We start from the raw sequence: 55,264 nt of genomic DNA on the forward strand, positions 1-55,264 counted from the left end.
CGCTCACCGCCAATTCGACGAAATCTTCTTGCGACGCGCGGCCGGACCATACATCGGGTCAAAGACTACCCTCGGCAGCCGCATGCCATTGGTCGGGTCATCTCTCGGAAGCGGACATCGCCGCGCCAGGGGTGGAGGTCAGCCACGGGCCACCACTGCGACTTCAACCATGTTTCTTAGCTGGTCGGGTCTACTACTTTCGCTAATCTTGTCGAACGTGGCTCCGCGTGTACGATAGGCGGCGTTCAATCACGGGTGATTCATGAAGCTTCTACGGCTCGCTTCCGCAATAGCTTTGATCGCAATACCCTTGACGTCTGTCGCCTCGGCATCAACTCCAGAAGGCCGGGCTTGCGTAAGCCGCATTACACACGGCAAATACACCATGGACGACTGGGAAGCGCGTCGTGTGGTCGGTTATGGGCCGGAGATCCGCGCCTGCCTCGCGGGTGTAAAGGCCATGTACGAAAAGAAACGCGCGGCAGGCCACTAAGAAGCGTCTGCGCCCTCTCGGCACTGATCAACACTGCGAAGCGCTACAGCAGGTCAGGCAAAGGGAAGGCATATCGGATGTTTGTCGCATGTGCCCCTAAACTGCAGTTGTTCGCCGGCCGTCGCTGGTGACGCTTCCTTCTTGTCCGCTTCGGGTGATGTCGGCAAAACGGATTCAGCGTGCACATCGAAGCAGAAATTGTGGGTGCCGGAGCCGAGCGACTATCGCTCGCGCGGCCACTGCGTCGAGGACGAAACGCGATGAACGTTGTTCGTCTCCTCTGCGGAGGATTAGCCCTCAGTTCGAGTTGTAGCAAGGAGAGGTTGTAGCAACTGCAAAACGATAGATAGAATCTTTTCGTGGTTAGTTGCTTTTGCTCAGGTCCTTCAGCGTCTTGGCGACCTGGCGGTAGTTTCCGGCAGACTTAACCTTCGCTTTGGAAATGAAAGAAGCCGCCAACTGAGGCCGCTCCAATTCGCGAGGTCGCTCGAGAAAGCCGAGCTCAGAAGGGCGGCTGCCCCGGCCCGGAGCCCGGACCGAACGGGCCGCGCTGGTTGCCCGGGCCTTGCAGGCCGCCGAAGATGAGGCCGCCGACCCACTCGACCGCGTCCTTGATGGCGCCGCCGATGGCGCGGAAGGCGTCTCCGAGCCAGTTGCCGCCGACGACAGCTTCGAGTTCTGCATCGTTCAGTTCGATGATTTCCGATTTTGCATGTGTTGGGTTCAGCATGTTGGTCGCTCCTGTTCAAATGATGGATGTGATGAGTTGTTGAATGCTTGGTTCTCAGCGGAGGAAGATGCCACCCTGCAGCCAGGGGTTCGGCCCCATGGGCTGATGGGTCGTGATCTTCCCATCCACAATCCACGGGCCGATGCAGCCTCCGTCATTGATGAAGCCGCCGCACACAGAGCTCAATTCGCGCTCGTCCAGTTCTTTACGATCTCGGTTGCTACGCTCGGTCATTTCTGTCTCCCGCTGTTGTAGAGGGCCATCCCCTCTCATCTCGTGCCAGCAGAAGTACCGCAGCCCGTGCGGTTAGACCGTGAGACGGGTCACAGAGGTGCTATTGAGCCGGCTTTTGGGGGGTAGCGCCCGCCCGGCGGGTGCACCCAGGTCACAGCCGGGAGCGAATGGAACTCAAAATCCCGGTCGTCGCATCAACGACCTGGAGAGCCTGCTGGGATTTCGCTGACGCGACAGCCGATCTGGTGCATTGATCGGGAAGTTGCGCAATCTTCTTACGCTGGCTGGAAAGAATATTGATCGACTGCTCAACGGCAAACTTGACCACGTCGCGCGTGGGGTCATTTTCGCTGACGTTCGTCAGCTCCTTCTCGATCGTGATCAGATATTCGTAACTGGATAGCTCTTGGGAAATCTCGACAAGATTTTGCATAGTGGCTTTGACGCAATCTGCGTCTACAGCAGGAATGTCGGTCCGTTTAGTGGTTTGGACGAGGTCCGCCATCAGGCCGGCAAACATGGGCCTGAGATCTTCGACGCGCTTCAAGTCGGCGGGGCTGAGGACACCGGCCACGCACATCTTCGTTGCGACCAGCAATCCCAGGCATTGCCACGCCAGTCGGCTGGCAACCACGCGGACTGCGCCGGCACGTTTCACCCTGTCCGCTTGCCATCTCATTCAGACGCCCGAATTTCTCTGCGTCAACAATCCCATTGCCCTCAAGGGAGACAATAGCGCTGTACAATGGAACCCTCAATCGTCTTGTTTCCACAGGCCTCGCATGGGGCGCCGGGAACGCAACCGTTGTAGGAAAATCCGCTCCTAGCTATCATTGGCGCCTGCTCCGGCCTTTCCAGGCCCTCTTTGACGAACTGAAAGTGATTGCGTCGAGATCGTTTGCGAGGATTTGAAGCGTGACCGACGGTCCCGAACATATTTTTCGCGCCAGCGCGTTGCAACGCGCCGCATCTCCGGACGAACTCGATCATCTCGTCGCGATCACCAAGCCGGCCGATTGGATCCTGGCCGTCGTCTTGACGGTCGCGCTGATTGCGGCGCTTGTCTGGGGGATCTACGGCAGGATTCCTTCGCGCGTGTCAGGACAAGGAATTCTAGTCGGCAGCGGTCGCGTTGTCGATGCCGTCTCTGCCGCGGAAGGACGGCTCGCTTCGCTCAGTATTTCCGTCGGCGACCATGTCGAGCGCGGTCAGATTATCGCCCAGATCTCGCAGACCGACATCGAGCAAAAATACGCAAACGCTGCCGAAGCCTACAAAGAGCGCCAGCGTGAGCATGATGACATGGCCGAGAAAGTGAGATCGGAGCTCGCAGTCAAGGCCTCCAATCTCGAGAAGCTCGAAGCAGCCTTCAACAAGGTCATCGAGGCAACCGGGCAGCGCGTTCAGTCCCTGGACATCGACGTGAAGAATCTCGAGCAGCTGATGGTCAAGGGTTTGACCACACGAAAGACGCTGGAGGATCGCCGTCTCGAGTTGACCGAGGCGCAGCAACGGCGAACGGACTCGCAAAACGAGATTCTCAAACTGCATGCGCAGCAGACCGATCTCGAAACCCAGCGCGAGCACGAATTGCAGCAGGCCGAATTCGCGGCCAACAATTCGCGTCGCGAGATGCAGGCCCTCGCCGGGACCCTGGGACGTAATTCGCAGGTTATCAGCCCGATCACGGGTCGCGTGCTGGAGATCAAGACATCGACCGGTTCGGTGCTCGCCGTCGGCACCCCGGTCGTCCTGATCGAAGACGAGGGCGCGAAGCTCGAGGCGGTCATCTATATCTCCGCCGAGCAAGGCAAGAGCGTCAAGCCAGGCTCTCAGGTGCGCATCGCGCCCAGCACCGTCAAGCGCGAGGAGTTCGGCATGATGATCGGGATGGTCTCCAGCGTTTCGGAGTTTCCCGTGACTCCGCAGGGAATGACCGCGGTGCTTCACAACGACCAATTGGTCAAGGTGTTCTCCCACGACGGCGCGCCCTATGCAGTCACCGTATCTCTGGAGCGGGACGACTCGACGACGAGCGGTTATCGATGGGCCGTCGGAAAAGGACCTCCGGTTCACCTGACGAGCGGCACGCTGGCTCAGGCCGAGATCACCACCCGAAACCGGCGTCCGCTGGATCTCGTTGTTCCTCTCATCAGGAAGCTGACCGGGATCGATGGATAGGTCTGTCAAGCCTAGTCGAGGAGTCAAGAAGACACCCACCGTCCTGCAGATGGAGGCGGCGGAATGCGGCGCAGCCTGTCTCGCCATGGTGCTGGCGCATTATGGCCGGTGGGTGCCGCTCGAGCAGTTGCGGGTCGAATGCGGCGTGTCGCGCGATGGCAGCAAGGCCAGCAACGTCGTCAGGGCCGCGCGGCGCTTCGGCCTGTCCGCCAAGGGATTCCGGCAGGAAATTTCGACGCTGAGCGCGACGCCGACGCCCTGCATCATCCACTGGAACTTCAACCATTTCGTTGTTCTCGACGGGATCGATGGAAAGTTCGCCTACATCAACGACCCTGCCTTTGGGCGCAGGCGAATTGGCCTTGACGAGCTGGACAGGAGCTTTACCGGCGTCGTGCTCACCATGGAGCCGACGGCGGCGTTCGTCGCGCAAGGGAGCAAGCCCGGCGGACTGCGCCTGTTGGTTCGCGAGGTGCGCGGGTCAAAGGCGGCCGTGGGCTTGCTTGTCCTGCTCAGCTTCATCATGGTTCTTCCGGGCCTGGTCGCCGCGAGCTTCTCGAAAATCTTCATCGACGATATCCTGATCCAACATCTAGACGGGTGGTTGCGTCCGCTCCTGGTCGGCATGGCCGTCACCGCTCTGATCCGTACGACGCTGACGCTCGTCCAACAGTCGCTGCTGCTGCGGCTGCAGACCAAGCTCTCGGTGGTGATGATCAGCCGGTTTCTCTGGCGGGTGATGGCGTTGCCGATGGAGTTCTTCACTCAGCGCCATGCCGGCGATATCGCAACGCGCGTTGCGGCTAACGAGCAGATCGCGCGGCTGCTTGCGGGCGGCATTGCGGCCAACGTGCTCAACCTCACCTCCGTCGTGTTCTTTGCGTTCGCAATGGTGGTCTACGATCCGTGGCTTGCCGCGATCTGCGTCGCCCTGTCGATGCTCAATGTTCTGTCCTTGCGCCTGTCGCACCGGCGTCGGGAGGACCTCAGCCGTGGGCTCTCGCAAGAGCGCGGCAAGTCGTTAGGGGCGGTGGTCAGCATCGTCAGGACCATCGAGACGATCAAGGCAAGCGGTCTCGAGGACGAGGCTTTCGGGCAATGGTCCGGTGTCCACGCCAAGCTTCTCAATGCCGAGCGCGACCTCGCCTTGTCGTCAATCTTGCTCGATATGATCCCGACCCTGATCTCCGGCCTGAGCATGACGGCGATACTGATCCTCGGAGGCCTGCGGGTGATCGAGGGGTCGCTGACGCTCGGCAGCCTCGTCGCCTTCCAGTCGCTGATGGCAAGCTTCTCGGAGCCGGTCGCAACGCTGGTCAATCAGGCGAGCGCCCTTCAATTGATCCGGGGCGCCCTCGATCGCCTTGAGGACGTCTACAACTATCCGCTCGGCGACAAGCCGAAGCTCAGCGGATCCGAAGGGCGCTTCCCGGCAAAGCTTGCCGGACGCATCGAACTCCGGAATGTACAGTTCGGCTATTCACTGCTTGAGCCGCCTCTCATCTCCGAGCTTTCGATCAACATCAGTCCGGGATCGCGCGTGGCAATTGTTGGCACGTCCGGAAGCGGTAAATCGACCCTGGGACGCCTGATTTGCGGACTCAACAAGCCTTGGGCAGGAGAGATCCTGATCGATGGGGCTCCGCTTGCGGAGGTTCCATCCGAAATCCTCGCCAATTCCATCGCCTACGTGGATCAGGACATCTTCCTGTTCGAAGGAACGGTGCGCGACAATCTCACGCTATGGGACCGGACTACGCCGGACACCGATCTCACCAGGGCGCTGAAAGACGGAGAGATCCAGGACGACATCGCCATCAGAGCCGGCAATTACGATTCCTATGTGAGCGAGGGTGGAACGAATTTCAGCGGTGGGCAGCGACAGCGCATTGAGATCGCGCGCGCCCTCGTCGGCCGTCCCTCCGTTGTCGTTCTCGACGAAGCCACGGCTGCGCTCGATCCGGTCACGGAAAAGGCAATCGACGAAAATTTGCGCCGCACCGGCTGTACCTGCATCATCATCGCACATCGTCTGAGCACGATCCGGGATTGCGATGAGATCGTCGTGTTGAAGCAGGGCAAGATCGTGGAGCGCGGGACGCACGAAAGCCTGCTGGGCCAGCATGGCGAATATGCAAGGCTGGTGTCCCAGGAATGACCGCTCCGGCTGAAAACATTGTGTCCGGCGCGAGCCTATTCAGATCGGCGACGCTTCCGATCGACATGTCACTCGATGGTCGCAAACCCATTTTGCTCGATCACCATGGCTACGCGTTTGAGGTCGTTGCCGGTCATCTCGATATCTTCGCGGTCGATACCGAGGAGGGCGAATGCGGGCGCAGACGCCATCTGTTTCGGATCGAAAGCGGCGACGTCGTCGCCGATCTCCCGGAGATCACTGTCCCAGCCGGAGGCGGCGCACGCTTCATTGCGGTGGGGACGGAAGGCACGCGGGCATCTGCGCGGTCCAGGTCCGATGTGACACCGGCCCAGGTCACACGCTGGATCGAACGGCTCGCGCGCTTCGTCGCGGGGCCCACACCTCCGTGGCAAATGCCTGAGCTGCCGGAGGGCAAGGCCGAACTTTCACCGAACCAAGGCGGCCGCGGCCCCATGCGTGGCGTGCTGTGGCTGACTGCGGAGCGCGGCGACATCAGCCTAATGGGCGTTTCCGCTCCATACGCCGCCGGAAGCCAGCCTCTGCCCCTCACGTCAGGCTTGTGGGTCGAGGCGGGCCCGGAAGGCTGCGACCTGGTTGCAACCGGCGCAGTGCCGACCGCGATCTGGCCGGCCGTCGATCAGTTTCACCAGAGTTTCATTGCCTGCGTCGAGCGCATTCTGGTCCACGGCAGGCAAAGCGAGAGCGAGCGGCTGATGAGCCGCAATGCCCTTGCGGCGTCGCAGTCCATGGAAGCCTTCGATCGTCTCTCCGGCATCATCGTGCGGCGTTTCGATCATGACGCGGTCGATGCATCGTATTCCGATCGGCTGGCGGGCGCTTGCCAACTCGTCGGAAGCGCGATGCGTACACCGATCACGCTCTCCGGTCGCCTCGATGGCAGCGGGCAGGAATTCGCCGGGCTGACGCAGATCGCGCTGAATTCTCGGCTGCGGCTCCGGCAGGTCGTGCTCCGGTCGGGCTGGTGGAGAACCGACGCAGGCCCGCTGGTCGGCTGGTTCGGCGAGAAGCGCGAGCCGGTCGCCCTGATCTACGAGCCGCGCCGTGGCTACGTCATGATCGATCCGCAAACCAAGGCGCGCTGGCCGGTCAGTCGCACCGTGGCGGCACAGATCGCTCCGGACGCGGCGATGTTGTATCCGCCACTGCCGTCAAGCTCGCTGAAGTTCAGGGACCTTCTGCAATTTGCGCTGCGCTATGCGCGTGGCAGCGGGCTGCGCATCGCCCTGGTGGTCGTGGTGATCGGGCTTCTGTCTCTGGTGACGCCCTTCGTCACCAATCTGCTGATCAGTTCGATCATCCCGAGATCCGAGCTCGACCAGCTCGTCTTCTGTGGCCTCGCGTTGGGCCTGACAGCCCTTGCGGTAGTTGGCGTCCAGGTCATGCAAGGCCTTGTCATGCTCCGCATGGAAGCCCTGATCGACTTGCGATTGCAGTCGGCGATGATCGATCGCATGCTGAGGCTGCCCACCGCGGTGTTCCGGAAATTCACGACAGGCGAGCTAGTCGACCGCGCAATGGGTATCGACGCCGCACGTCGTGCCCTGACGGGTCACGCGCTCCGAGGCATCATAGCCGGCCTTTTCTGCATCTTCAGCTTCGGCTTGATGATCTACTACAGTCCAAAGCTGGCGCTGCTCGCGATTGGGCTGACATTCGTCAGGGCGGCCGCCATCATCTCGACCAACCTGCTGCGGCTCTATTTCGAGAACAAGCACTTCAACCAGCAGGGCAAGGTCAGCGGATTCGTCCTCCAATTGCTGACGGGTGTGGGCAAATTGCGGGTATCGGGGGCGACCGGGCGCGCCCTCGGGATCTGGTCGAAGCAGTTCGCGACGCAAAAGCAGTATTTCGTGTCGTCACAGCTCGCTAGCAACGGCCTTGGCGCGTTCGAGACGGCATTTCCGACCATCGCAACGCTGATCATCTTTGCCTACGCGTCCTATTCGAACAGCAATCTTCTCACGGACCTCGGCAGATTCTTCGCCTTCTTTTCCGCCTTCGGGCAATCGATGGGGGCCGTCGGCTCCTGGGCCGGTGGCGTCAGTGAAGCGCTGATTGCGATACCGCCACTGCTCCGGTTGCGTCCTCTCATCGCAAGCCCAACGGAGATTTCGGACGACAGAAAGGCGCCGGGAGAGCTGTCTGGATCGATCGAGCTGGCCCGCGTTTCGTTCCGCTATCTGTCTAGCGGCCCTCTGGTGCTCGACAATGTCTCCTTGAAGATCGCGCCGGGCGAATACGTCGCGGTCGTCGGGCCCTCCGGCGGCGGCAAGTCGTCCTTGTTCCGGCTGCTGCTGGGATTCGAGTGGCCGGAATCGGGCGCGGTGTTCTACGATGGAAAATCAATCGACACGCTGGATGTAAGTGCTGTGCGGCGCCAGCTCGGCGTCGTGTTGCAGAGCGCTCGGCTCGCGAATGGGAACATTTACGAAAACATTTGCGGGGGACTTCGGCTTTCGCTCGACCAGGTGTGGGACGCCGCCCGACTTGCGGGAATTGAAGACGACCTCAAGGCAATGCCAATGGGTATGCTGACCCAGATATCCGAGGGCGTGAGCACCCTTTCCGGGGGGCAGCGGCAGCGCATCATGATCGCGCGCGCCATCGCGCGACGTCCGCGCGTCTTGCTGTTCGATGAGGCGACGAGCTCGCTCGACAATCGATCCCAGGCCATCGTGAGTGATGCATTGGAAAATTTGAACGTCACCCGGATCGTCATTGCTCACAGGCTGAGCACCGTCAAGAACGCGGATCGGATCATCGTGCTTGTTGACGGCAAGATCGTCGAAGCGGGGACGTTCGAGGAATTGACCGCCGCAGCGGGGGTTTTTGCAGCGTTTGCGCAGCGGCAGATGCTTTGATCGGCCGCAAACCCTCCGGTCCTTCAAACCAAGAAGCAGGTCAAACCAGCGTTTAGGGCTCGAAACCTAATTCAAGCTTGTTCTTTCGAGCTTCTAGGATGCTGGCAGTCTGTCGGAACCCACTGCGAAATCGGGCTTCTTTTGCGCAAAAAGCCAGTCGCTCGCCTTTGTGATCCGTCTCACGGTGTAACCGCACGGGCTGCGGTACTCCTGCGTCCACGAGATGAGAGGGGATGGACCCTCCACAACAGCGGGAGACAGAAATGACCGAGCGTAGCAACCGAGATCGCAAAGAACTGGACGAGCGCGAATTGAGCTCTGTGTGCGGCGGCTTCATCAATGACGGAGGCTGCATCGGCCCGTGGATTGTGGATGGGAAGATCACGACCCATCAGCCCATGGGGCCGAACCCCTGGCTGCAGGGTGGCATCTTCCTCCGCTGAGAACCAAGCATTCAACAACTCATCACATCCATCATTTGAACAGGAGCGACCAACATGCTGAACCCAACACATGCAAAATCGGAAATCATCGAACTGAACGATGCAGAACTCGAAGCTGTCGTCGGCGGCAACTGGCTCGGAGACGCCTTCCGCGCCATCGGCGGCGCCATCAAGGACGCCGTCTTGTGGGTTGGCGGTTTCATCGCTGGCGGCCTGCAAGGCCCGGGCAACCTTCGCGGCCCGTTCGGCCCGGGCTCGGGGCCGGGGCAGCCGCCGTTCTGAGCTCGGCTTCCCAGACGCAGCTCGCAATTGGAGGCCGTCCCAGTATCGGCGGCCTCTTCAATCGGCTCCAACTTACGTCCGTATCCCTGGAGGAGGCTATGTTCAACTGCACGAAGCTTTGGGCGGGCCTGCTTGGATTAGCAGCGCTCACGCTCGTCAGCACCGGCGCTTTGCCGACATCGGCATTTGCCGCCAAACAAGGCGACTTGGTGAACGCATGCAAACGAATGGGCAAAGACTGCTCGCTGGGAGCCGACTCGCCTGGATATGCGACCGGATGCACCAGCAAGGCTTGCTTCGAATGCTTCAACGGAAAGTGCAAACGGATTCCGTAGGGCTCCAACAAGTCGTTTTTCGATGCAGGTTTGATAGACAAGGAGACTTACATGTCCATCGTCAGGTGCGTTGCTCGGTCGAGTGTGCTCGTCATGTTCATCTTGTCATTGGCCACCGCGGCCGATGCCGGCGGCAGGGGACAAATTGGCACGAACGGTACGTTTGGGCCCAACGGCTCGAACAATGTCGTCGTGCGCGACCACCGCGGCGATGCTCCTCCGGGCGAGATCTCGGTCTATCCCGCGTGCACCAGTTCATCCTGCCGGCAAGGCGGCCTCGAGGGATGGCCAGCCCAGCAACAGAACCACCAAACCGGAGGTGGTGGCCAGGTGAACGACCATCGAACCGGTCATTAGCAAAGCGCGCTGCGTCTAGATGAGGCGACGTGAGACTGCCAGATGGTCCATTCGGTCGACGGATATCGTCGCCCAAGCTGCGGTGCCGGATGTCCGCTCAAGTCTCAACACAGGCGGACAACCGGACATTTCACAAGGTCGCGCAATGGCCAATGGCGAAGTTGTTCAAAGACCAGCCAACCAGAAAGCGCCCGCAGAGAACACGCCGCGCCATTTGGTCCATCGCCGGTACGCTTACTGTCCTTGGGTCAGCTGCTGCAAAATCTGTTGAAACATTTGAGCAGGGTCGCTCCTTGCTTCGTCTTTCCTGCACACTCCCTCGAGTGCGCCCTTGATGCCGCCGCTCACGCGGTCGAGTTCGCGTTCACTCAGAACCTCGCTCTGCGTATTGATTGCGTTAGTCATGATGTGCTCCTTGACCTGGCGCGTTCATTCGACGCCGATGTGACTACGCCTAGCATTGCCGCTCTCGTCAGGTATGTGACGGGCGTCACGAACCTCTGCTTTGACTGGGGCTGCATCACAAACAGAACCGCCGCGCGGTTGCCCGGCGCGGCGGTTCATGGATCGGTGTGTTTCGTCAGTTGCGGTGGCGGCGCACGTCAGCGCACGTACCAGTAACCCCACCAGCGCTGTGAGACCGGGCGGGCGGCCGCCTTCATGCCCGCGACCTCTTCGATCGGGCGGAGCTGCGGGCCATAGATCGCGGGCGGGTAGACGTCATCCCAAAATACGAGACCGGTTTGGACGTAAGCCGCGTGGGCCGCTCGATGGTGCATCGGGGCAAGCTCCAACTCCGCGGCGGAAGCCACGGGTGCGGTCAAAGCGATGAGGAGTGCAGAGAGGGCAATCGATGGAATAACGGCTCGGAAGCTCATTGGATTGAATCCCTATGAAATGAGGCACGGAATAATGCGATGGCTTCCAAAAGGTTGCAAGGGCGTCAGGCGGCAGAAAATGCTTGGACGAGCTGTCCCGGGCGCAACGCTGTCGGGCTCAGCCGGTTCGAAGCGCTGAGCCACGCCAGAAATGGCGCGACCGTGAAAGAGACGAGGACAGATGCTTGGTTTGGATTTTTGGATCGAGCCCGCTGCCGCGCACCCGGGCTCGCGCGTGAACAATCTTTGCGCGCCGGGAATCATGATGTCGACACACTACTCACTCTTGATGCAGGACCGACTCCTTCAAGGACGCCTTCAATGGTTTCTGCCTCTGTCTCTGCATCGCTGTTCTGCTCCGGGCTCGCCCTGGGATACGCATTGCGCGCCTGGCGTGTCCGACGGAAGTTGGCAAACTGTTTCCCCTCCGTCTTACGCTCATCGGCGAGTCCTGCTCCGACCTCAGCTTTCGGACATGCGCGACGGGCCTTCTAGGTTCCGTCGGGTCATGCGGCAGACGTGCTTCGCATCAATTCAAAGGGGACAACGACATGAGTGAGCCAAAGAAGGATGCTCCGCGGCGCTACATCATGGACGGTGCCGGCCAACGCGTTCTGGTCGGTCTGACGATTTCCGAGACGATCGAGTTCGAGAGTCTGGAGAGTGGGGAAGCCCGCCCGGGCGCTGAACTCCTTGCCAATGAGTCCGGTATCCGTCAGCACAAGCCTAACGAGCGTTGGCTCGAACTCTATGTCAAACACGAGCGGGCCTGGAGCAATTGGATGGCCGAGACCCGTGCTCGGCTGACGCCTCATCTGCTCAACTAATCCGTCTGTCTGCTTCGCGTTCGTCGAGGATCCATTGGATCCTTGCCCGCGCCTGTCACACCGCCAGCATTCTGCTTCCCTGGATGCTCATCAAGGTAAGATTGCCCGTGGCATAGGCGCCCGTATCGATGTTGACACGGTTCGCCTGAAATTCGGCGCTGCGGACCGGCGTGTGGCCATGGACGATATATTTCCCGAACTGTTGGTCGCTTCGCAGGAACTCGTCGCGAATCCAGAGCAAATCGCGTTCGGTCTGCTCTGCGAGGGGGACGCCCGGACGGACGCCGGCGTGAACGAAGAAGAAGTCCCCGCAAGTAAAGCTCAATCGCAAATTGTCCAGGAACTCCAGATGCTCGGTCGGCATGGCGCGAATTAAGTCGCGCAAGATCGTCGCCGGTTCGTCTCGCTTCAGATCTGGCGGCGCAAGTCCGTAGGACATCAATGTCTGGGCTCCGCCGACGCCGATCCAATCCTCGAATAACGAGGGGTCTTCGAAGATTCTCACCAGAAATGCCTCGTGATTCCCCTTGAGGAAAACCGCGTTTCCCCGACGGCTGCGTTCGACCAGGATATCGAGGGTCGCACGCGTGTCCGGTCCACGATCGATATAGTCGCCCATGAATATCTCGATGGCATAGCGTGGCCTGCGGTGGGCGACGTCGGCGTCGATCACGCGCAACATGGGCCGAAGCAGATGAGCGCAGCCGTGAATATCCGATATCGCGTAGATGCGAACACCGTCCGGCAATTGCGGCTTGAAAATCGGCAAGGGTGGTCTGGCACCAGATATCATGGCGCGCTTTCGGTCGCGAGGTCGACAGACGCCGGCACCAGAGAATTCCAATCGAACGGGAGCATTATCGGCGTGCTTCTCAAGCTTGATCTTGCCAAAAGGAAGGCACGGCAATTCTTGCCCACTCCTCATGTGACGATGCGGTGCAACAATGAGGCCAACTGCCTGGATGCATTGCTGTGCAGGTCGCGACGGCGAAAGATTCATGTCTCGATGCAAAAATGACGATACGTCCGGAGGTGGTATTCCGAGGAAATTCTCGCATTTGATTGGCGGGTATTCGCGGCGCGGAGTTTGTGCCTCAATGCTGAGCTGAAAATCGGCTTGCGCGGCTTCCGTGCGTCGCTTCGATGTGGAACTTGATTCAAAATAGGGCAGCGTGTCCGCGGATATGTCAGCACTGTGACGAGCTTCCAAGCGAACGGAATCAGAAAGAGCTCTTCGATAAATGGCGATGGCTTTGCATCGCAAAAGTTTTGCGTGCAGCGCCACAATGTCGCTGCGATCACTGAACACGTTCTGCGTGGGGAAGAGACGAGTCTTCAGCATCACAAAATACGTCTGGCGCTCTCTCGATACGTAGAGGTTCGAATGGCTGTTGCAACTTATGGTTCTGAGAAGGCGTACTCGCCGTCACTGTCTCGCGGCACCCCTCTCCAGCGGCCGTTTCAGATCGTCGTCATCGCGGCTGATTTTCTGCTGATCTTGCTCAGTTACGTCGCCGGCTCCGCTCTCTACAGCTTTGCGACGTCGTCGACTGCCGACGGCGCTTCGGTTGGCGCCGGATTGATCGTTGGCCTTGTATTCGTCGCGCTTGCCTACTTTCAGGAGGTCTACGCAACGCACCGCCTCCTCAATCTTGTCTGGCAGATGCGCAAGGCCGTCTTCATCTGGTTGGTGTCATTGACGGTCCTTGCGGTCGCGGCATTCCTCTTGAAGTCGACCGACAACCTGTCCCGCGGCACAGTGATTGTCTTCGCGGCGATGGGGGGCCTTGGGCTGATCAGCCTCCGCTTCGGCTGGCAGGTCGTGCTCGGCACGACTTTTGCGAGAAGCCGCTTGGTGGATCGCAAGGTGGTGCTCTTAAGTCTCAAGCCGCTGGACTTCACGTCGGGCCGGTTCAAGGATCTGCGCCGGAACGGCTTCGATGTCGTGCGTCATTTCGTGCTCGGGGTAGACGAGAGCGACGATGGCCGTTGGGAGCGCGAAGTTCGGGATGTCATCCGCCAGTCGCGCCTTGCTGATGTGGATGAGTATCTTCTCGCGATCGACTGGGACGAATTGCCGATGCTTCGAAAGCTCGGCCAATACCTGCGTGCCGTACCGCAGCCTGTGCGCCTTCTGCCGGACGATTCCATCGCCGATATCGTCTCGCGCCCGTTCCTGCCCGTCAGCGGGACCGTGGCGGTGGAGATTCAGCGGCCTCCGCTGAGTATCTTCGAGCGTCTGCAGAAGCGCTGTCTCGACGTCGGCGTAGCGATCTTCGCGCTCGTCGTGTTGACGCCCCTGCTGTTGACCGTCGCCATGCTGATCAAGCTGGATTCGCCCGGAACCGTCATCTTCCGGCAGTCGCGGCGCGGGTTCAACGGCAAGCCATTCGATATCTGGAAATTCCGGACGATGACCGTTTCCGAAAACGGTCACACGATCGCTCAGGCGACCAGGAAAGATGCCCGCGTGACCAAGATCGGGCGTTTCCTTCGCATGACGAGCATCGACGAATTGCCGCAGCTCTGGAACGTCTTGCGGGGCGATATGTCCCTGGTCGGGCCGCGGCCGCACGCCCTCGCCCATGACAATTACTACGACGAGCTCATCAGCAAATATGTCTACCGCCACCACATGAAGCCCGGCCTGACCGGCTGGGCTCAGGTGAACGGCCTTCGCGGCGAGACACCGACGATCGATCTGATGGAAAAGCGGGTCGAATACGACGTCTGGTACGTCAGCAATTGGAGCATCTGGCTCGATCTGAAGATCATGGCGCGGACGGCGTCAGCCGTGATGTTCCAGGAGGCCTATTAGGCCGCCGATACGCCAGCCGGGACCTCGTCAGAATAGCTGGGGCGTCGCTCCGGCTGTCTGCCGTCTCTACCTGCCGCCTTGCCGCGACTTCCCGAACAGCCGCATGATGGCGTCACGCAGCGCGAGCAGGGGCGGCACCAGCACGAAGAACGCTCCCATCGCAACCGACGCGACGACATGGCGGAGGGAGAACGGCTCGTCTTGCTCGAGTTCTCGCTGGCTCGGATCGATGGGGGCCGGAGAAAGCGTGGTCGCGAGCGGCCTCGCCTGCCGGCGCGACTTGCGGGGCGGAACCACGATCAACACGAAGAGGATGTTGAGCAGGACCCAAATCGACAAAACAGTGAGGAGGATCAGCATCCGAACCCACCAAAAACGAGCAATGAGTATGAGCTCAACTTAGCCTCAGGGAATTCGAAAGAAAAGGTGTCTAAGCCTGCGGCTGCCGATCATCACTAAGGACCAGGAAAAGCTCGACGACGACCAAAATGGCGTCTTGGACCATGTCGCGGCCGTCGGCTGCCCGTCAATCCCGGCTTTCAGCTAAGGCAACGGTGGCGGGATGTGGATTCCGGACGAATACGGAGTTCAATTCGTGCTGAACCGGGCGCGACCCTGCGCGCTCGTCCGGCTCGCGGCAGTTTTCAAATTTATTATGTGAAAGCGGAACTACCCGCGGGTTCCCGATCGGGCGACGAATGAAACGGTCGGCCCACGCGGGAGCCGACCGGCGGATGGCTTCGATGCGGCGGCCGCCCGAAGACGGCAGGCCGGAGGGCTCACAAGCTCGATTGCGCCGGTGGGATCCGGCGAGGAGAGTGGGCGCTCAGGCGTGCTCCACATAGTAGCTGTTATGGTGCTTGCCCTTGTAGGCCTCGATGCGCTTGAGCATCTTCGGGTTGGCGCGGTTGAGAACGGCACCCAGCAGCTTCTTCTGAAGCATTTCCGAGCCTGATATGGACTCCTGGAGCGCGGATCGCGTCGTCTGTCCCCATTCGATCACGTAGACCATGGCATCGATGAGCGGGCTGAAGGCCTTGGAATCGGCCACTGGCATGACCGGCGCAAGATCGATCACGATGTACTCGTAATGCTCTCTCAGCGATTTGAGCAGCTCGGCCATGGCCTTCGAGCCGATCACATCAGCCGAATTGACCAGACGCGAAGCAACGACCGATGGCAGGAAATCCAGGCCTGTCTCCTTGCTGCGCTGGACGTGGTAGCCGAGGCTGGCCGGGTCGCTCAGCGTCTCGACAAGTCCGGTCTTGGCATTGGGCGCGAGCTCACGGGTCAATGAACGCGTGTGCAGATCGCCGTCGATCAAGAGGGTGGGGTGTCCGGTGAGGGCGATCAATTGGGCGAAATTGGCCGCGACCGTCGTTTTTCCTTCCTTCGGAAGCGATGACACGATGCCAATGATCTTGATTTCCCGAGTGAGGCGCGCGACGTCGATCGACACCTTGATGTTGCGCAGCGTTTCCGCAAACCGCGAGAACGGATGGTCCACGACGTAGCGGGAGAGATCCGGAGTGCCACTGCTGGCGGTCTTGGAAAGCAACGCGCTTGCCTTGCTTGGGGGACGCACGTCGGGGAGCACGCCGAGACACTTCACGCCGAGCTCCTCTTCGACTTCGCCGGGGGTCCGCAGCACGTCGCTGAGGAATTCGCGGGCGAACGCACAACCGAAGCCGAGACAAAGACCGCCGACCAGGCCTCCGATCAAGGCCAGGACCGTCCGCGGCGAGCTCTTTCGATCGGGCTTGGTCGCGGTGCTGATCAGGCGCGCCTCGCTGAGCGGAAAGCTCTGATTTTGCGTAGCGCTCTGCAGCTTCTCCAGGAAGTTGTTGTAGAGATTGCGATACGTGTCGGCCGCACTTTCGAGGTCGCGCAGCTTGACTTCCGCCTGACCGGTGTGTCCCGCCTGGGCGACGAGGTCCTTCACGTTCTTGTCGAGCGACGCCTCACGGCTCTTTGCGATTTCATAGTCGCTGCGATAGGCATCTGCGATCCGGTGGATCTCGTCCGCAATATTCTTGCGCAGCTCCTCCATCTTGTTGGCGAGGTTGATCGTCGCTTGATGGGTTGCGCCGTATCGTCGTGACCAATCAGAATATTGAGCCTGAAGGTCGAGATACTGGGCGCGCAGACGCGTGATGACCGGGTTGTTGAGGGCGTCCGTCACCGTCGGCTGGGCGAGATCTTGGTCGGACACATTCTGGATCCGGTCGAGGCGCGCCTTGGCTTCGGCCGTTGCGGCCCTGGCTTGAACCAGCTGCGTGTTCAGATCAGACAGCTGCTGTTCGGACATCAATCCTCGGCTGGTCCCGACAATGTTGTGCTCCGCCTTGAAGCTCTGCACTGCCCGGTCACTAGCACTGGCCTGCTCGCTCAGCTCGACGCTGCGCTGTTGCAGCCATTCGGTCGCACGCTTGGTGGACTGATACTTGGCCTCGAGCGCGCCTACGATGTAGGCATCGGCGATCGCATTGGCGATCTTGACCGCCTTGTCCGGTGAGGGAGCCTTATAGCTGAGGGAAAGCACATAGGTCTGCAGGACACGCTCGACCCTGAGATTCTTCTGAATCACCTCGACCACGGCATGCTCAATGCGATCCTGCGAAGGGGCTTCGCCTGTTTCGAACAGCGACATGATCTTGCCGAGCACGAGGGCGAGGGCGCCCGGATGGGAGCCGTTGAAGTCGGGGTCCTCGGTCAGGTGCAGACGGCGAACGACCGACAGGATGAGGTCGTCCGAATTGATCACCTCGACCTGGCTGTCGACAAAGCCGGTATCGATGAGAGCGCTGTTGGTTCCGCTGTCCTTGTCCAGAACCTGGGTCTGGCGCGTGTCCATCATGATGCGCGCATTTGCCGTGTACATCGGCTGCGCCGTGACCAGATAGACGAGCACCAGCGCAAGCGCGGCTCCGACGCACGTCGCGATAACAGGCCATTGGCGGCGGAGCACGTCCGTCACGCGCTCGAAGCTCAGGACCGCTCCGCCAAACTCGATGGCAAACCTATGACCCGACTGGAACTGTTCTCTGGGCTGATACATTTGCGGACGGCTGCCTTATGATCACTGAGGAATGGGAACGGGCTTGAACGGATCTGACAATTTCGTCTTCCATTCCCCTTCAAGGAGCGCTCTGCCCTCTGAGGGTTGCGTCGAAGTCTTGTCACGAGGCGGCAGCGGGGCGCCGGAATCGTCTTCTCCTACTGCGGAATAGCCTGCCTGCACCGAGAGATCGCCGATCCGCTTGGTGAAATCCTTGATCTTGCGCGCGGCATCCGGCTTCGTCGTTGTGCATCTGGCTTCGGCGAGCCGCAGCGCAGAGCCGATCGCCGAACGATCGTCGGTCGTCGATTCCGTGATGAGCGTCTGCACCGACGGCAATACGGCAGGATTGGTCGCGACGTAAGTGGAGAGCCGGTACTTCAGCTTCTCCTTGTCGTTGCGCAATCGCACCAGAAGCGAGGATGGCGATTTGACGAATGCGTCGATGTCGATCTGCGAGGCGCGGTCCGAGAACTCGACGCACTGAGCTTCGCAGGGGCCGAGACTCGCCGCGATCATTGCAGATGACGCTAGGATGATTGGCAGCCACAGTGGCTTCGATCGACGACGTGGTGATCCGCTGCCCATTCGTGTCCCTTCATTCTGCTAACGAGCGCGAGTGAATCTGACAGGTAACTGTGTCAAATTTTGTGCGGCGCAAAAGTCGGTTTCATTCAATCGTATCGGTGGCAAACACGCTGCTCCCTTGCCTGCGGTTGTGTAACGAGGAGTTGCAATGCCTGCGAGATTGGCAGTTTGCCGCCCACGAATGTTGCAGATTGAAGATTCGTGAGGCGCACTACTTGTCGCGAAGCTGACATATCCGACAACGCGCGATTTTGTTCCACGCCATGAGAGATAAATTCGCAATGTTGCGCGTTTCAAAGCGATCTCAACAACGCCGGATTTCGCGCAAACTTTGCTCGCAAATGTCCGCAAGCATGAATCGATCGCGCGAAATCATCGCGCAATCGAAAAAAGTGGCGCGAACTTGTCCTCCGCATGTCGGAACGAACAGCGAGCGATGAATTTGCAGTCGACCGTCATGCATCAGAAGCGCGTCGTCGATCGCAAGGATTGCAAACCGCGCGCGATGTCCTACAGAGTGCTGCGGCGCAATAGCTACGGAATGTGGATGTGACGGAGTCGGTTCATCGTGAGAAGGCGCATGTCCTGCCGCTCGACAGCATCAGGGGTATCGCCGCGACCTCCGTGGTGATTCACCATCTCCTGCTGATGCCGACCTTCCTCGCGATCTTCCCCCACAATGCGTGGATCAACTGCTCGTTCTTCCGCAGCTCGTGGCTGCTGGTCGACCTGTTCTTCGTTCTCAGCGGAATGGTGATGTCGCTCAGCTCCATTGAGGGGGAGTTCGGCCGCTTCTCGCTGCGCGACTTCATGGTGCGGCGGCTGGCGCGCGTGTATCCGCTGCATATTGTGATGCTGGCCGCGAATCTGCTGTTTCGCCTGCTGCGCATCAGTCTGGTCATGGCCGGACTCGTGGTCGCGGCGCCGGCCGCCTTCGAGGTGAACAATTCCTACTCGTTCCTGCTCAACGTCTTTCTTCTGCACTCGCTCGGGTTTGTCGACTATCTCAGCTGGAATGCGCCGAGTTGGAGCATCAGCGTCGAATTCTATACCTACCTGGTCTTTGGCTTGGTGGTGCTGCTGGCCCAGCGCATGCGATCGCTGTCGCTATTCTATGCGCTCTCGGGCCTGATCGCGGCCGGAAGCCTGGTCTTCATCGTGTTCGTGCTCGACAAGAAGAGCTTGGGCTTGCAGACCGATTTCGGCATCCTGCGCTGTTTCGTGAGCTTCTTCCTGGGCGTAGTAACGGTGAGGGTGGTTCGCCGGTTGCCCGGCAAGCCGGGGCCGGTCACGCAAGGCATCGTGCAACTGGCGGCCATGATCGCCAGCGTTGTTCTCGTGGGCATTGTCGAGGCCTATCCGGCCGCCAGCTTCCTTGCGCCGCTGATTTTCTCGCTCTTTCTCGGGAGCTTGCTGGCGTTTCCTGACGCGTTGTTGGTCCCCCGAATGCTGGTGGCGAGGCCGCTGGTGTGGCTCGGGCGCCGGTCCTACTCTATCTATATGGTGCATGCGCTGGTGGTGCTGTTCGCCGAGTATTTCGTGCGCGCACTCGGGGCATCGCGGATTGCGGCATTCGATTCGGTCTGGCCGGGTTTGCCTGCGACGCTGAATCTCGTCGCGTCACTCGCCGCCGTGTTCGTGGTGTCGCACTACACCTACCGTTACGTCGAGATTCCAGGCGGCAAGCTCCTTCGCAACCTTCTGGGACGCCGGTCCGGTTTCTCGGCATCGCCCGCGCCGTCGGCGCGGCTGACCAACTGAGCTGCATATGACTGCGCTTGCACTGCATCGCCCGCGGATCATGTTGATCAGCCTCAATATCGAGGCGATCGCGCTCGGCACCTATCTGATCCGGGACGCCTTCGGCGGCGTGATCCGCTACGCCACCAGCATCCTTCACGTGGATCCGCTCTGGTACCTGCCGGACGGCATTTCGCTTCTGTGCCTCGTCCAGTTCATCATGCATTGTATCCTGCGCAACCGCAGTACATTGGCGACGCTGACGCTCTTGCAGGTCATGCTCTCGCTCGTGCTCGGCTACTTCATGATGGGAACCGGCAACGCGGCGATATCGGCCTTCAAGATGATGCTGCCGATATTCGTCGGGTTCTGCTTCTGCGATTCGAGCCTGGGCTCCTACCGAAAGCTGCTCTCGATCATTGCCGTGACCTTCTATCTTTCGGTCGTTGGCGTGATCCTGACCAAGTACTACGTGATGCCCTGGGTCGGATACAAATATGAATCGTTCGGCGCTGTCCGTGAGGCGGGCCGGTTGTGGTGGGCCTACGGCGGAGACGATCAGCGCCTGATGGGCTTTGCCGCCGACAACACCATGGCGGCCTTCTTCATCCTCGTTTCGTTCGCGATCACGTCGATTCGCAAAAGCACGCTGTGGTGTCTGCTGTTTGGCTCCATCGCCGTGTACACGATCCGCCTGACCACCAGCAAGACGACGATGATCGTGCTCGTGCTGTACCTGGTGCTGCTGGTGCTCGTCCGCATGCTGCCCGAGAAGTCGCGTTTCCCGGCCATCCGGAATATCGCGTTGTGGTCGTTCGCGGCGATTTTTGTCCCGTTCTTTATGATCGTGGTTGCGTCGGGGACCGCGGCGATACCGCACTCGACAATGTTCAGCATCCTGGACCGCATCAACAACAGCTGGCAGCTGCCGTTCGTCTACATGAGCCAGCTCATGCCGATCGGGCTGGTGACGGGCTGCGGCGCCGGCTGCTTCAACTATCCGCAAAAACTGTTCTCGCCGCTGGCGTCGTTCTGGGTGCCCGTCGATAATTTCTACATCGGGACCTACCTGATGTTCGGGCTGCCTTTCGTCGCATTCATGGTGATGGTGTTCCGGGCGAATTTCGGGGCAACCGACGTATACAAGCTGACGCTCATCTTTGTCGTCAACATGTTCACGATCACGGTCCTGAACTATGGCCCGGCGTCTGGCCTTCTGATCATCGCATTGAGCTTCAGCGAGGTGTTTTCCAAGCGGGCGACGGCCGCGCGGGCGAGTAGCGTAACTCCGGTGCAGTTGCCGCGGCCGATCCGTTCGCTGGATCAATTCGACCCTGATGTGCCTGGAACGGCCCTGGGTGCGGGCAGGTGAGATCAGATCATGCATAAAAGGCTCGCGTTCATTGATGCGCTGCGCGGCATCGCGGTGCTGTCGGTGCTGCTTCAGCACGTGCTCGAAGTGATCGTGCAGAAGCACCCGACCGGCGCGTATTATTGGCTGTTTCACGACATGATCGGCTACTACATGAACTTCGGACGCTTTGGGGTCGTCCTGTTCTTTTTCGTCAGCGGCTTCGTGATTCCGTTCAGCTTTCCGGACAGCGCGACGCCCGTCCGCGATTTCGCGATCAGCCGGTTCTTCCGGCTCTATCCGGCCTATTGGACCTCGATCGTGATCGGGCTCGCCACGATGCTGGTGCTGGATTCCACTGTTTATCCCGTCTCGCAGGTCATCGCCAACGTGACCATGCTGCAGACATTCGCCAACATCCCGAACCTCTGGGTGTTCTACTGGACGCTGGCCATCGAGCTGCTGTTCTACATCAGCTGCACCATCCTGTTTGCCATGGGCTTGCTGAACAGGCGCTTCACGGCGGTTGCGATTGTCGGCGCCGCTGCCTTGATCGGGACTATGGCCGCGCTGTTGATTGCAAACAGGACGGTCTCATCCCTGATGGAGGTCGGGCTCAATCTCTCTGCGATGTTCCTGGGCAAGATTGTCCGCGATGCCGTCATCGGCGGCAAATTGCGCTGGCGGCATGTCGCGGTCTGCACGCTTCTCTATGCGATTTTCGCCGCCACCCTGGCCGACAGGCGGTTCGGAGGCGTATATCAGGAGAACTTCTTCTACAGCTATTCGATTGGATCGGCCTACATTTGCGCCGCTCTGGTCTTCATCGCCTTTGCCGCGTTCGGCGAGAGGATGGCCTGGCGCCCGATGGCGTTCGTCGGTGTGGTCAGTTACTCGGTGTATCTGATGTCGCCGTTCGTGATCGTCTGGGTTCATCGCCTGGTGTGGTTCGGTGATGGTCCGCTGGGGTGGTCCGTCTTCGCTGGCCTCATCATGGCGCTGTCGATCCTGGTCAGCTGGACCACATATTCTCTGGTCGAGAAGCCATCGATTTCATTCGGGCACCGTTTCCGTTCCGAGCGCCGACGGCGGCCGGTGCTTGAGCCGACCCTCAGCACGCAGGGAGCCGCGGAGTGAGCGGCGCTTTGAGGCAACCGGACGTGGCGTATGACGGATCGTTCGTCCCGTCCGTCCAGGGGCTTCGCGCCATCGCGGCCTTGAGCGTGCTGATGGATCATTTCTACGACATGCCAAAGGGTGGCATGTACGACATTGCGAACCCCGGCTTTCTGCCGCCGCTCTGGCCCTGGCTCCAGTCAGTGATCAACGTGGGCGGGCACGGCGTCGAGCTGTTCTTCATGATCAGTGGTTTCCTGATTCCGGCGAGCCTTGTCCGGCATGGGTCGCTGGGCCGCTTCTTCTTCGATCGCGTGCTTCGCATCATGCCGGTCTTTCTCGTGCTGCACGTTACGCTGTTCGTGGTCGGGCCAATCGTCGGCTACAAATTCTTCCGTGGCATCGATGCCGGCAGCTATCTCGGCATATTCTTCGCGAACCTGTTCTTTCTGCAGGATGCACTCGGTCTGCCGATCGCGCAGCAGAACGCCTGGACGCTGACTTACGAGTGGGCCTTCTACATCTGGTTTGCAGTCACATTCGCCGCATTGCGCCTCGGCGGCCGCATGATGGCGGCGCCGTTGGTACTGCTTGGCCTCGCCTGCGTGCTGCATTGGCCGATCACGGCCTTTTTCTGCATTGGCATGTTCTTCAGCGCCACCGGGCTCCGGTTCCCGGTCTCGGGATGGTTGGGACTAGCTGCCGGCGTGGTGTGCGGCGTCGCCATGTATGCGAGCCTGGTGCTGTTTCATCCCTTCGTTGCGCTGCTCCCGGGATTCCTGCTGTTCGGCATGGTTCTCGCACCTAGCTCGGGCATCGGCAGCGCGCTGAGCGCGCCGGCGCTGCAGTTCGTGGGCAAGATCAGCTACAGCCTCTATCTGGTGCATCCCTTCGTGCTGTTTCCGTTGCAAATGACGGGGCTGAAGCTCGTCGCGATGGGGGCGGACCGCTGGCTGCTCTGGTTCGCCTTCATCATCCTGGGGCTCGTCGCATCGCTGGTTGCGAGCGCGATAAGCTACCAGCTGATTGAAGTCAGGCTGAGGCGTGTCCTGGATGGTGCGCTACGGGGCCTGCTGTTCGGGCCGCTCGACAAGTTCGAGCAGCCGCTGCCACCAGCAAGCGGTGTCGTCAGGCGGTGACGCCGGCGATACGACGATAGGTCGTGAACAGGCGTTCGGCGATGTGATCCCAATTCAGCGATCCCTCTGCCGTCTGCCGTGCGCCGTCCGTCAGGCTCGCCGACAACGGCCTGGACGTCAGGACACGCTCCAGGGCATCGGCCAGCGCCGCAGCGTCATCAGGCGGCACAAGCAGGCCGTTGACACCGTCGGTGACGACGTCGGGAATGCCTCCGGTCGCACTTGCGACGACGGCGCGGTGGTTGCCATAGGCGGATGCCAGCACACCGCTCTGCGATGCATCCTTGTAAGGTAACGCGACGACTTCAGCCGATTGGAACAGGGTGCTGGTGTCTTCGGCCGAGACATACGTGTCGATGGCGTTGACCGAAGCCATACCGGCCATCCGCGCACCAAAACGCGTCATCTCGGGCCCACGGCCGGCAATGACAGCCTGATGACGCACGCCGCGCTTTGAAAGCATGTCGATGGCGTCGAGGAAGACATCGAGGCCCTTGTAGGCCCACATGCGTCCGAAGAAAAGGATGCGGCCCTCGACCGCCTGAATCGGCGTGCTGTTTGCGGATGGCACCATCAACACGCCATGCATGGAGGACGTCACTTCGCCGCGGTAATCAGGCGATGCACGGGCGAAGTCCGCCACGCAGCTCTGTCCATGCACCGTCACATGTGTGGCGCCGGCACGCATACGGTCCCGCAGCCGCTCTTCACTTGTATTCGTGCCTGAGCCGCCTTCGGAGTGCGGAATGGCGTCATGGACGGTGAGGACGCGCGGGAGGCTGGTGAGGCGCAGGAGCTCCATCAGCCCGGCGGTGAAATATTCCGGGCATTCGTGACAATGAACCATGTCGGGGCGGAACGCGAGAATGTCGAGAAACGACCGCGGAAGTCCGATGGCGCCGGATCGGCGCAAGCTCAGATCCCGGATTCGCGTGTCGAACGATGCGGGGGCCGGAATCCAGTCCAGATTCCATTGTTGATTGGCGTCCTTCCGATTGAGCACCAGGCGGACGTCGCAATGCTTGGCCAATGCGGCGGCCAGTCGATAGGAATATTCGGCGAAATGCGGCGCATAGATCGCCACCCTGAAGCGCCTGGCCATATCAGCGTGTCTCGCGCCAGAGATCGATCGGGAAGGCATCCATCAAGGATTGGTGGTCGAAGCTGAGAGGCGCGGCGCCTCCCATCTCGCGGCCTTCCACGAGGCTGGAGGCGAATTCGACGTCGAACCGGCCGGTGCCTTCGTAATAGTCACGATACTTGAATTCAGCTTCGCCCTTGCTGAGCCGCACGTAGCGCGCGGGAATTCCGTAGGCTTCCGCGACGATCAAGCCGTGCAGGGAACTCGCCAGCACAAGGTCTGCCTCGAGAATGGCCTCAATGCGCCGATTCCATGATCCGAGCGGGCTGACCACATTGGCCGCGTCATGATCGATCATGTGGAGATCATGCAGATTGGGCACGAAAATCCACGGACGAACGCGACGGCGTTGAAAGCGATCAGGGAACAGGCGTGGGAGCAGCAACGCAGGATCGCCAAAAACGTCGGGCACGGAAAGTCCGCGTCGCCGCAGAATTTCCTGAGTGCGAGGACCGCGCACCGCGCGAATATCCAGCGACTGAACGCGACGATTGAGATCGTCCTGACCCGGGCGCCCGTTGATGCCGCTGCCCCAGATTACGTCGTCATTGCGTGCGTAGTGCAGAACCGAGCCGATCGCAAACATCCGCGCCTGGCGTGAGGTTTCGTCGGCAAGCGTATGACCGCTGCGTCGAAGTTGCTGTTCCACCACGACGAGGGACAAATAGTCGCCAAAATTGATCGTTCCATCATCAGGTCGCCAGAAGAACAGCTCTACATGCGGATAAGGCAGTTGTTGAACAAAGTCGCAGCCGACCTCGTTGATCAATCTACGCAGATTGGCTCGAATATTCATGCGCCCTCGGATGGCAGATGTTATGTTACGGACACTGTCTGTCGAAAGAGGCAACTCTTGGACCACTCACGCGGCGCAAGTGCAGATCTGCCGTTGGCGCGCTCATACCTAGTCTGAACTTATGACAAGCCTTCAACTTGCTCGCGAGCCTGCCGACATCAAGCGCTCGATCGTCTCCGGCGTCATCTGGTCCACACTCGATTCTGCGGTGGGGCAGGCGCTGACGCTCGCCATCTACGTCATCATGGCGCGTCTGTTGTCGCCGCAGATTCTTGGCCTCGTGGCGACGGGCGCGCTGGTGCTGGATTTCTGCCGTGCGGTGCTGATCGAAAGCATCGCGATCGCCGTCCAGGCGCGCGCCGAACCGAAAGACGAGGATTACAACGCATCTTTCTGGCTGATCGCTGGATTCTCGCTTGTTGCTGCCGGGCTGTTGTTCGCGTCCAGCAATGCGATCGAGCGCCTCTCCGGCCTGGGAGACCTCGCCGTCGTGCTGAAGGGGTTTTCCGTCGTGGTTGCCGTGCAGGGGCTGTCCCGCACCCACGAGGCCTGGCTGACGCGCAACCAGGAATTCCGGTCGCTCGCCCTTCGCACCCTGTTCTCGATCACGCTCGGCGGAGCCATCGGCATGACCCTGGCCATCAGCGGCTACGGCGTGCTTGCCCTCGTCGGACAGTTGGTCACGACCTCGCTGGTGTCATTGATCAGCCTATGGACCCTGACGCCGTGGCGTCCCGGTTTCCGCTTCAGCCGCCGTGAGGCGATTGAGCTCGTCGGCTATGGCCGCTACGTGGCGCTCACGGGTATCACGAACTTCGCCAACGCGAATTCGGACCTGATCTTTGTCACCTGGTACACGGGGGCGGCCGGCGCCGGCTTCTATAGTCTCGCCAAGCGGCTCGTGAATGCGGTGAGCACGGTGATCGGAAATGCGCTCAACCGGGTGTTTTTCGCAACGGTCGCGGGCCTTCAGCACGATCGGAAGGCGTCCAGCGAGGCGCTGCTCGATTTCGTGATGTACACCTCGTTGCTAACGGCGCCGATTTTCGCCGGCATTGCAGCTTTGTCGCCGGATCTGATGCTCGCCTTTTTCGGTGAGAAATGGTCGGCTTCCGCGCCGCTGCTGTCGATCATCTCGGTGACGGGATTCTTGACGACCATCGGGCTCTACAATCATTCCGTCATCCTGGCGTTCGGCAAGCCGCATTGGCAGACCTGGCTCACGCTGATTTATGCGGCGTCGAACATCGCGATCTTCATCGCGGCCGCTCCCTTCGGTCTGGTTGCCATTGCGGTCGGCTATGTGGTGCGCGCCGTGTTGCTGTATCCTTTGTCGGCCGGAGCATCGTTGCGCATCCTGTCGATCCCCGTGCGGCGCTACGCAGGCGCACTGTTGCCGGCGCTCGCCTGCTCGGCCCTCATGGCGGCGGTGGTCGTCGGAGCATCTCATAATTTGCCCCCGCTATCGCCCTGGCTCCGCCTTGCGTCGCTGACGATGCTGGGCGCTGCCGTCTATCTGGCCGCGGTGCTGCTGACCGCGCGCCCTGCCGCGCTTCGGGTCTGGCACGAAGTCTCGATCCGGCTTCGACGGTCCTAGATGCGGCCTTGCGGGCAGGAGAGGTTGAGGAAGCTCAACCTGCGTTCGCAGCTTGTCCCGACGGCCGCAGCTCCAGGGTTTCGCCCCGAGCGGGCTCGGGAGCGGCGGGACGCCTGGTTTCGGCTGACGGTGCGAGGCGATTGATCAATTTTCGCGCCGGATTCTCGATCAGGACGTAGGTCACGTCGGCTGCGATCGTGAGAATGAGGCAGCAGGCCAGCGCGAAGATTGGAAAGGCGCCCGGTTGCAGTCCGAGCTGGTGCCAGACGGGCTTGAACACCAGGATCAGCAACAGTTCGTGCAGCATGTAGATGGCGTAGGACGTGTTGCCGAGCCGGCCGAGCCAGCTCGCGCCGGGGAACCGGACAAAGGCGCTTTCGCCGACGGCGGTCAGCAGGATGGCCAGCGAGAACAGGATGATCGCGAGATCCGGCTTGGCAAAGACGTTCAGGATCAGGATTGAAGCGAGGAATACGCCAATGCCCGCGACGGCGACCGCCTTGCTGCGATGATGGCGGAATTGCTTGAACAGAAGCGCGAGCAGAATGCCGTTCAAAAAGCTCGGAAGCGCCCGCAGCATGCCGTAATCGAAATTGGCGCCATACATTTGCGACCGATCCTGCCAGATCGGCAGGTGTCCATGGGCCAGCACGGCGTAGAGGCTCGCCACGATGATCGCAAGCGTCAGCGCGGAGACACGCCCTGCCAGCAGCATCAGCAGCGGGAACAGCAGGTAGCAGAACAGCTCCGCGCTGATCGACCAGGAGGGTGAGTTGAAGCTGAGATGATCGGTGACCCCCCAGGCCTGGACGAGAAGCGCGTTGTGGACGAAGTCCAGCGCGCTCGCATGTGATGTCGGGCCTTGGATCCCGATCCAGGCCAGCACGACGAAGGCGAGCAAGGTCAGCAAATGCAGGGGATAGATTCGCGCAATCCGCCGGACCAGAAAGCGAGCGTAGCCGCGGATTCCGATGGAACCGGCCGGATAGGAATACGAGATCACAAACCCCGAAAGGATGAAGAACATGTCGACGAACAGCCCGTATGAGCCGTTCCACACCGGCGAGATGCCTTTGTCGATGTTCTTCAGATGAAAAATGAAGACGCCGAGGGCTGCGACGAACCGATAGAAATCGAGAACGACAAAGCGAGTTTGTTCACGGACTTCCATATCGATATTGTATTCCCTGCGAAGCGTGATGTCCTTCTAGAGTCGAATTGTGACGCAAGTTCGCAGGTCGCGCATATCCGCGCGGGCAACGCGGCGTCAATGATCATGGCGGAAATGCCGCTGATGCATGGCACGACATCAGGAGGTGTGGCGCTTTGGTCATGCCGCTTTGGAAGGCAGATGCCTCTGCCTTGGTCGTGCAGATCCGGACCGGCAGCTTCGCCGGTCCGGACGTTCCTTACGATCTCTCAGACAAACATGAAGTCGTGGCTGGTCAAGTTCGCGACAGCGATGTTCTTCAGCAGGACCGAATCATTGGCTGACACCGTCACAAGGGTGTCGTTGCCCGATTGCGCGATCTGGAGATGACTATAGTCCGCCGCCAGCTGTTTTGAGATCTCGATAATGTCGTGATTGGCGGCATCGCCGGCGTGGAAGTTGACGATCTGATCCTGGCCATGGTCGTAAACCACGGTCGTGGATCCGGGAGCCGTCGAGAACACGTCATTGCCGTTGCCACCCTGAACCGTCACGCCCGCGGCCACCGCGGTGACGTTGTGGGTACCGTCCGCCTTGGCATCATCGAAATATTGCAGCGCGTTGGCCGCGTTGTAATGCTCGTGCTGGGTCGTTCCCTGCTGGCCATTGAAGTTGAACAGGAAGACATCTTTCGTGCTGTCGGCGTTGTTCGCGACCTCCTGGGTCTTGTTGCCGGCGCTGTCATAGATGTCGGTCAGCTTGCTGCCGTCGTTGTTGACCACCTGCGTGTAGTCGAGGGTGCCGTCGGCATGGGTTCGGGTGATCGAGATAATGTTGCCGGCAGTATCGAGATGCTGGTGCTGGGTCGTGTAGCTCTGACCCGCGACGTTGTAGCTCCAATTGTCGGACGTGTGGTCGGCATTGGTGATATAGGCCGCCGTTTTCACGCCTCCGGTGTAGACGGTCGTCGAGCTGTAACCGTCCGCCTTCTGCACCACCTCGCTGGTGATGATGCCGTTGGCGTCGTACCAGTCCGAGGTCTTGGTGCCGTCGCTGGTCTGCGCCAGGGTGAAAGCCAGGCTGTTGTCAGCATGGGTGCGCGTGATGTTGGTGAGGAAGCCCGTCGTGTCGTAGCTGTCGTGCTCGGTGCTGTAGTTCTGACCGACGACGTTGTAGAGAAAGACGTCCTTTGACCCATCCGCGTGATAATCGGTCTCGGTCATCTTCACGCCTGATGCATTGTAGTTGCTGACGACGCTGCTGCCGTCGGAATTGACGATCTGGCTGTAGTCCAGCGTGCCGTCCGCATGAGTGCGGTCCATCTCGGTGAGCTTGCCTGATGCGTCGAGATGCTGATGCTGGGTGGCGTAGCTCTGGCCGGTGATGTTGTAGCTGTAGTTGTCGTGGCTCTGGTCGGCGTTGGTGATATAGGCGGCGGTCTTCACGCCATGGGTGTAGACGGTCGTCGAATCGAAGCCGTTGGCCTTCTGAATCACTTCGCTGGTGAGAATGCCTGTGGCGTCATACCAATCGGTCGTCTTGGTGCCGTCGCTGCTCTGCACCAGCTTGAATGCGTAGCTGCCGTCGGCGTGACGCCGCACCAGCGTGGTGAGGAATCCGGTCGCGTCATAGATATCGTGCTCGGTCGTGTAGGCCTGCCCGGTGATATTGTAGAGCCAGATGTCCTGGCTGTTGTCGGCGTGCGCGTCGATCTCCTTGGTCTTGGTGCCCGTGGCGTCATAGGTCGTGACGACGCTGCTGCCATCGGAATTGATGACCTTGGTATAATCCAGCGTTCCATCGGCGTGCTTGCGGGTGATCGCCGTGACCTTGCCGGAGGGGTCGACGTGCTGGATCAGCGTCGCGTAGCTCTGCCCGGTGATGCCGTAGCTGTAATTGTCCTGGCTGCCATCCGGGTTCTTCACGTAGGCTTGGGTCTTCACGCCGTTGCTGTAGAGCGTCGTCGAGTAGAAGCCGTCGGCCCTCTGGACCACCTCGCTGGTCAGATTTCCGGTCGCATCATAGACGTCGCTGGTCTTGGTGCCGTCGCTGCTCTGAACCAGCTTGAAGGCATAGCTGCCGTCGGCGTGACGGCGCACCAGGGTCGTGAGGAAGCCGGTGGTGTCATAGATGTCGTGTTCGGTGGTGTAGGGCTGTCCGGTGATGTTGTAGGTCCACACGTCCTTGCTGTGGTCGGCGTGATAGTCGGTCTCGACCAGCTTGACGCCGGTCGCGCTGTAGGTGGTGATGGCACTGCTGCCGTCGCTGTTATAGATCTGGGTCGAATCCAGCGAGCCATCGGCGTGCGTGCGGGTCACCGAGGTGACCTTGCCGGTCGTATCGACGTGCTGGACCTGGCTGGTGTAGCTCTGTCCCTTGATGTTGTAGGTGTAGTTGTCCTGGGTGTGGTCAGCGTTGAGGACATAGGCCGCGGTCTTGACGCCGTTGGTGTAGAGCGTGGTCGAATAGGACCCGGTCGATTTCTGGACGACTTCGCTGAGAAGCGTACCAGCCGTGTTGTAGGTATCGGTGGTTCGGGTGCCGTCGGTCGCGAGATGAATGAAAGTGGTCTTCACGCCGCCGGTATAGCCGATCGCGTCCTTCGAGCCGTCGGCATAGTTGATTGTGGTCGAGATCGGTTGACCACTGCTGTTCAGGCCGGTGTTCGACGTCGAGACCAGGCTGCCGTTTGCGCTGTAGGTGAGGGTGCTGGTCCATGCCGGAGCCGAGTTCGTCACCGAGAACGAATATCCACCCTGGATCTTGGACAGCGCATTGCCGTAGTGCGCGATGATGTAGTCCAGCGTCGCCTTCGAGGCGACCGGCAGGACATGCGTATCCGTCAGGGTGATCGTCTTCAGCGTTGTGGACGCGCTGAGATCGGAAAGCTGGGGGACGATCTGAGCTGCGGTGCCGGTGACGTCGGCCGGAACGGACGGCGGAGGTGAGCTTGTTGCGGGTGCATCGATCTCGACGATGAGAGGATGGTCACTCAGCGGAAGCGTGATCGAGGACACGTCGGTGTAGCTGGCGATCGCGCTGGTCCCGGCCATCGTGTCGTACACCTTGACGGAATGATGCACCCCGCCGAGGTTCACGGTGACGGTTTGTGTCGGGTTCGATATCTCGGTATCGGTCGCATCATTCCAGAGCTTGGGCTCGGCCCAGACGACGAGCTCGTAGGCGCCATTGCTCTTGCCCAGCACCATGCTGCTGCCTGATGCAGGCATGTTGCTCAGGGTGTAGTTCAATGGATCAGTCGGCTGATGGCCGCCCGAGCCGTCGTCGGCCAGGATGGTCGTGAGATTGTGGATCGCCGTGGCAGCCAGCTTCGGGGTTCCGTCGGAATGGAACAGGCCGTATTTATCTTCTGGGTTGGTGCCGCTCGTCGACGAATTCCGGTCGAACAGTTCGTAGAGATAGGTCGAGCTCACGCCGGCTTTATAGGCATCGACCAGCGTGTTCAGAATCGATTTTGCCTGCACGGTCTCGTCGACGCCGAGATATTGGGTGTTGGCCTGGGTCGTGTAGCCGGTCTCGGTGATGACCACCGGCTTGCCGGGGGCGGCGGTCTCCACGGCGCTCAGCGTCGCAGCGAGCGAACTGGCAGGGGTCGAGCCGGTGCTGACATAGGCGTGGGCGTTGGCGTAGTCGACCGAACCCGCCATGTTGCCGAGCTGGTTGTACCCTTGCGGGTCGTTGTATGCGAGCGACAGGTTGAAGACCGGAATGCTCGAAAGCGCGCCATCCGCCTTCACGGCGTGGTAGAGCGCGCTCTGAAACTGGGCAGCCGCGCCGAGGCTCGAGCTGCCATGATAGCTGAAGGGCTGGGAATTCGCCTCGTTCAGGCCCTCTATCGCGCTGATGCTGCCTGGATGACTTGCCAGGAATTTATCGAGCGCGGTTACGTAATTCTGAAGCCCGGTCGACCCTTGCCCGGGCAAAGCGGACGAAACGATGAAGTCGAACTTGTAGCCGGCCGCCGCCAAGCCGTCGACGACGGGTTGCGCGGCCGGATTGGTCGCCATCGCGTCTCGAAGATGAGTGACCCCGAGATATTTCAGGTCGTCGCCCATCATTGCGAGATTGTTGTAGTCCGTCCATCCGAAGCCGGCGTGGGTGTTGACGCCGATCGAGTTGATGAAGCCGCTGGCGGATAGAATGGTCTGATCAGACATTGCACACTCGAGTCAAAAGAGAGCGAACGGAATTGCTCGCGGGATTGGGCGCAACTCTCGATTTCGAGTGTGAATTTCAGATAAAGATCGATGCGACAAATATCGTGCGACGCAGGTTCCTTGTGCAGGAACAGATGCCGCATCGACGATACGCATATCGTGGCGATGTCGACGTAGGATGGCACGACCGCGGCGCTTTCAAGAATTCGACAGGCTGGTCTGCTGATTATCTGCGCACTCACGTGCGCGACTGGTCACGAGACCGGCAACATCAGTGCGGCGACGCGCTTGAAGCGCACTGCGAAGTCGCGTGGCTTACGCGTGTTGCCTTTTTTTAAAGCGCGCATGGCCATAGGAATATTCGTAAAGGTTGAATCGTCAAATTCTCGCGGTAGTTGTGAATCGGTATCGAGTATCGGTTCCGGAGCTGGAACTCAAGTTCTGCTGTGGCGCGCCAGCATGAGGAAATCTCCTCGCCAGGCCACCACCGCGGCCGCAAGTCCTGCAATCAGGATCTTGGCGGCGAGCCAGAGCAGCGGCTGGGTCGGCATCGATGCGAGCGATCCGATCAGGATCGCCGCGAGAAGAGCCTGGACGATCAGGATTGCGCGGGGGGCCGCACCGTATTGGAGCGTTGGGCCCAGTGCGAGCAGGATGACGATCACGGTCCCCGCCGAGGCGCAGGCAACTGCACCACGGGGCGACAGGCCGGCCGCGGCCGCCAGGGCGGATGCGACTGCCACAATGATCAACTGGGCGGTCGCCACCACGACCAGACGGGCCGAGAGCTTCTCCAGATGCGGGACGAGCGCGACCGTGGACTGCAAATGGAGGTGCAGGAAATAGAACAAGGCCACCATGGGCGCCGTGGCCAGAAAGCCGTCCAGGCTGTCCTGCGCCAGAAGAATATGGGCTGCGTCCGGGATGAAGCCGATCAGGCCCCCCAGCAGCACGACGGTCGTGCAGACCATGAATTCGAACATGCGTCGGGCCGAATCGGCTGGCCTCGATGCGCCCCCGCGTTCGAAGTCCTGAACGACCTCGGGATAGCTGATCGTGTGAATTGCAGCGTTGAGAACGCCGAAAGGGCGTTGAAGCAGATCGAGGGCGATCGAAAAACCGGCGCTGGCGCCCGTCGCCCCAAGGCGGCTGACGACGATGAAGCGCAATAGCACGGGCACCGACAAATGGATGACGGAAGCGCCGGCTGCCAGCAGGCCGTAGCGGCAGAATTCGGACCAGTCGCGGAGCATGAGCGAAAGCGGCGCCCGCGCCAGCCTCGCCCGATGCGTGATCAGACCTGCGGCGAGGCCCGCCGCCTGGCCGGATGCAACACCGATCAGCGTAGCTTCGGCAGACCCCCATAACGCCGCCCCTGCCACGGCGCCGCCGAGAATTGCGGTCGCGCGCAAGGCAAGGAGGCAGGATGCAAGGCCCAGGCGGTCGCACAGCCGGATCGTCAGGAAGTAGAGGTCGGCAAAGCCCTGGAGCATGGCGACGCTCAAGCCGAGGGCGACGACCCCAGGCGAAAGCGGGCTCAGCAAAGAGGCGCAGGCGCCGATCAAGACAATCGCGAGCGCGCTCAAAAGGCCTGCGCAGAGCAGCGACCACCGCAGCCGCGCGGCCTCGTGGTCGCCGGCTGCAGAGAGGAAACGCAGGCCGGCGAGTTGCAGCCACTCGAACATCAACACGCAGAGCAATTGGCTCGACGCCAGAGCCAGCGAAAAGCTGGTGTAATCCGCCGCGCCCAGCAAATGGCTGATCGCGAAGATCAGGACGATCGCCGTTGCGCTCTGATAAATGTAACCTGCAACGGCAGACAAGCGAGCCATTTGGGACTGATGATCTCAGCTCGGGTCTGCGCGAAGGACGCGTTCGCGTGTCTGCGGGTCCATCATGATGCTGCGGCCGCTCTGGCGTATTGTTGTCGCGGCTGCGTGTCGCGCAACTGCCTGTACAGTTTGCGATAGGCGATGATGACGTCGGAGAACATCCATTTGTTGTTGTCGCTTGCCAGGCGTTCGCTGATCTCGACGATCTTGTGCGGGTCCGCCGCGATGGCGAGCATGCTGTTGGCAAGCGATGTCGGGTCGGAATCGGTCAACCAGCCCGTGACGCCGTCCTCGATTGCCTCAGGCATTCCGCCAAAACGGGTTCCGAGCAGCGGCCGGCCCGCCGCCTTGGCATCGGCGACGACGAGCGGACCGGGATCATGCCAGATCGACGGCGCGATCACCACGTCGACGGCCTTGTAGAACTCGTCGGGAGAAACAAACCCCATGAACTCGACACGGGCGTCGGGAGCCATCGCCTTCAGCCTTTGCTGCTCGCTGTCACTGACCCGCCCAGCAATCAGCGTCCTGAAACGTTCGCGGGGGAGGTTGGCCAATGCCCGCATCAGGTTCTCGATGCCCTTCTCTTCGGTGAGGCGGCCGATGAAGCCGAATGTGACCTCGCTGGTGCAGACAGGACGAAGATATGGCGCGCTTGGCGGCGCCGTCGAGGCATTGTGGATGACGGTGCGGATCGGCGTGTCCGCAAACAGGCCGAGGTCGGTGTGGATCGACAGGACCCGCTCGCTGACGCCAACCACGGCGCTGAGCCAGTGCGTTGCGCGGCGGCGGTGATAGGTCAGCAGCGAGCAGCTGGTGCAGGTATGCTCGCAGCTCCGTCCCTTATCGAAACGCGAGCATCGGGGGCAGGTGAGATAATAATCGTGGATCGTATGGAGCACGGGCACGCCAAGTTGGGCCGCGACCCTCCAGATCGCGGTCGTCAGTCCCGACAAATTGTTGGAGTGCACGACGTCGGGCTTGAAGGCGCGGATTCGCTCCGCGATCATCGGCGCCAGGATCTGCCAATCCTCGACCGCATGCCACACGCTGCGCAGCGCGGCGTTCCTTGGTTCGTCGAACGGCAGATAAAGGTTCTGAACGGGCGCGGTATGGATATCGATGCCATTATGTGTTTCGGGACGTCGATCAAGCGACGTTGCGGTGCGGACCACTTCCACCTTGTCGCCCGCTTCGGCCAGGCCTTCGGCGAAACGGCGGGCAAAGATCTCGGCGCCGCCGACGACTTTCGGTGCATTCGCGGTCGGATAGAGCGAGGATGTCAAAAGAACTTTCATGGGGCCAATCTCTTTCTAGAGAACGCAGGAAACCACTGATCCACAACCGCATTGGCTGGCGTGCTCGCAGGCATCGCTCACCTCTCCGGCCGGATGTCGAAATCGGGAGCCGCAGCCGCATTCGTGTTGACCAGGAGCGGCGTGCTCGACACCGGCATCCATGCCCCTGAAGCGGGCTGCGACGAAGCTTCGCAAGGAAGGCTGTAAGTCGCGTCCGCGGCGCTCGATCGCAGCCGGACGGCAAAGCGTTGGTTTGGATCCCCGGACCAGATCGCTATGCGCCGGCCGGCCGGCGTCGATGCGATGATCGCAGTGACACCGCCCGTCAGCTTCTTGCCTTCCGCGCTCGTGCTCGACCGGACAAAGGCCCATGCGTCACGAACCGCGCAGGCGGCCGGCTTCGGAGAATTGTCGAAATGGTACAGGCCGAAATTGTGTTCGAGGTCCGATGGATTCGTTCCGCTGTCCTTGAGTTCGTACAGCCAGATGCCCTTGAGCCAGGATGAGGCGGTCGAAGCCCAGAGGATGAGCTGGGCCATATTGTCGGCCTGTGCCTGCTCACTGACGCCGCATTTGTTGTTCGCCGTCGGCCAGCCTGCTTCCGTCACATAAATTGGAAAGGTCGGGTTGCCGCTGGCGTCGGTCACCAGGCGATGAAAGGCGCTCAGCCGGTCGACGACCTCCGCCGAATTGCGCCGGGAAGGTCCCATGCAAAAATTATAGAGATGGATCGAGACGCCATCGGCATATTGAAGAATGCCGGATTGCAGCATCTGCTGGGTCCAGCTCCAGCCGGGATCATCGCCAATCGCGCCGACCACGAAAGGGGCGCCGGGCGCGGCTTGCTTGACCGCGGGCTGTACGGTCTTGGCCAACGCCAGATAGTTTTCGGCCGAGAATGCCGCGTCTTTCTTGGCCGCGAGATTCCATTCATTCCAGAGTTCGAACACCGGGCGCTGCGGCGCGACCGCGTGCGCTGCGGCCGATGCATAGGCGGCGAAGCGCTGTCGTGCCTCGTCCGTCGTCGGCGGCATGGAATTCGGCACGAGATGGTGGCCGAAAGCCAGGATGAGGAAGGGGCGGGCAACGGCCGACTTGATTTGAGCATCCAGTCGGCCGAGCTGCGGGGTAAACCCGATCCGGCCTCCGGGCTGTTCGAAGTCAGACCACGGAAAATCGTCGCGGAACGCGTTGACGCCCAAATCCCTGATCTGGCCGATATTGGTCGAAGGTGTGTAGCCGCGCGAGCTGACCGGGCCGCCCAGTCCCTGATGCGTGCCGACACCCAGCAAGAACTTGCTGTCGAGCGGCTGCGCGGTCTGAGCGAGCCCGCCGGAGGTCGATAAACCGAGGGCGACGAGCCCGATGAGGATGTGCCGCGTGGCGCTTCTTAAGGTGCTTTGCATCGTTCAGATCGCGCTCACCACGGTCCTCGCTCATGCTGCCATGGATGCTCCCGATGGCGATCCATTTGTCCGATCCCTGGGCGCGCTGCGGCGCCAGGGTTTCAAGTCTGCTCAGGCGTTGCTCGACACGTCCTGTTGCAGTTGCACCTGCTCTTCGGGACGGCGCTCGTCGCTCTGCAGCACTTCCATGTAGACCTGCCGGAGCTGCCGATGGGTCTTCTGCACATCGTAATATTGCTTGAAGCGCTCGTAGCCGCGGTGCCCCAGCACTTTCAGGTCGAGGTCGAGCGCGCGTTGGAAGCCCTGGACCAGCTCCGCGGCGGTAACTGGCTCGCAAAGCACGCCGGTCACGCCATCGACCACGATCTCCGGCAATGCTCCGATCCGAAACGCCAAGATCGGCTTGGCCGCGCGCATCGCTTCCAGCGCGACCAGACCGAAGGCTTCCCAGCGAGAGGGGATCACAACGAGGTCGGCGGCCTCCAGATGGGTTTCGATCTCGCGGCGGTCGAGCCAGCCGAGCAGGGTGACGTTGGAAGGGACCGGTGGGCCGTCGAACTTGTTGACGACGGAGGCGCCAACGATGCGGACATCAAGTACATCTTCGAGCCGCCTCGCCGCCTCGATCAGCAGGTCATAGCCCTTTTGTCGATCGAGCCGGCCGATGAACAGCACCTTGGTCTTTTTCGAGGGCCAGAACGCAGCCACCGGCGGCGGCTCCGGACGCGTCTTCGAGATGCCGTTGGGCACCAATGTGAGGCGATCGGCCGAAATCCCGGCGCGAACGGCTTCGTTGAACTCATCTGCAGAGATGCAGATGATTCGATCCGTGGTTCGCGCAAGAAGGTTCTCGGCAGCCTTCGAGACCTGGTGGCTCAGCCGTCCGGTCTCGCGAGAGAAGGCCCAGCCATGCGGACAATAAATGACGCTGGGGGCCTGCGGCCTTGCCGCGAGCGCAGGCCGGAGAACCAGACCCGCAAACGACGAGTGCAGGTGAACCACATCGGGTTTGAAGCTGTCGATTGCCTGCAAGCTCGCGCGCAGCATATTGAAGAGCCCGGACATGCTGCGGCCCGACCGTTCGAATGTCGTCATCTGGACGTCATCAATGCCGAGATCGCCTCGGTGATCCGAAGGCACAACATAATGGATGTTCTCGGCGCCGAAGCTCGCTTGCTGCTGCGGATGCAGCTCATTCAGGTAGCTCGCGATTCCGCCTCGGATCGTTTCAGCGATGTGCAAGAGCTTGATGGGTCGTTGGAGCGAGCCTGACATCACTGGGTCCCTTCGTAGGCGTCGGCAGTGGCGCGGACGATCCTCCCAATACGAAGCAACATTTTGACGAGCGTGTGGTGTTGTTGCGCCAACAGTGCATCCGTCGTCGTCACGAAAATTTTTCTCTGCAGACGGAACCAAAAGAATTTACGAGTATTCGATCGGTTTGCGCGCGTCAGTTGATGCGCCGTTCCGCCAGGAATTGCAGCAGTGCGTCTGCAGATCGCTGCCATGAAAACTGCGCGAGTCGATCCTGCTGCCGCTTTCGCTCACTCTCGGAGATTGCGCCGGCAGCCAGCCGTGCTTGCATGCATTGACGCAGAGCATCCGAATCGTTGGCGTCGAAATAGGCAGCCGCGTCGCCGCAGGTTTCCCTGACTGCGGCGGCTGTCGAGGCAATGACCGGACATCCGAACAGCATTGCCTCAAGCGGAGGCACACCGAAGCCTTCATAGAGAGAAGGAAATACAAACGCTGACGCGTGTGCATAGAGTGCGGCGATTTCGTTGTCAGTCAGGCGGCCCGCCATGATGATATTCGGGGTTGCCTTGCCTAAATTATCCTGAAAGACGCTGCTGTTGTGGCCGCCGACGATGACAAGTGGAACATCCGGCCGGTCCAGCGACCGGATGGCGCGCATTGCCACGGCGAGATTCTTGTTCTTCGTCATTGAGCCGATGAAGAGAAAATAGCTGTGGGAGCAAAGCCCCAGCCGGCCGAGAATGTCATCATCGGGAACCGTTTTTGCAAAGTGCTCCGCGCTGTTGGGGAGCACCGGAATCCGGGACGCGGGTAGATTCAGGACGTCGGCAAGCTCATGACGCGAGAAGTCCGAAACTGTCGCGATGGTTGCGCTACGCGCCAGCAATCGATCCATGGCGCGATGAACCGTGCGATAGCGCCAGCCGAAGAAGTCCGGGCGACGAAAAACCTGGGCATCGTGAATGACCACGATTTGGTCACGATGCAGCACGGGTCCTGAATTCGCCAAGCTTATCAAGCGTCCGCCCGCGGCCGCGCGCGCCAGATCGACCTGATCCCAGGCGTGGCCGCTCAAGCGCCCGATCTTTCGAACCTTGATTTTCTCGAGACGAAGCACGTCGCGGACATCCGGTGGAATCAGCAGTTGCCATTCGCAATCGTGCAGTCGTGCCGGAAAGCGCCCCGTCGCCAATGCGTGGTCGATGGCTTTGACGATTTCAGCGGCATAGCGCTGAACGCCCGTCAGCGCTTGCGAGAGAAAGCGGCCGTTGATGGAGATCTTCAGGTTGGTGCTGCTCGGCAGAGAGCGTGTCGGAGACTGTATCGTCATATTGTCCTAGCTGTGCACGGATCGGGCCAGCCGATGCGCCGCTAGAGAGCAATTGTTAGGCACGAAAATATGACGGAGCGATGTTCCATGCGCGATCGAACACGTCCGGCCCTGAGACCGCGAAGGGCGGATGCGCTGAACAGCCTGGCGCCGTCAGCGGAACTGCGCGCGATCTCCGAGCAATCCGGCGAGCCCGGTTCGGTGCCCGTCGGGATCACGGGCCAAAGATGCCTTCTTCTATCAGGTCGAGAACAGCGCCTGCCTTCAGAAGCTCGCGTTGTAACCGCGCGATCGGAATGTCCTGCACTGCCATGCCGCTCTCGGCCGCGAGCGCTCCGGCGACGCCTGCGGCTTGCCCGAGGATCATGTATTGCGGCTCCATGCGCAGCGAGGAATAGGCGACGTGAGAAGCGGACAGGCAGACCGGCACCAGCAGGTTCTGCAATTCGTCCTTGCGAGGCGTCATCACCCGATAGGGGATCTGGTATGGCTGCACGGGGACTTGCATGTCTCCCTCGTTGCGGATCGATCCATCGGGCATCACGACCCGCTGCACGTTATGGGAGTCGCTGTTGTACGACCCCATCCCGATCGAATCCGGCTTGGCGCGGTTTGTCTGCAGATCCGCCTGTGTCACGACATAGGCGCCAACCATGCGTCGTCCCTCGCGGATGTACAATTCTCTTGGCCAGTGGCTGCTGTCCGAGAACTCGTCCTTCGGCAGGCCCCATGCATTGAGCTGGCTCTTGAGTGTCGCAGGCACGACCGGATCGTGGCTGAGAAAGTAGAGCAGTCCCTGGGTGTAGCGAAGATGTTCGGCGCGGATCCGTTGCTTGTCCTGGTAGGAGGCATCCGGATAGGCGTCGCTATGGCCGATATAGTCGCTCGAGAACGGCCCGTTGTTGTTGAAGTCGGCCTTGTGGTTCGGAAGCCGGACCGGGTACAAAAAATCCGTGAGCGAGGGTTCGCGTCCCATGTGCGATTGAAAGTCCTGCAGGTATCGCGCCAGCAACGCAAATTGGGTTGAATCGTAGCCGTCCGGTTTGGGAAGCGGCAGACGATTTGCGGGATCATCGGTCAGAACGAGACGATAATTGTAGGCCTGGACGTTCTTGTCGCCGCTTCCGGCTGTCGGGAGCGGGCTCGACGAGATCTCCGGATAGAGTTGGTGGTCGTTGCGATAGGCTGATATCGGCCAGCGAAACTGGTGCTGCGGCGTGATGGTGCGTACGCCGGCAAGCGTCTCGCCGTAAGTCTGCGTGCTTTCGCGGCCCCAGGTATATGTCGTGCCTGACTGTGCCAGAAGATCGCCTTCGTAGCTGCAGTCCACAAAGACTTTGGCGCGCCATACGTGGCTATCCTCGCTCGTCACGGAAACGATCTTGTGATTTTCGACGGATACGCCGTGATGTTCGCGCAGCCGCGCGCCGAACACGACCTCGACACCGGCTTCACCGAGCATCGCGCCGAAGGTGTCCTCGGAAACATGCGGCTCCGCGAGCCAATCCGTTGTGCGGTCGAGGCGAGATCGGCCGTAATGCTCGGCAACGCGGCGATAAAACAGTCTCGCATATCCGCCGATGACCTCCGGATTGCCGAGGTCGGTGGCGGAAAGGCCTCCGGTGACCATGCCGCCGAGATGATGGCCCGGCTCGAGAAGCACGACATGCGAGCCCTGGCGCGCGGCTGCATAGGCGGTCATGACGCCGGCAGCTGTACCGCCGTAAACGAGGACGTCCTTGTTGACGGGAGATTGAGCGCTCGCCGGGCTGACAATCAGCGACAGTATCAAGCAAAGCAGGAGGCCGGATGTTCTGCAATAAGTCGACATCGATATCACGCTTCCGCGGGCTGGAGATGACCTTTCTTTTTATCTGCGCCTTCCGATGAATGGCGTAGCGACGCAGTATGATTGATTGAGGCCGGAACGGCGTCGGGAGAATGGCGTTTGTCGTTGCGAAAGTGCTGATCGCGCCATGTGTCTGACACCAGGCTGAATGAAATGGCTTGCGGCGCGCAAACCACGGATCAGGCACTAGCGTTTCGAATGGGCTCGTCACGGCAACGCGGCTTCAACATCATCTATTCTTGTATTGCGAATTGATCCTGCGAATGGACTGGAGCGCGCTCGTATCCCGCAGCTCATTTGCGATCGGCAGAGGTGAGATCTGAATGTCGGGCCGCCGCGCTTCGTGGTCATGTCTTCTTTGTCGTCATGGCGATGCTTGCTGGACCACATCGGCTCGGCCTGTTACCAGATCATCTGCACGAATTCGGTCGTCGAGTTGTTTTTCGGAGTTGGTCAGTGGCTGGGGAAAGCGAAGGAATCCTGGGGGCCATTGCCCTGAGGTCAAATTCACAAGAGGCTTGGGCATGAGCGACACGTACACGATCCGCAGCGGCTCCCTCGCCGCAACCATCAAGGCCCAGGGCGCCGAGATGTGCTCGCTCAGGCACGAGGACGGTGTCGAATTCGTCTGGCAGGCCGAACCGGTCTGGCCGCGCCATGCGCCGTTGCTGTTTCCGATCGTCGGGCGTCTTGCCAATGACGAATTGCGGCACCGGGGCAAGACATACCGGATGACCCAGCACGGTTTCGCACGCGACAACCTGTTTGCATGTGACGAGAGCCGGTGCACGCTGGTGCTCGAAGACAGCGTGACGACGCGCGAGCGTTATCCGTTCGCGTTCCGGCTGACTGCAGCCTATGTGCTCGACGATTCCGGTCTCGATCTCACGCTCACGGTCGTGAATACCGGCAACGAGACCTTGCCGGTGTCGCTCGGTGGCCATCCGGCTTTCAACTGGCCGCTTCAGGCCGGCGTGCCGAAGGAGAGCTATGCGCTGACGTTCACGAAGGAGGAGCCGTCTCCGATTTGCCGTGTCGAGGGCGGCCTCCTGCTCGAAGCTGCCGACCCTAGCCCGGTTCGGGGCACCGTGCTTCCGCTGTCGGAAGCCTTGTTCACCAACGACGCCGTCATCCTCAATCCCGTCAACAGCGCCGCGGTCCGCTATGCGGCCGGGCAGGGCACTGGACCCTGGCTCAGAATGTCATGGCGCGGCTTTCGCGAGCTCGGAATCTGGTCGAAGCCGTCGGGCGCGCCGTTCGTCTGCATCGAGCCCTGGCGCGGTTACGCAAGCTCAGTCGGCTTTGACGGCGAGTTCACTGACAAGCCTGGCCTGATGCACATTGCGCCCGGCGCAGAGGAACAAGCCTCGTTCCGGATCGAGGTCGGCACGTCCTAGACTAAGGCGCGTGCGAGGCGCCAGAACGCCGTCATCCGTGGGCAGGCCTAGGCCGTTTCAGCTCATGTGCACTTTGCCATTCACGTCCCTCGTAAAGGTCAACCCCATAAATGTAAGCGAGCCGCCGCGCGCGTCGATAACATCGCTGCTCACATGGTTGGGATCGGTCTTCATGCCACCGCTAACCTTCTCAAGGTCCTGCGCTGTCAGTTCCGTCTTGTTGTTATGCGTATTGTTGCTTCCGATTGTATCAGTCATCACATGTCTCTTTGGTTGGCGCGATCATCCGATGCCGCTGCGACCACATTTGGCATCATCGCTCCGGTCGGTATGTGACGGCCATCACAAAGTGTCCGGGACCGGCCAGAAGCGTTACGCTTGGACCGACCCCATGATCCAAACTCCCAAGAATGTCGTCGGGTAGCGACGCGCTACGAGGCTATGGTTGCGCCTTAATGAGGCCGCGTCCTGGCTGTCATACCTCGATGCGCGTGAGGTCTTCGCCGAGCACGACGGGACCCGAATAGTCCTGCCTGACGTCCGCGAGCAGCGCGGTCAGCATGGCGTCGTCGGTGCGGGGACGGTGATGGGTCAGCGCCAGCTTCTTGACACCGGCCTTGGCTGCGATCTTGCCGACCGTGTCACCGCAAGCGATCGTGTATTTCGCCAGCCTGCGGAAATGCTCGTTGTTGATCTCCGGCGTTGCCAGAAAGCAAACCTGCACGAGCAGGTCGGCGCCCTCGGCCAGCCGCTCGAGGCCGGGGCAGGGGACGGTGTCGCCGGAAATGGCGATGACCTTGCCTTCCGCTTCGAAGCGGTAACCGAGGCACATCCAGCGCGCGAGAAACGCCGGTGACATGTCGAGGCCGTCGCCATGCGAAACGAGCTCGGCACTGATCTTCCAGCGGCCCGTGTCGAGGACCGGGCCGGGAATGATGTCGGTCGCGACAACCGGCTTCCAGCCGCCAAAGGTCGGCTCGCCCTGATCGCGCCAGGCGATGTCCTTGTCGTAGACCTGGGTCACAAGCGTGTTGACGAGCCGTTCGGTGTCCGGAGGTCCAAAGATCCGCAGATCGTCCTTGCGCCCATACATCCACGAATTCAGCATCACATCGTAGAGGTCGCCGATGTGATCGAAATGATGGTGGGTGAGAAACACCGTATTGATGGCGCCGAGCGGCACACCGGCCTTGCTGAGCTGCACCATGACGCCGCGGCCGGCGTCGAACAGGATGTTCTCCTCACCGACCCTGATCAGCGTGGTCGTCGCCATGCGGTGCGGGTCCGGACACGGGCCGCCGGTGCCGAGCAGGATGACTTCCATGGCGTTTGCTCTCGAGTGGATCAATTGCCCCGCTGGGGCAATGTGAGGTCTGTGCCTGTCACCAGGAGCCTCACTTTGCGCTGACATCGTTAGCCGCTGTGATGTGCGGTCAGTTGCAGACTTCGACAGTGGCAGGTTGGGAAGTGCCGTAAGAGCGGGGTTTGACTTCTAGCCTGCAGCCCTTTGCAACCGGGCGGCATCCTGCCATGCCGCAAATCATTTGTCCCGAAGCCTGGGGCTTCGACGGCGCAGACTCCGCATCCTTGCGCTCTAAATCGCGCTTTGGTTTGGGCTCTTCGCGCTTCGCCAGCGGTTCTTTTCCCCCTATCTTTTGGCAATCGTTATCGTCATTGATTCGATAGCCCGAGCGACAGGTAATCTTCACGCAGCGTTCGCCATCGGCCCGAAAACCGTGTTCGCAGATCAGCGGGCAGATCCGCGAGGTCTTCGCCTTCACGGCGTCGAGCGCATCCGAGCTCGCGGTCTTAACTTCCAGCTTCGTCCCCGCAAATTTGTTGAACAGCTCGAGCGCACGCTGCGAGGCGATGTTCCAGTCGCCGTCGATCGTCTCAGTGTTGCAGCCAACCCGGCGCAATTCGGACTGCAAAGCACGTGGCAGATCGACTGCGGACACCGGCGCCGGCGTACCATCCACCGGTGCAAGGGCCGCAACCTTCTGTTCGGTTACCTTCGGCTCGGACTCTGCTTTTTTGTCGACGGCAGGTTTCGCAGCCTCAGCCGCGCTTAAGCGTTCCGCTTCAGCCTGGGTCTTGGCCACTCTTGCAGCCTCCGCGGCCTTTGCTTCCTCGGCAGCTTTCGCTTCCTCCGCGACCTTGGCCTGAGCCGCCGCTTTTTCGCGTTCGGCCGCCGCTACCTTTGCTTCCTGCGCCTGCTTGGTGAGTTCAGCGATGATCCTCTCTTGCTCGGCGAGCTTGGCTTGCTGGGCAGCCTTGGCCTGCTCGGCCTGCTTTGCCCCCTCGGCTGCGAGCCGGGCCTTTTCCTCCAGCGCCGTCTTGGCTTTCTCGGTGGCGGCGACGCGCGCCTCTTCCGCCGCCAGCCTGTCGCGCTGCGCTTTTGCGAGCGCGGTGAAGAATCCGAGCGGATATTTTTCGATGAAAGCATCCCACACCGGCTTCGTACCGATCTGGAGCGCAAGCTCGTAGTTTCGCTGCATAGCGGCGTCGTGGTCATCCGACGAGGGAGCAACTGGCTTTGCCGGAACGAGCGCAACATCGTCACCGCCTAGCGAGCCGTAAATGTATGGCTCCTGCGCATAGCCGGTGTTCTTGAGAACATCGTCGCGGACGAAGCCGAATGCCTTGCGCAGGTCCAAACCCGGCGTCGGCAGCCGATCAACGAGTGCTATTGCAAAGGGGCTATCTTTGGCATCGCCATCCGAAGCGGTGGACCCTGCCTTGGCGGCGAATGCGATCATGGTGTTTGGGCTTGTTGGCTCGACCTTCGCAAGGCCGCGCCCGATTGAACGAGCGGCGACTGTTCGCTTCATCGTCTTGGCGAAGGGATTGTCGCGGCAGGCGTCCAGGATGATGAGCCGCAGCTGCTTCGCAGGCTCAATGGCGAAGAGAGCGCGGTCAAGCCCCACGGTCTCATCGAGCACGTCGCTGTCGGTTTCGAGAGTTGCATCGGTCGGGATCAGGTAGTTCGTCCCGTCAAATTCGATGCCGTGACCAGCATAGTAAATGATCGCGACATCCGCCTCTCGCGCTCTCGCACCAAAGTCGCGCAGGGCCTTTCGCATCTCGATGCCGTTGAGGTCGGTCTTGATGTAGACTCCCTCAAACCCGGCCTTCTTCAACATGTCACCAACGAGGGCGGCGTCGTTCACCGGGTTGCCCAGCTTCGGCACGTTCTTGTAAGCGGAATTGCCGATCACCAGCGCAACTCGACGCTCGGCCTGAGCCGATCCGCAGGCCAACCAGATGGAACAAAGCATCAAAGCCAGTAGTCGAACCGCGCCCATTGCCGCCCCTGTCGCGCAATGTGGTCCAAAGTAGTCGGAGCATGCAGGAAGGCAAGCGGCGGCTCTGTGACGATCATCACGCAAGCGCCCGCGTTGGTCCGCTTCTGGGCCGATCCGATCCGCTTCAGCGATCGAACCGGCGGTTGAAATCGAATTCGGATTAACGAAATTACTGGTGCCGGAAGCCATCGAATTGGAGCTCACGGAGTATAGATGCGCTCAATGAGAAGTGTGGGGCAATTCATAGTTAATACTGCAATACCGTGACCTATATTGTTTGGGCGACACAACCCGCCTAGTATTCGGCAGGCAGTTTGAGGGGCTCGAACAAGCCGTGAATGTACGTTCACAGGACAACGCATCACGCGGCGACTTGAGTTTTCAAGCCCAGTCGCACGCACACAGGACATCCAACATCGTGGCTGATTCCGCACTTCAGGAATTGCGGCCGGTCGGGCGCGAGCGCCTGATCGTCGTCGAAGACGATCCCGTGACGCGAACGATGCTGGTTGGTTACTTCAGCGAGAACAATTTCGACGTGGTCGGCGCCGGCACCTGCGCGGAATGCCGCCAGGCGCTGCGCGCCCGCACCGACCTCGTCTTCCTCGACGTGCAGTTGCCGGATGGCGATGGCTTCGACCTCGCCAAGGAGATCCAGGCGACCAGCAACGCCGGCATCATCTTCGTGACCCGCCGCGACACCGACGTCGACCGCATCCTGGGCCTCGAGATCGCCGGCGATCATTACGTCACCAAGCCGATTAATCTGCGTGATCTGCTGGCGCGCGCGCGCAGCGTGCTGCGGCGGCGCTCGATCGACCGCAAGGCGGCGCGCAATCACAATTCGATCGCCTTCGGCGACTGGATCATCGATCTGACGCGGCGGGAGCTCTTGGGCAGTGACGGCAAGCCGGTGGCGCTGACGCGGGCCGAGTTCGACCTGCTCGCCGCCCTGGTCGGAGCGGACGGGCGGCCGCTCAGCCGCGACTATCTGATCGAGGTCGTCAGCAACCGTCAGGCCGAGGTCGACATCCGCACGGTCGATGCGCTGGTGGCGCGGCTGCGCCGCAAGCTCGTGGGCAGCGGCACGCCTGTGATCGCCACTGTCACCGGCGTCGGTTACAAGCTCGCGCTCAGCGAGCGCCTCTAGGCGGCAATTCCCGAGGCTGCGTCGTGCCGGTCAAGGCCACGGCGGCACATTTTGCTTCAGCCACTGAACCCGACCAGGAACCGGATGGCGATGAAGGTCGACGTGGCCACGGCCGCGGTTGCGAAGATCGCAAACAATACTCTCAAACTGTTGTGCATGGTCTTTATTCGGGGTTACGCAAAAGGACTGTTGGCTTAATCGCTGCAGCTACCCCGAAAAGGGGGCGTCCGTAGTATTCCATCGACCATGACGTTCCAGTCAAGAGCCGCGTCCGCGTCGTGACGAACGACCGTTAACGCGAGGCCGTCCGCCGCCACCTGGCTTCGATGCGGGCCTTGATGCGGCTGACCCTGGCCTCATGCGCGGCCCAATAGGCCCTGGATGCGGCGGCCGTGCCCCTGATGTAGTGGGCGTAGACGTCCTTGGGCTGCGCCAGCCTGGGGCGCGTCCGCGGCTTTTCAGGTTTGGCAGATGCCGTTTCCGGCGCCGGCGCTATCGTGGGGACCGGCGCTTGTGCCGACGGTGGGACGGCCGCATCAGGGGTGACGGTGGCTGGCGAGTTCATCGCGACAAGCCGGTTGCGGGCGCGATTGCAATAGACCTGCGACCGAGGGTTGATCTCCCCCTCGTCGCGGCTGGAGCGATATTTCATCAGCGTGCGGCAGAGGTCCCCGCCGGTGAGGCGCCAGGCCTGGCTGAGCAGAAGCACGCCGTAATGGATGTTGATATCCGGCTCGGCGAGCTCGGCAGCGTTTCCCTTGAAGCCGAGCGAGGCCGCGGCCTCGAGCCGCACCTGCATCAGGCCGCGCTCGCCGGCGCTGCCGACGACGGCCGAGTTGTAGCCGCTTTCGACGAAAGCGACGGCGTCCGCGATGTCGGCGGGCAGATTGGTCCTCGCCGTCTCATGGTCGATGATTTTTCGGATCTCGGCCCGCGATGTCGCGGTTTCGCCTGCGCCGAGGTCGGCATCTTGAGCCCACGCGCCTGTTGATGCGGACAACAGCAGCGCGACCACGACGTGCTTCCACGTCGCCTTCAGATCTGGTCGTGCCGGATCCCGCAGCATGGAGCCGTCGTACATCTTTCGAGTTAACAAGCGATGTGTCGCCGCCGCTTCCTGCGCCTCGCCAGGTCTACCGCGCGCGCGAGACCTGGTCCGTGGTCTTTCCCGCCGCACTGCCGGAGGAGAGCTGGTCATCGACGGCATAGAGCGTGCAGGTCGGCGACCATTTCATGCAGGCGGCGAGCGAGTCGCGCTGCGCCTCGTCCACGGTGCTGCGCCCCGAACGCCAGCCATAGCCGCCGTTCGGCGACACCGCGAAAGCCTTGTGCGGCAAGGTGCTGGCGAGATAGCGGGAGAACTCGGCTTTCGCCGCGTCGTTGAAATGATCCGGCGGCGGCAGCGGATCGGGCGGGCTCAGCACGTCGCGGCCAAGCCCGCGCTCGCGCAGGAAGGCATCGACAAAGGGTGTCCACAGCTCACGGGCCACCACGGAATAGAGATAGTGGCCGTCATCGCCATAAGGCGGCGCCGCGACGAATTTGGCGTTGCCGCCGCTGGCGCGAAATCCGTCATAGAACCGGCGCGCCAGATCGGGCGCGAAGTACAGATCGTTGGTTGCGTAGACCCACAGCATCGGCACGCGCGAGGTCTTGCCGAAGGTCGCGAAGGCCTGCACCAGTCCGTCCGGATTGCAGACGTCGTCGTCGTCGCGCGAGCCGCGGCCGCCGGCGAAGCTGATCGCGGCGACGAGGCCGGGCGGAGCCTGCGCGGTCAGCGCGACGGTGGCGAGCCCTCCGGCGGAATGGCCGGCCGCGATCATGCCTGTGGTGGTGACGTCGCTCCGGCGGGTCATCGCATCGATCGCGGCACGCAGATCCGCAACGGCGACCGCGGTTGCCGGCAGATAGGCGGCGTTGCTGCATCCACCGACGCTGTCGACGCGTCCGCCCGGCGAGGTGCCATAGCCGCGCCGCATCACGATCAGCGCGGCAAAGCCGCGCCGGGCATATTCCAGCGCGATACCGTAGTATTTGTGCGCCGACATCGTCGCGCGGTCCTCGAAGCTGCGCGGCGAGCCGTGGCTGAGCAGGGCCAGCGGATAGCGCCTGGTCCCAACAGGGCGGACCAGGAACGCCTCCAGTCCCTGCGGTCCAGCCTCCGACATCGGGATGCGCAGGTCCTCGGTGTAGAACTGGGCCGCGCGCGCCGGTGCGCCGGCCAAAGCGAGGCTGGCGATCAGCAAGGACAGCAGCTTGCGCGAAAGGACCATGGGACGATTCGAGGCGGCCAGCACGCGCGAACCATAGCATGTTCCGGCGAACGCCGGTGCGGCCGAGCTGGAAAGACGCCGCCGCGCGCCGTCAGCGCGTCATGGCCGGAGGGGACGCGGCCGTGGTGTCCGATGCGGCGCTGTGGAGCGCCTGCTCGATCCGCCGCTTCACCTTGGCGAGGTCGTGATCGATGGCCGCATAGCGCAGCATCGGGTTGGGCTCGACGTCGGCAGCCCTGACATGGTCTGGCGGCGAGGATGCCAAGGAACTGGCGAGCAGCACGGCCGTTGCGAAAATGGTCATACCCCGCATTCATGGACGCAAATGCGGCCATTTGTTGCCGTGGTTGACCGGCAGCTTCTGGCTTGGCGCGTGCAGGCCCGGTGCTATGGTGCGGCAGGACCTCAATTTTCAAGGACGAGGATACTCCCAGTGGCAGATGTTCATCCCGCGGCGGGCAAGCTGGCTTCGCCGAACGCGCTCGCCAACATTCCGCGGCTCGTGACCGCCTATTTCGCTGGCAAGCCTGACGCGGCCGATCCGGCGCAGCGGGTGGCGTTCGGCACGTCGGGCCATCGCGGCACCTCGTTCAAGAACACCTTCAACGAAGGCCACATCCTCGCGACCACGCAGGCCATCTGTGACTACAGGCAGGAAAAGGGGCTGACCGGTCCGCTCTTCATCGGCATCGATACCCATGCACTGGCCGAGCCGGCGCTCGCGAGCGCGGTGGAGGTGTTCGCGGCGAACGGCGTCGAAATCATGATCGACAAGGACCACGGCTACACGCCGACGCCCGTGATCTCCCACGCGATCCTGAGCTACAACAAGGGCCGCACCTCGGGCCTCGCCGATGGCGTCGTCGTCACGCCCTCGCACAATCCGCCCGAGGACGGCGGCTACAAATACAATCCGCCGCATGGCGGCCCGGCCGATACCGACGCCACCTCCGTCGTCGAGAAGCGCGCCAACGCCTATCTCGCCGATGGACTCAAGGGGGTGAAGCGCATCGACTATGCCAGGGCGCTGAAATCATCGACCGTTCATGCCTACGACTACATCACGCCCTATGTTGCCGATCTCGGCAGTGTCGTCGATCTCGAGCTCGTCAAATCCGCCGGCGTCAATATCGGCATCGATCCGCTCGGCGGCGCCGCCGTGCATTACTGGCATCCGATCATCGAGCGCTACGGGCTGAAGGCCACCGTGGTGAACGAGGCGATCGATCCGACCTTCCGCTTCATGACCGTGGACTGGGACGGCAAGATCCGCATGGATTGCTCCTCGCCCTATGCGATGGCGAGCCTGATCGCGATGCGCGACCGTTTCGACGTCGCCTTCGCCAACGACACCGACGCCGATCGCCACGGCATCGTCACGCGCACCGGCGGCCTGATGAACCCGAACCATTATCTGGCGACCGCGATCTCCTATTTGTTCGCGCACCGGCCGAACTGGGGCAAGGATACCGCGATCGGCAAGACCGTGGTGTCGAGCTCGATCATCGACCGCGTCGCCAAGAAACTCGGCCGCAAGCTGGTCGAGACGCCGGTCGGCTTCAAATGGTTCGTCGACGGCCTCCTCACGGGAGGCTTCGGCTTCGGCGGCGAGGAGAGTGCAGGCGCCTCGTTCCTGCGCCGCGACGGCTCGGTGTGGACCACCGACAAGGACGGCGTCATCCTCGGCCTGCTTGCCGCCGAGATCATGGCGAAGACCGGCCGCGATCCGAGCCAGCTCTTCAATGACCTCACCGCCGAGTTCGGCATGCCGCATTACGCGCGCATCGACGTTGCGGCCACCGGGCCGCAGAAGAACATCCTGAAGTCCGTCACGCCCGAGCAGCTCGGCCTGAAGGATCTCGCCGGCGATCCGGTCCGCTCGACCCTGAGCAAGGCACCCGGCAACGGCCAACCCTTCGGCGGCATCAAGGTCGAGACGGACTACGGCTGGTTCGCAGCACGCCCCTCGGGGACGGAGGACGTCTACAAGATCTACGCCGAGAGCTTCCGCAGCACCGAGCACCTGAAGCGGATTCAGGAAGAAGCCCAGGCCGGGCTCGCGAAGGTGTTCGGGGCGTAGAGCGCCAAGGCGCCTCCGCGCGCTCCGCTGTCATCGCCCGCGAAGGCGGGCGATCCAGTACGCGGCGGCTCAAGTTGTGTGAACCCAATGTCGGCCACAGCGTACTGGATTCCCCGCCTTCGCGGGGATGACCGTGGTTGTTTCTGTATACACAAACCCCATAATAGGTAATTAGATAAGAAAAAATTTGCCTTGAACCTTTTCGTCCCTCCGATATTGTATACACAACGCATACAATAGCCCCGGGAGGCCTCAATGACCAAACCCTTCCCCATGAACGCCTGGTACGCCGCCGCATGGGATGCCGAGGTGAAGCCGGCGCTGTTGCCGCGGACGATCTGCGGAAAGCATGTCGTGATGTACCGCAAGGCCGACGGCTCGGTGACCGCGCTGGAGGACGCCTGCTGGCACCGCCTGGTGCCGTTGTCGAAGGGCCGGCTCGAAGGCGACACCGTGGTCTGCGGCTATCACGGCCTGAAGTACAATCCGCAAGGCCGCTGCACCTTCATGCCCTCGCAGGAGACCATCAATCCGTCGGCCTGCGTGCGCGCCTATCCCGTGGTCGAGCGCCATCGCTACATCTGGCTCTGGATGGGCGACCCCGCGCTCGCCGATCCCGCACTGGTGCCCGACATGCACTGGAATCACGATCCGGCCTGGGCCGGCGACGGCAAGACCATTCGCGTCAACTGCGACTACCGCCTCGTGCTCGATAATCTCATGGACCTCACCCACGAGACTTTTGTGCACGGCTCCTCCATTGGCAATGACGCAGTCGCCGAAGCGCCGTTCGACGTCACCCATGGCGACAAGACCGTCACCGTGACGCGCTGGATGCGCGGCATCGAGGCGCCTCCATTCTGGGGCAAGCAACTCGGCAAGGAAGGCCTCGTCGACCGCTGGCAGATCATCCGCTTCGAGGCGCCGTGCACCATCGCCATCGACGTCGGCGTGGCGCCAACAGGCACCGGCGCGCCGGAAGGCGACCGCTCGCAGGGCGTCAACGGCTTCGTGCTCAACACCATCACGCCCGAGACCGAGAAGACCTGCCATTATTTCTGGGCCTTCGTCCGCAACTACCAGATCGGCGAGCAGCGCATCACCACCGAGATCCGCGAAGGCGTCTCCGGCATCTTCCACGAGGACGAACTGATCCTCGAGGCGCAGCAGCGTGCCATGGACGAGAACCCGGACCGCATCTTCTACAATCTCAACATCGACGCCGGCGCGATGTGGACGCGCAAGCTGATCGACAGGATGATCGCGAAGGAAAATCCGCCGACAAAGCTCCAGGCTGCGGAGTAGGGCATGGGCGAGGTCGATCGCTCCGTCTCGCAGACGGTGAAGGCGCAGCTCGCGCTGCGCGACCAGATCTTGTCCGGATCGTTGCGACCCGGCGAGCGCATCTCCGAGCTTCAGGCGGTAGAGACCACCGGCGCCTCGCGCACACCGGTGCGCATGGCGCTGGTGCGGCTGGAGGAGGAGGGGCTGCTGGAAGCGATCCCCTCGGGCGGCTTCATGGTGAAGGCGTTTTCCGAGCGCGACATCTCCGATTCCATCGAGCTGCGCGGCACGCTGGAGGGGCTCGCCGCGCGCTTTGCCGCGGAGCGCGGCGTCTCCGCGCGCGAGCTCGAGCCGCTGAAGGAGTGTCTTGCCGCCATCGACGAATTGCTGCGGCAGGTGCCGATCTCGATCGAGGCGTTCTCGTCCTATGTCACCTTGAATGCGCGCTTCCATGCGCTGCTCACCGAGCTGTCGCGCAGCCCGCCGCTGATCCGCCAGATCGACCGTGCCTCGGCGCTGCCGTTCGCCTCGCCATCTGGATTCGTGATGGCGCAGTCGGCGCTCGCCGAGGCGCAGCAGATCCTGATCATCGGGCAGGAGCACCACCGCGTGGTGATTGACGCCATCGAGAACCGCGAAGGCGCACGCGCCGAGGCGATCATGCGCGAGCACGCGCGGCTCGCGGTGCGAAACTTGCGGCTCGCGCTGCGCAACCGAACCCATCTCGACCTCTTGCCGGCGCTCGCGCTGATCAAGACCGCAACCGATTGAGGGCACCATGCGCTTCGTCGAAACCTGGATTCCGGCAACGCTCGTCTCGACGCGCGATCTGTCGCCTGGCATCCGCGAATTCCTGATCAGGCCCGACCAGTTCGACGGTGCCGCCTATCCGGTCGGCAGCCACATCAATGTCGGCGTCACCATCGACGGCCAGCCGGAGACGCGGTCCTATTCGCTGGTCGGGGAAGCCTCGCCGCAGGGCTTGCGGATCGCGGTGCGCCGCGCCGAGGACTCCCGCGGCGGCTCGCGCTACATGTGGCAGCTCGCGCCCGGCGCGCGGCTCGACATCACCCGGCCCGCGTCGCTTGTCGCGGTCGACTGGGCCCGCGATAATTATTGCCTGATCGCCGGCGGCATCGGCATCACGCCGATCGTCGGCGCCGCACAGGCGCTGACCCGCCGTGGCTCCGATATCACCCTGCATTACGCCGTGCGCGGCCGCGCGGATGCCGCCTATCTCGACGACCTCGCAAGCCTGCTCGGTGACCGGCTGGTCGTCCACGCCAGTGATGAAGACAAGCGGCTCGATCTCGATGCGCTGTTCGCCTCGCTGCCGAAGGGCACGCTCGCTCTGTTCTGTGGCCCGATGCGCATGCTCGATGCGGCGCGCCATGCCTGGATCGGTGCCGGCCATCCGCTGTCCGATCTCCGCTACGAGACCTTCGGCTCCAGCGGCACGCTGCCGACCGAAGCGTTTCGCGTGCGCCTGAAGGGCTGCGATGTCGAGCTCGAGATCCCGCGCGAGCGCTCGATGCTCGATGTCCTCAACGCCAGCGGCTTCGAGGTGATATCCGACTGCAAGCGCGGCGAGTGCGGCCTCTGCGCCATCGACGTCGTCGCTGTCGACGGGGAGATCGACCACCGCGACGTCTTCTTCAGCGATCACCAGAAGCAAAGCAACGCGAAGATCTGCGCCTGCGTCTCCCGCGCGCGAGGCACCATCACGGTGGATACGCTGCTGCGGGCGGATGCGGTTTGAATTTTCCGAGAGCGGGATTGAGGCCCGTCACCGCCCCAGCTGCTTCGGGTCGTAAAAGAACCGCTCCTCGATCAGCTCATCGCCCCGCCAGGTCTGCCAGGCGATCTCCTCTAGCGTGCGGGTGACGCCTTCGGCGTTGGTGAAGCTGAAGATCCAGCGCGTCGCGACGTTGTCGCCTTCGATCAGGCTCGGCCCGACGCGAACGGCCTTCACGTCTTTGGAAGCCGCCAGCACGGCGCGCTCCTTGGCGACGAGCTTCTCGCGGCCGATCGTCGGCGCGGTGTTGTTCTCGTAGGTGACGGCATCTGGCGTGCAGAACTGCTCGATCGCGCCGATGAAATCCCCGGCTTCCAGACGCTGCGCAAAGGCTTCCACGATCTCACGGCTCGGCATGCGGCACCTCTCGATAAAAACCGACTGATAGTCGGTAAATACCGACCGATAGTCGAAAAGTCAACTTCGCTGATTCTTCCTTCTCCCTTGTGGGAGAAGGTGGCGCGAAGCGCCGGATGAGGGGTCTCCATCCACTCGCGAGATGGCTCGTGAGGACAGAGACCCCTCACCCCTCT

General features: G+C 61.5%; 46 protein-coding genes. 19 read left to right on the plus strand and 27 right to left on the minus strand.

The features are described 5' to 3' along the window. Window positions 1–995: 995 nt before the first annotated feature. From Q0687_RS02840 to Q0687_RS02850, 3 genes are all read right to left on the minus strand, one after another. Window positions 996–1,223, minus strand: coding sequence for a hypothetical protein (locus Q0687_RS02840; RefSeq protein ID WP_298871983.1), 228 nt, complete (start codon window positions 1,221–1,223; stop codon window positions 996–998). A gap of 54 nt (window positions 1,224–1,277) precedes the next feature. Further along, window positions 1,278–1,457: a hypothetical protein gene (locus tag Q0687_RS02845; protein WP_298871986.1), complete on the minus strand. Its 180-nt coding sequence runs from the start codon at window positions 1,455–1,457 to the stop codon at window positions 1,278–1,280. 151 nt (window positions 1,458–1,608) lie between these two features. Beyond that, window positions 1,609–2,115, minus strand: coding sequence for a hypothetical protein (locus Q0687_RS02850; protein WP_298871988.1), 507 nt, complete (start codon window positions 2,113–2,115; stop codon window positions 1,609–1,611). Window positions 2,116–2,372: 257 nt separating this feature from the next. Here Q0687_RS02850 and Q0687_RS02855 point away from each other — a divergent pair, with 257 nt between their 5' ends. Then, on the plus strand, window positions 2,373–3,638 hold the full coding sequence (locus Q0687_RS02855; RefSeq protein ID WP_298871991.1) for an NHLP bacteriocin system secretion protein: 1,266 nt from the start codon (window positions 2,373–2,375) through the stop codon (window positions 3,636–3,638). Next, a complete protein-coding gene (locus tag Q0687_RS02860) occupies window positions 3,631–5,796 on the plus strand; it encodes an NHLP family bacteriocin export ABC transporter peptidase/permease/ATPase subunit (RefSeq protein WP_298871993.1) in 2,166 nt (721 codons plus the stop codon). The genes Q0687_RS02855 and Q0687_RS02860 overlap by 8 nt, the downstream gene beginning before the upstream one ends. A gap of 68 nt (window positions 5,797–5,864) precedes the next feature. Here Q0687_RS02860 and Q0687_RS02865 read toward each other — a convergent pair whose 3' ends face one another. Further along, on the minus strand, window positions 5,865–5,987 hold the full coding sequence (locus Q0687_RS02865; RefSeq protein ID WP_298871996.1) for a hypothetical protein: 123 nt from the start codon (window positions 5,985–5,987) through the stop codon (window positions 5,865–5,867). A 558-nt stretch (window positions 5,988–6,545) separates the two neighbouring features. On the opposite strand from Q0687_RS02865, the gene Q0687_RS02870 reads away from it, so the two are divergent. From Q0687_RS02870 to Q0687_RS02885, 4 genes are all read left to right on the plus strand, one after another. After that, window positions 6,546–8,681 carry an NHLP bacteriocin export ABC transporter permease/ATPase subunit gene (locus Q0687_RS02870; RefSeq protein WP_298871999.1) on the plus strand — a complete coding sequence of 712 codons (2,136 nt, stop codon included), beginning with the start codon at window positions 6,546–6,548 and terminating at the stop codon, window positions 8,679–8,681. 263 nt (window positions 8,682–8,944) lie between these two features. Beyond that, the gene (locus tag Q0687_RS02875; protein ID WP_298871986.1) at window positions 8,945–9,124 is read left to right on the plus strand and encodes a hypothetical protein; all 180 of its coding nucleotides are present in this window, start codon (window positions 8,945–8,947) and stop codon (window positions 9,122–9,124) included. Window positions 9,125–9,178: 54 nt separating this feature from the next. Next, window positions 9,179–9,406, plus strand: a complete 228-nt coding sequence (locus Q0687_RS02880) for a hypothetical protein (protein ID WP_298872002.1) — start codon at window positions 9,179–9,181, stop codon at window positions 9,404–9,406. A 386-nt stretch (window positions 9,407–9,792) separates the two neighbouring features. Continuing rightward, on the plus strand, window positions 9,793–10,098 hold the full coding sequence (locus Q0687_RS02885) for a hypothetical protein (protein WP_298872004.1): 306 nt from the start codon (window positions 9,793–9,795) through the stop codon (window positions 10,096–10,098). Window positions 10,099–10,332: 234 nt separating this feature from the next. Here the strand turns inward: Q0687_RS02885 and Q0687_RS02890 are convergent, their stop codons facing one another. Then, window positions 10,333–10,503: a hypothetical protein gene (locus tag Q0687_RS02890; protein ID WP_298872006.1), complete on the minus strand. Its 171-nt coding sequence runs from the start codon at window positions 10,501–10,503 to the stop codon at window positions 10,333–10,335. Window positions 10,504–10,700: 197 nt separating this feature from the next. Beyond that, complete coding sequence (locus Q0687_RS02895; protein WP_298872009.1) at window positions 10,701–10,877, minus strand: hypothetical protein; 177 nt, start codon at window positions 10,875–10,877, stop codon at window positions 10,701–10,703. 650 nt (window positions 10,878–11,527) lie between these two features. Between Q0687_RS02895 and Q0687_RS02900 the strand changes: the two genes are divergently transcribed. Next, a complete protein-coding gene (locus Q0687_RS02900; protein ID WP_298872012.1) occupies window positions 11,528–11,803 on the plus strand; it encodes a hypothetical protein in 276 nt (91 codons plus the stop codon). A gap of 55 nt (window positions 11,804–11,858) precedes the next feature. Here the strand turns inward: Q0687_RS02900 and Q0687_RS02905 are convergent, their stop codons facing one another. Then, on the minus strand, window positions 11,859–12,596 hold the full coding sequence (locus Q0687_RS02905) for a metallophosphoesterase family protein (protein WP_298872086.1): 738 nt from the start codon (window positions 12,594–12,596) through the stop codon (window positions 11,859–11,861). Between the two features lie 591 nt (window positions 12,597–13,187). Here Q0687_RS02905 and Q0687_RS02910 point away from each other — a divergent pair. Then, complete coding sequence (locus Q0687_RS02910) at window positions 13,188–14,621, plus strand: undecaprenyl-phosphate glucose phosphotransferase (protein WP_363323920.1); 1,434 nt, start codon at window positions 13,188–13,190, stop codon at window positions 14,619–14,621. A 66-nt stretch (window positions 14,622–14,687) separates the two neighbouring features. On the opposite strand, the gene Q0687_RS02915 is transcribed toward Q0687_RS02910, so the two are convergent. The 3 genes from Q0687_RS02915 to Q0687_RS02925 all read right to left on the minus strand — a co-directional run bounded on the left by Q0687_RS02915 (window position 14,688) and on the right by Q0687_RS02925 (window position 18,198). Beyond that, on the minus strand, window positions 14,688–14,981 hold the full coding sequence (locus Q0687_RS02915; RefSeq protein ID WP_298872016.1) for a hypothetical protein: 294 nt from the start codon (window positions 14,979–14,981) through the stop codon (window positions 14,688–14,690). A gap of 466 nt (window positions 14,982–15,447) precedes the next feature. Further along, on the minus strand, window positions 15,448–17,679 hold the full coding sequence (locus Q0687_RS02920) for an AAA family ATPase (protein ID WP_298872019.1): 2,232 nt from the start codon (window positions 17,677–17,679) through the stop codon (window positions 15,448–15,450). A 21-nt stretch (window positions 17,680–17,700) separates the two neighbouring features. Further along, window positions 17,701–18,198, minus strand: coding sequence for a hypothetical protein (locus tag Q0687_RS02925; protein WP_298872023.1), 498 nt, complete (start codon window positions 18,196–18,198; stop codon window positions 17,701–17,703). Between the two features lie 618 nt (window positions 18,199–18,816). On the opposite strand from Q0687_RS02925, the gene Q0687_RS02930 reads away from it, so the two are divergent. The 4 genes from Q0687_RS02930 to Q0687_RS02945 are packed head-to-tail and all read left to right on the plus strand — an operon-like array spanning window position 18,817 to window position 23,613. After that, window positions 18,817–20,028, plus strand: coding sequence for an acyltransferase (locus Q0687_RS02930; protein WP_298872026.1), 1,212 nt, complete (start codon window positions 18,817–18,819; stop codon window positions 20,026–20,028). A 7-nt stretch (window positions 20,029–20,035) separates the two neighbouring features. Then, window positions 20,036–21,379 carry a hypothetical protein gene (locus Q0687_RS02935; protein ID WP_298872028.1) on the plus strand — a complete coding sequence of 448 codons (1,344 nt, stop codon included), beginning with the start codon at window positions 20,036–20,038 and terminating at the stop codon, window positions 21,377–21,379. 9 nt (window positions 21,380–21,388) lie between these two features. After that, window positions 21,389–22,495 (plus strand): acyltransferase, encoded by a 1,107-nt coding sequence (locus tag Q0687_RS02940; protein ID WP_298872031.1) that lies wholly within the window; start codon window positions 21,389–21,391, stop codon window positions 22,493–22,495. After that, window positions 22,492–23,613, plus strand: coding sequence for an acyltransferase (locus Q0687_RS02945; RefSeq protein WP_298872034.1), 1,122 nt, complete (start codon window positions 22,492–22,494; stop codon window positions 23,611–23,613). Before Q0687_RS02940 ends, Q0687_RS02945 begins: the two co-directional genes overlap by 4 nt. On the opposite strand, the gene Q0687_RS02950 is transcribed toward Q0687_RS02945, so the two are convergent. Continuing rightward, window positions 23,603–24,715 (minus strand): glycosyltransferase family 4 protein, encoded by a 1,113-nt coding sequence (locus tag Q0687_RS02950; RefSeq protein WP_298872037.1) that lies wholly within the window; start codon window positions 24,713–24,715, stop codon window positions 23,603–23,605. The two genes, Q0687_RS02945 and Q0687_RS02950, sit on opposite strands and share 11 nt — an antisense overlap. A gap of 1 nt (window position 24,716) precedes the next feature. Next, complete coding sequence (locus Q0687_RS02955; protein WP_298872039.1) at window positions 24,717–25,550, minus strand: polysaccharide pyruvyl transferase family protein; 834 nt, start codon at window positions 25,548–25,550, stop codon at window positions 24,717–24,719. Window positions 25,551–25,671: 121 nt separating this feature from the next. Here Q0687_RS02955 and Q0687_RS02960 point away from each other — a divergent pair, with 121 nt between their 5' ends. Continuing rightward, window positions 25,672–27,147 carry a lipopolysaccharide biosynthesis protein gene (locus Q0687_RS02960; protein ID WP_298872043.1) on the plus strand — a complete coding sequence of 492 codons (1,476 nt, stop codon included), beginning with the start codon at window positions 25,672–25,674 and terminating at the stop codon, window positions 27,145–27,147. Between the two features lie 34 nt (window positions 27,148–27,181). Here Q0687_RS02960 and Q0687_RS02965 read toward each other — a convergent pair whose 3' ends face one another. The 8 genes from Q0687_RS02965 to Q0687_RS03000 all read right to left on the minus strand — a co-directional run bounded on the left by Q0687_RS02965 (window position 27,182) and on the right by Q0687_RS03000 (window position 41,429). Further along, complete coding sequence (locus tag Q0687_RS02965; protein WP_298872045.1) at window positions 27,182–28,318, minus strand: acyltransferase; 1,137 nt, start codon at window positions 28,316–28,318, stop codon at window positions 27,182–27,184. Window positions 28,319–28,566: 248 nt separating this feature from the next. After that, complete coding sequence (locus tag Q0687_RS02970; protein ID WP_298872047.1) at window positions 28,567–32,475, minus strand: RHS repeat protein; 3,909 nt, start codon at window positions 32,473–32,475, stop codon at window positions 28,567–28,569. Between the two features lie 434 nt (window positions 32,476–32,909). Next, window positions 32,910–34,229 carry a hypothetical protein gene (locus Q0687_RS02975; protein ID WP_363323918.1) on the minus strand — a complete coding sequence of 440 codons (1,320 nt, stop codon included), beginning with the start codon at window positions 34,227–34,229 and terminating at the stop codon, window positions 32,910–32,912. A gap of 140 nt (window positions 34,230–34,369) precedes the next feature. Then, window positions 34,370–35,605 (minus strand): glycosyltransferase family 4 protein, encoded by a 1,236-nt coding sequence (locus tag Q0687_RS02980; protein ID WP_298872052.1) that lies wholly within the window; start codon window positions 35,603–35,605, stop codon window positions 34,370–34,372. 77 nt (window positions 35,606–35,682) lie between these two features. Then, window positions 35,683–37,011 carry a cellulase family glycosylhydrolase gene (locus Q0687_RS02985; RefSeq protein WP_298872056.1) on the minus strand — a complete coding sequence of 443 codons (1,329 nt, stop codon included), beginning with the start codon at window positions 37,009–37,011 and terminating at the stop codon, window positions 35,683–35,685. 111 nt (window positions 37,012–37,122) lie between these two features. Further along, window positions 37,123–38,286: a glycosyltransferase gene (locus Q0687_RS02990; RefSeq protein WP_298872059.1), complete on the minus strand. Its 1,164-nt coding sequence runs from the start codon at window positions 38,284–38,286 to the stop codon at window positions 37,123–37,125. Window positions 38,287–38,461: 175 nt separating this feature from the next. Continuing rightward, window positions 38,462–39,598 carry a glycosyltransferase family 1 protein gene (locus tag Q0687_RS02995; protein WP_363323919.1) on the minus strand — a complete coding sequence of 379 codons (1,137 nt, stop codon included), beginning with the start codon at window positions 39,596–39,598 and terminating at the stop codon, window positions 38,462–38,464. Between the two features lie 214 nt (window positions 39,599–39,812). Beyond that, entirely contained in the window at window positions 39,813–41,429 is a 1,617-nt protein-coding gene (locus tag Q0687_RS03000) for an FAD-dependent oxidoreductase (RefSeq protein ID WP_298872062.1), read from the minus strand. Between the two features lie 542 nt (window positions 41,430–41,971). On the opposite strand from Q0687_RS03000, the gene Q0687_RS03005 reads away from it, so the two are divergent. Then, window positions 41,972–42,844 (plus strand): aldose 1-epimerase family protein, encoded by an 873-nt coding sequence (locus tag Q0687_RS03005; RefSeq protein ID WP_298872064.1) that lies wholly within the window; start codon window positions 41,972–41,974, stop codon window positions 42,842–42,844. 57 nt (window positions 42,845–42,901) lie between these two features. Here Q0687_RS03005 and Q0687_RS03010 read toward each other — a convergent pair whose 3' ends face one another. The 3 genes from Q0687_RS03010 to Q0687_RS03020 all read right to left on the minus strand — a co-directional run bounded on the left by Q0687_RS03010 (window position 42,902) and on the right by Q0687_RS03020 (window position 46,149). Continuing rightward, on the minus strand, window positions 42,902–43,102 hold the full coding sequence (locus Q0687_RS03010) for a hypothetical protein (RefSeq protein WP_298872066.1): 201 nt from the start codon (window positions 43,100–43,102) through the stop codon (window positions 42,902–42,904). Between the two features lie 217 nt (window positions 43,103–43,319). Continuing rightward, window positions 43,320–44,168: an MBL fold metallo-hydrolase gene (locus Q0687_RS03015; RefSeq protein ID WP_298872069.1), complete on the minus strand. Its 849-nt coding sequence runs from the start codon at window positions 44,166–44,168 to the stop codon at window positions 43,320–43,322. Window positions 44,169–44,277: 109 nt separating this feature from the next. After that, window positions 44,278–46,149 carry a caspase family protein gene (locus tag Q0687_RS03020; protein WP_298872091.1) on the minus strand — a complete coding sequence of 624 codons (1,872 nt, stop codon included), beginning with the start codon at window positions 46,147–46,149 and terminating at the stop codon, window positions 44,278–44,280. A 334-nt stretch (window positions 46,150–46,483) separates the two neighbouring features. Between Q0687_RS03020 and Q0687_RS03025 the strand changes: the two genes are divergently transcribed. Next, window positions 46,484–47,299, plus strand: coding sequence for a response regulator transcription factor (locus tag Q0687_RS03025; RefSeq protein ID WP_298872072.1), 816 nt, complete (start codon window positions 46,484–46,486; stop codon window positions 47,297–47,299). Window positions 47,300–47,591: 292 nt separating this feature from the next. Here Q0687_RS03025 and Q0687_RS03030 read toward each other — a convergent pair whose 3' ends face one another. The 3 genes from Q0687_RS03030 to Q0687_RS03040 all read right to left on the minus strand — a co-directional run bounded on the left by Q0687_RS03030 (window position 47,592) and on the right by Q0687_RS03040 (window position 49,876). Then, window positions 47,592–48,365 carry a transglycosylase SLT domain-containing protein gene (locus Q0687_RS03030; RefSeq protein ID WP_298872075.1) on the minus strand — a complete coding sequence of 258 codons (774 nt, stop codon included), beginning with the start codon at window positions 48,363–48,365 and terminating at the stop codon, window positions 47,592–47,594. Window positions 48,366–48,432: 67 nt separating this feature from the next. Next, complete coding sequence (locus Q0687_RS03035; RefSeq protein WP_298872077.1) at window positions 48,433–49,572, minus strand: alpha/beta hydrolase; 1,140 nt, start codon at window positions 49,570–49,572, stop codon at window positions 48,433–48,435. A 91-nt stretch (window positions 49,573–49,663) separates the two neighbouring features. Further along, window positions 49,664–49,876, minus strand: coding sequence for a hypothetical protein (locus Q0687_RS03040; RefSeq protein WP_298872079.1), 213 nt, complete (start codon window positions 49,874–49,876; stop codon window positions 49,664–49,666). Window positions 49,877–50,005: 129 nt separating this feature from the next. Here Q0687_RS03040 and pgm point away from each other — a divergent pair, with 129 nt between their 5' ends. The 4 genes from pgm (at window position 50,006) to Q0687_RS03060 (ending at window position 54,695) form a co-directional block, all read left to right on the plus strand. Further along, the gene (pgm, locus tag Q0687_RS03045) at window positions 50,006–51,652 is read left to right on the plus strand and encodes a phosphoglucomutase (alpha-D-glucose-1,6-bisphosphate-dependent) (protein WP_298872081.1); all 1,647 of its coding nucleotides are present in this window, start codon (window positions 50,006–50,008) and stop codon (window positions 51,650–51,652) included. A 255-nt stretch (window positions 51,653–51,907) separates the two neighbouring features. Further along, entirely contained in the window at window positions 51,908–52,957 is a 1,050-nt protein-coding gene (locus Q0687_RS03050) for an aromatic ring-hydroxylating dioxygenase subunit alpha (protein ID WP_298872082.1), read from the plus strand. 3 nt (window positions 52,958–52,960) lie between these two features. Next, window positions 52,961–53,707, plus strand: coding sequence for a GntR family transcriptional regulator (locus tag Q0687_RS03055; protein WP_298872083.1), 747 nt, complete (start codon window positions 52,961–52,963; stop codon window positions 53,705–53,707). A 7-nt stretch (window positions 53,708–53,714) separates the two neighbouring features. Further along, complete coding sequence (locus Q0687_RS03060) at window positions 53,715–54,695, plus strand: PDR/VanB family oxidoreductase (RefSeq protein ID WP_298872084.1); 981 nt, start codon at window positions 53,715–53,717, stop codon at window positions 54,693–54,695. A gap of 27 nt (window positions 54,696–54,722) precedes the next feature. Here the strand turns inward: Q0687_RS03060 and Q0687_RS03065 are convergent, their stop codons facing one another. After that, window positions 54,723–55,088 carry a nuclear transport factor 2 family protein gene (locus tag Q0687_RS03065; protein WP_298872085.1) on the minus strand — a complete coding sequence of 122 codons (366 nt, stop codon included), beginning with the start codon at window positions 55,086–55,088 and terminating at the stop codon, window positions 54,723–54,725. Window positions 55,089–55,264: the final 176 nt, after the last annotated feature.

Origin of the sequence: uncultured Bradyrhizobium sp., assembly GCF_936928535.1 — a bacterium.
Classification (GTDB): Bacteria; Pseudomonadota; Alphaproteobacteria; order Rhizobiales; family Xanthobacteraceae; genus Bradyrhizobium.

What these genes read in the sequence shown, in the direction of transcription:
- Q0687_RS02985 (WP_298872056.1), bottom strand. Translation starts at nt 37,011, where the DNA reads ATGCAAAGCACCTTAAGAAGCGCCACGCGGCACATCCTCATCGGGCTC.
- Q0687_RS02970 (WP_298872047.1), bottom strand. Translation starts at nt 32,475, where the DNA reads ATGTCTGATCAGACCATTCTATCCGCCAGCGGCTTCATCAACTCGATC.
- Q0687_RS03005 (WP_298872064.1), top strand. Translation starts at nt 41,972, where the DNA reads ATGAGCGACACGTACACGATCCGCAGCGGCTCCCTCGCCGCAACCATC.
- Q0687_RS02895 (WP_298872009.1), bottom strand. Translation starts at nt 10,877, where the DNA reads ATGCACCATCGAGCGGCCCACGCGGCTTACGTCCAAACCGGTCTCGTA.
- Q0687_RS03020 (WP_298872091.1), bottom strand. Translation starts at nt 46,149, where the DNA reads ATGGGCGCGGTTCGACTACTGGCTTTGATGCTTTGTTCCATCTGGTTG.
- Q0687_RS03060 (WP_298872084.1), top strand. Translation starts at nt 53,715, where the DNA reads ATGCGCTTCGTCGAAACCTGGATTCCGGCAACGCTCGTCTCGACGCGC.
- Q0687_RS02840 (WP_298871983.1), bottom strand. Translation starts at nt 1,223, where the DNA reads ATGCTGAACCCAACACATGCAAAATCGGAAATCATCGAACTGAACGAT.
- Q0687_RS02950 (WP_298872037.1), bottom strand. Translation starts at nt 24,715, where the DNA reads ATGGCCAGGCGCTTCAGGGTGGCGATCTATGCGCCGCATTTCGCCGAA.
- Q0687_RS03000 (WP_298872062.1), bottom strand. Translation starts at nt 41,429, where the DNA reads ATGTCGACTTATTGCAGAACATCCGGCCTCCTGCTTTGCTTGATACTG.
- Q0687_RS03065 (WP_298872085.1), bottom strand. Translation starts at nt 55,088, where the DNA reads ATGCCGAGCCGTGAGATCGTGGAAGCCTTTGCGCAGCGTCTGGAAGCC.
- Q0687_RS02935 (WP_298872028.1), top strand. Translation starts at nt 20,036, where the DNA reads ATGACTGCGCTTGCACTGCATCGCCCGCGGATCATGTTGATCAGCCTC.
- Q0687_RS02865 (WP_298871996.1), bottom strand. Translation starts at nt 5,987, where the DNA reads ATGGCGTCTGCGCCCGCATTCGCCCTCCTCGGTATCGACCGCGAAGAT.
- Q0687_RS02915 (WP_298872016.1), bottom strand. Translation starts at nt 14,981, where the DNA reads ATGCTGATCCTCCTCACTGTTTTGTCGATTTGGGTCCTGCTCAACATC.
- Q0687_RS03050 (WP_298872082.1), top strand. Translation starts at nt 51,908, where the DNA reads ATGACCAAACCCTTCCCCATGAACGCCTGGTACGCCGCCGCATGGGAT.
- Q0687_RS03055 (WP_298872083.1), top strand. Translation starts at nt 52,961, where the DNA reads ATGGGCGAGGTCGATCGCTCCGTCTCGCAGACGGTGAAGGCGCAGCTC.
- Q0687_RS02870 (WP_298871999.1), top strand. Translation starts at nt 6,546, where the DNA reads ATGGAAGCCTTCGATCGTCTCTCCGGCATCATCGTGCGGCGTTTCGAT.
- Q0687_RS02955 (WP_298872039.1), bottom strand. Translation starts at nt 25,550, where the DNA reads ATGAATATTCGAGCCAATCTGCGTAGATTGATCAACGAGGTCGGCTGC.
- Q0687_RS02860 (WP_298871993.1), top strand. Translation starts at nt 3,631, where the DNA reads ATGGATAGGTCTGTCAAGCCTAGTCGAGGAGTCAAGAAGACACCCACC.
- Q0687_RS02995 (WP_363323919.1), bottom strand. Translation starts at nt 39,598, where the DNA reads ATGACGATACAGTCTCCGACACGCTCTCTGCCGAGCAGCACCAACCTG.
- Q0687_RS02900 (WP_298872012.1), top strand. Translation starts at nt 11,528, where the DNA reads ATGAGTGAGCCAAAGAAGGATGCTCCGCGGCGCTACATCATGGACGGT.
- Q0687_RS02925 (WP_298872023.1), bottom strand. Translation starts at nt 18,198, where the DNA reads ATGATCGCGGCGAGTCTCGGCCCCTGCGAAGCTCAGTGCGTCGAGTTC.
- Q0687_RS03035 (WP_298872077.1), bottom strand. Translation starts at nt 49,572, where the DNA reads ATGGTCCTTTCGCGCAAGCTGCTGTCCTTGCTGATCGCCAGCCTCGCT.
- Q0687_RS02990 (WP_298872059.1), bottom strand. Translation starts at nt 38,286, where the DNA reads ATGTCAGGCTCGCTCCAACGACCCATCAAGCTCTTGCACATCGCTGAA.
- Q0687_RS02910 (WP_363323920.1), top strand. Translation starts at nt 13,188, where the DNA reads ATGGCTGTTGCAACTTATGGTTCTGAGAAGGCGTACTCGCCGTCACTG.
- Q0687_RS03040 (WP_298872079.1), bottom strand. Translation starts at nt 49,876, where the DNA reads ATGACCATTTTCGCAACGGCCGTGCTGCTCGCCAGTTCCTTGGCATCC.
- Q0687_RS02920 (WP_298872019.1), bottom strand. Translation starts at nt 17,679, where the DNA reads ATGTATCAGCCCAGAGAACAGTTCCAGTCGGGTCATAGGTTTGCCATC.
- Q0687_RS03010 (WP_298872066.1), bottom strand. Translation starts at nt 43,102, where the DNA reads ATGACTGATACAATCGGAAGCAACAATACGCATAACAACAAGACGGAA.
- Q0687_RS02885 (WP_298872004.1), top strand. Translation starts at nt 9,793, where the DNA reads ATGTCCATCGTCAGGTGCGTTGCTCGGTCGAGTGTGCTCGTCATGTTC.
- Q0687_RS02905 (WP_298872086.1), bottom strand. Translation starts at nt 12,596, where the DNA reads ATGATATCTGGTGCCAGACCACCCTTGCCGATTTTCAAGCCGCAATTG.
- Q0687_RS02890 (WP_298872006.1), bottom strand. Translation starts at nt 10,503, where the DNA reads ATGACTAACGCAATCAATACGCAGAGCGAGGTTCTGAGTGAACGCGAA.
- Q0687_RS02980 (WP_298872052.1), bottom strand. Translation starts at nt 35,605, where the DNA reads ATGAAAGTTCTTTTGACATCCTCGCTCTATCCGACCGCGAATGCACCG.
- Q0687_RS02965 (WP_298872045.1), bottom strand. Translation starts at nt 28,318, where the DNA reads ATGGAAGTCCGTGAACAAACTCGCTTTGTCGTTCTCGATTTCTATCGG.
- Q0687_RS02875 (WP_298871986.1), top strand. Translation starts at nt 8,945, where the DNA reads ATGACCGAGCGTAGCAACCGAGATCGCAAAGAACTGGACGAGCGCGAA.
- Q0687_RS02880 (WP_298872002.1), top strand. Translation starts at nt 9,179, where the DNA reads ATGCTGAACCCAACACATGCAAAATCGGAAATCATCGAACTGAACGAT.
- Q0687_RS03015 (WP_298872069.1), bottom strand. Translation starts at nt 44,168, where the DNA reads ATGGAAGTCATCCTGCTCGGCACCGGCGGCCCGTGTCCGGACCCGCAC.
- Q0687_RS03030 (WP_298872075.1), bottom strand. Translation starts at nt 48,365, where the DNA reads ATGCTGCGGGATCCGGCACGACCAGATCTGAAGGCGACGTGGAAGCAC.
- Q0687_RS02940 (WP_298872031.1), top strand. Translation starts at nt 21,389, where the DNA reads ATGCATAAAAGGCTCGCGTTCATTGATGCGCTGCGCGGCATCGCGGTG.
- Q0687_RS02960 (WP_298872043.1), top strand. Translation starts at nt 25,672, where the DNA reads ATGACAAGCCTTCAACTTGCTCGCGAGCCTGCCGACATCAAGCGCTCG.
- Q0687_RS02845 (WP_298871986.1), bottom strand. Translation starts at nt 1,457, where the DNA reads ATGACCGAGCGTAGCAACCGAGATCGTAAAGAACTGGACGAGCGCGAA.